Raw genomic sequence first — 49803 nt, forward strand, 5'->3', positions numbered from 1 at the left:
GCCAATTTAAAAGAGGCTTTGCAAATTAATATCCAGGAGAACTACCTTGATCAAATTGCCATGAGTCGCTACCATCTGGCGGAGTATTTTTTGGCTGAAAGAGATACTTCATTAGCAATGGACAATGCTCAGGTGGCTCTTGAAATTGCAAAAGAAGGCAATGATAACCAGCTTGTTCTTGAAACATTAAAGCTCTACCCTTTATTAGACCCGGAAAATGCACCGTCCTACCTGAAGGAATACCTGGTTTTAAATGACAGTCTCCAGGAAGAAGATCGCAAGATCAGAAACAAATTTGCCCGTATCCGTTTTGAAACGGATGAGTTTAAAGCGGAAAACCAACTTTTGGCAAGACAAAGGCAACTATGGATAGGTATTGCTATAGGCCTTTTTTTATTGGCCATTTCATTTCTTATTATCATTTCGCAACGCGCCAAAAATCGAAAACTTCGGTTCCAGCAACAACAACAGCAGGCGAATCAGGAAATTTTTAACCTGATGCTCGCCCAGAACCAAAAACTGGAGGAGGGAAAACAATCTGAGCAGAAACGAATTTCAGAGGAACTTCACGATGGCATACTGGGTGAGATGAATGGTATTCGGATGATGTTGTTGGGATTGAACAAAAAAATAGATGATAATGCCATTAGTATGCGCGGCGCGGCTATTGAAAAGTTACAAGGTGTGCAGGAAGAGATACGAACAATTTCTCACCAATTAAACGATGCTTCTTATCAAAAATTCCATAACTTTATAATATCCGTTGAAGATTTATTAAGAAATATATGTGAAGCAGCTAATCTGGAGTACCATTTTAACTATGATGAAGGTCTTGATTGGGATGCCTTAAGTGGCGATATTAAAATTAATCTTTACAGGGTTATCCAGGAAAGTCTTCAAAATAGCATTAAACACGCTGCTGCTACAGCGATTTATGTTGAAATGGACTCAACAGATGGTATAATAAAAATAACACTAAAAGATAATGGCCGGGGCTTTAATGCCAAAAAAGGTAAGAAAGGGATTGGCCATAAAAATATTACTTCCAGAGTAAATAAATTAAACGGGGACTGGAGTTTAGAGAGCAAACCGGGAAAAGGCACCTTGGTAACTGTACAAGTGCCATACATATCAAAGGAATCTGAAAGTGTAAGTCAGATTAATGGAAAAGAAAAATTTGAGACAGTAGAAAAAACGTCATCATGAAAACGATTCGGATTTTAGCGGTAGATGATCATGAAATGACCACAATGGGATATAAATTTATCCTAGAGGACACAGAATTTAAAGATTTTAAAGTACATGTAGATACTGCCAAAACCTATGAAGGGGCGATACAAAAAATAGAAAATTCTGTCACTTCATTTAATTATGACATTCTTTTATTGGACATACAATTATCACAAGCTGTTGAAGGACCTGCGAAAACCGGTGAAGATATAGGGGTTTTTGCACGAAAGGTGATTCCCAAGACAAAAATTGTTTTTATGTCTTCATTTAGTGATAATTACAGAATAAACAGTATTCTTAAGACTGTTGATCCCGAAGGTTATATGGTAAAAACTGAAATAGATCAAAAATCATTACAGGCTATGGTCCTCACTGTAATGACCAATCCCCCCTATTATACGCAGAAGGCCCTTGCAGCTATTCGGAAAAAGATGGCTAATGATGATATTGTCCTGGATGAGAAAGATAAAAAGATACTTCATTATCTCTCTATAGGTACTAAAACTAAAGATATGGTTAATTATGTATCCTTATCACTTCCCAGTATTGAAAATAGAAAACGGAATCTGAAAGCAGTTTTTGGGGTTGAAAAACAGAACGATCAGGCCTTGATTACTGAATCCAGAAACAGAGGTTTTATCTGAATATACTCCCTCCTTCTAAGCAAAACTAGTCCCGTTTCTTTCTTCAAACTTGTCAGTTAAATACAAAACGCATGTAAAACCTTATTTATTCTATGGTTTTTATATAGCCTACTATTATTTTTTAAAATTAATTTTGATATATACCAATAAGTTTTTTTGTTATAATGTCAAACAAACAGGATAATTTTAGAGATAACCTTAAGCTTAAGCTGGATGACAACCCTCAAATAAAGGGATTGACTGCTTTTAAAAAGAGTTTGGAAAAAGATTATTTTTCTAATGTAGCCATACGAAACTGTTCCACGGATAATACCCGGGAAAATTTAGTTATTGAAATGGATTGCAATTTTAAGCTGGTTGAAGTTCTGTCACATTTACAAAAAGGTACCTGGGGCAGAATATACTCTACACAGAATAGCTGGTCTAAAAGTTCCCCATTTTCTAAGGCATTGAGAAGCTTAAATGAATTGAATCGCAGGAGAATAGATATTGAAGAACTTTCTATTTTTTTAAAAGATTCCTCTATTATCATTAAGAATATATTTGAAAATAGCATTGAAGAACAACTTCGGCAAATTCTTCAAACTATTGCGGAACACTATGTGTATTTTACCAAAAAACTTACTGAAACTCCCTATGAAATATATATTCCAGTCTTTGAGGAAGACCTCTTTGAAAATGATGCTAAACTAAAGAATATTAGGGCTGGAAATAATAATAAGAAAGATTATTTTGAATATTGGGGTCTTTATTTCGATTCTGAAAAAGATGCCGTAATCTATGACTTGAAGAATAAATCAATCATTTTTGGTGACTTATTTATGTTAAATCATTGATTAAAATGGAAAACCAATAAATAGGGCTATTGGTTTTCCATAAATCGGCGTTTGCTATCCATTGTTAAATAACGGAAGGTTTTTCATCAACTTATTTACCTTTTCTTTTACCTTCAAAACGACATCCTCCTCTTCCGGATGAGTAATAACTTCATCTATTAAGTCTACAATTTTGGCCATATCCTGCTCTTTAAGACCTCTGGTAGTAATCGCGGCAGTCCCAAATCTAATTCCTGAAGTTATAAAAGGTGATTTATCATCAAATGGAACCATATTTTTATTTGCGGTAATATCAGCTTTGACCAGAATGTTTTCAGCATCCTTTCCGGTAATATTTTTATTTCGCAGATCTATGAGCATCATATGATTATCTGTACCGCCGGAAATTATGTTATACTCTTTGGCAACAAAAGCTGCAGCCATAGCTGCGGCATTTTTCTTTACCTGCAACATATAATGCAAAAATTCATCTGAAAGGGCTTCACCAAAAGCTATTGCCTTAGCTGCTATAATATGCTCTAAAGGCCCTCCCTGGTTACCAGGAAAAACGGCTAGATTAATCAAGGCAGACATTTTTCTTAAATTTCCGTTTTTCAGCTTAATCCCAAAAGGATTATCAAAATCCTGCCCCATTAAAATTAACCCACCTCTGGGACCTCTAAGGGTTTTATGTGTTGTTGTGGTAACAAAATGACAGTGTGGTATGGGATCATTTAATATCCCTTTTGCAATCAGGCCTGCAGGATGTGCAATATCTGCCAGTAAAAGCGCATCTACACTATCTGCAATTTCCCTAAATCTTTTAAAATCCATATCCCGGGAATACGCAGAAGCTCCCGCGATAATTAACTTCGGTCGCTCCTTTTTAGCTATTTCCTCTATTTTATCGTAGTTTATCACACCGGTTTCTTCATCTACACCGTAAAACACCGGTCTGTAAAGCTTTCCGGAAAAATTAACCGGTGAACCGTGAGTAAGATGTCCTCCATGTGAAAGATCAAAGCCCAAAATTGTATCCCCGGGACTTAAACATGCCTGGTATACTGCGGCATTTGCCTGAGAACCCGAATGCGGTTGAACATTTGCGTATTCCGCGCCAAATAATTCTTTAGCCCTGTCTATTGCCAGTTGTTCAATCTTATCAACTACTTCACACCCCCCGTAATAGCGCTTTCCGGGATAACCCTCTGCGTATTTGTTGGTTAGAACAGATCCGGCAGCTTCCATAACTTGTGGACTTGTAAAATTTTCAGAAGCAATAAGCTCTATCCCATTTAATTGCCGTTCTTTTTCCTCGGCAATTAAGTCAAATATTTGATGGTCGCGTTGCATAACAATAATCTTGTGTTAAATGAGGCGTAAAAGTACAAATTGCCAGACTTTAATAAGAAGAAAATAATATATTTGATCAGGAATTTATCAAACATAAATCAACAATTATATCATGTCATTAAAAACAAATGATCCATCCAAGCAAACCTGGCTACAAGTAGCCCCTAATTCTGATTTTCCAATTCAGAATATTCCTTTTGGTGTTTTCCTGACAAGGGATGATGTCGTAACAATTGGTACGAGAATCGGGGATCATGCAATTGATCTTGGAGCACTCCATCAACTGGGTTATTTCAATGGAATTCCACTTACGGATGATATATTCCTTCAGGATACCTTGAACGATTTTATTTCTGATGGTCATAAAACCTGGCGTTTAGTCCGAAATAGGATTAGCGAAATTTTTGACATTACCAACCCTATCCTAAAAGAAAACCAGGAACACTGTAAAATTGTTTTATTCACAATGGATGAGATAGAAATGCAGCTTCCTGTCCAGATTGGCGATTATACGGATTTTTATTCAAGTAAAGAGCATGCCACTAATATCGGGAGTATGTTCCGTGACCCTGAAAATGCATTATTACCAAATTGGTTGCATATTCCAATTGGGTATCATGGCAGAAGCTCCACAATAATTCCCAGTGGGAATAATATTCGAAGACCAAAGGGGCAGACGTTACCTAAAGGGGCTAACAAACCAGAGTTTGGACCTTCTAAAATGGTTGACTTTGAATTGGAAATGGCCTTTATAACAACAGATGCGAATAAATTAGGAGAATCTATCCCAATTGACGAGGCTGAAAAGTATATTTTTGGACTGGTTTTATTAAATGACTGGAGTGCCAGGGACATGCAAAAATGGGAATATGTGCCCCTTGGGCCATTTATGGCAAAGAATTTTGCCTCTTCTATTTCTCCCTGGATTGTTACACTGGAAGCTCTTGAACCCTTTAGGGTTGAAAGTCCGAAACAAGAGCCCAAACCACTACCCTATCTGCAGCAAGAGGGAAAAAATAGCTTTGATATTCATTTAGAAGTTTCAATAACCCCTGAGGAAGGGGTCCCTACAACGATTACCAGATCAAACTTTAAGTATATGTACTGGACTATGGCACAACAGCTGGCACATCATACTTCTAATGGTTGCAAGATACTTAGTGGTGATCTTATGGGCAGTGGAACAATTTCAGGTGCAACCCCTGATTCTTATGGCTCAATGCTGGAATTAGCGTGGCAGGGAACAAAGCCTGTTAGCCTGCAGAATGGGGAAAAAAGGACCTCAATCCAAGATTTCGACACCGTAACATTAAAAGGATTTTGTGAAAAAGATGGTGTGCGCATCGGGTTTGGTACGGTAGAGACAAAATTACTTCCTACACTAAAAGATAATCTCTAAATTCAGTAAATAAAACATCATTTTACCGAATATATACGATATAATATCGTTTTTCGTTATGAGTTATATGTGTTTTGGCACAGCTATTGAAAACTGCTGTTAAAACCCTTAAATATAATATCATGAAAAAAACAATACTCTTTACAACTGTTTTGGTTCTTTTAATAGCATGCGGAGGGGTTAAAAAAACCCAGGAGGCCATAAATACGGGCAATTATTCCGCTGCCATAAATAAGGCAATAAGAAATCTGGCCGATAATAAAACTAAAAAAGGCAACCAACCCTATGTGTTGCTTCTGGAAGAAGCCTTCAAAAAATATACACAAAGGGAATTAGAAAATATTGCATATTTAAAAAAAGAAGGTAACCCTGCCAATTATGACGCAATATTTAATGGGTATAGCCGCTTGAAAAATGTTCAGCGGCAAATAAAACCACTTCTGCCTCTGCAGGTATATGAGGAAGACAGAAATGCCAGATTTTCTTTTACCAATTACGATAATGAGATCCTTGTAGCAAAAGACAATTTATCTGATTATTTATATGATAACGCTTCAGAGTTGTTACAGAATGCGAAATTCAAGGAGGACTATAGAAATGCTTATAGGGATTTTGAATATCTGAATGAATTAAGTCCGGGATTTGCTGATAGCAGAGAAAAAATGGACGAGGCCTATATGAAAGGCTTGGACTATGTTAAAGTAAACATGGTTAATGATACAGAGCAAATAGTTCCTGAGCGTTTAGAAGAAGAACTATTGAATTTTAACACTTACGGATTAAATGACCAATGGACACAGTATCATACCAATCCGCTAGCTGAAGTAGACTATGACTATGAAATGGAAGTAGCCTTCAGAGCCATTAACATATCTCCTGAACAAATCCAGGAAAAACAGATTATTAAGGAAAGACAGATTAAAGATGGTGTTGAAGTACTTGTTGATGCCGATGGCAGAGTAGTAAAAGACAGTCTGGGTAATGAAATAAAGGTAGACAGATTCAGGACGGTAAGTTGCAATTTCTATCAGTTTACCCAGCATAAATCCGCGCAAGTTACTGGTAATGTAAGTTATATAGATTTGCAAAGGAAACAACAACTCAATTCATACCCTATTAGCAGTGAATTTGTATTTGAGCATGTTTATGCAAATTATAACGGTGATAAAAGAGCGCTTGATAATGATCTTGTCCCGCTATTAGACAGAGTTGCGGTACCATTTCCTTCCAATGAGCAAATGGTTTACGATGCCGGGGAAGATTTAAAATCAAGATTGAAGGACATCGTGGTAAGACACAAATTTAATTAAAATCAGAACCCCGAACTTTCGGGGTTTTTTTATATATAGCCTGATAAATTTAGTGATGTAATTCCCCCATGAGATTCATGAGCCACTGCGATACCATTTTTTATTATTAAAACCTGAGGTGATTGGTGGTATACCTGAAATTTATTTGCAACTTCATTAGAAACTTCCCTGTATCTGTGCAAATCCAAAAAATACAAATCAGCCTGATTCTTTTCAAGGGAATATGAATTCCTGAAAGATCTGAGAACCATACTGCTGATACCACAAGAAGTGGAGTGTTTAAAAATAATCTGAGGCCTTTTAGAAGAGTTATGTTCAATCTCCATAAGCTGATCCACAGATGTTAAAGGTATCCATGCTATTTGATCCTTTTGTTCATCAGGATTTACATTTTTACTACTGAATAAGTTATTAATTATTCCCATTTTCCTTTTAAAGCTGATTAGTCGATTTTTTTATATTTCCATACAACCTGTCGAAATGTCCTGCGAAAAGATGATTTTTCCGACATCTTGTCTGTTTATTCTTCGTGGTAAGATTGTTGTCCTATATAATTCAAAATTAAACATTAACTCCAAAAAACATATATAATGAACATTAATAATTTTACCATAAAATCTCAGGAAGTCATACAGCATGCGCAAATACTTGCACAGAGTATGGAAAATCCGCAAATTGAAAATGAACATATTTATAAGGCAATCGTGGAGATTGATGAGAATGTGCTCCCATTTGTCTTAAAAAAATTAAATGTTAATATCTCTCTGGTAAACCAAATACTAGAAAAAGACCTGGAAAGTTTACCCAAGGTCTCTGGGGGAGAAATACTCTTTTCTAAAGAAGCGGGTAAAACATTGAATGAAGCTAACGTTATTGCAAGAAAGATGGAGGATGAATATGTTTCCATCGAACATTTAATAGTTGCTCTTTTTAAATCTAAAAGTAAAATTTCAAAAATATTAAAGGATCAGGGTATTCAGGAAAAAGATCTTTTGGCTGCGATTGAAGAATTGCGAAAAGGAGGTAAAGTTACTTCGCAAAGTGCCGAAGAAACTTATAATTCATTGAATAAATATGCGAGAAACCTGAATGACCTCGCCGATAAAGGGAAACTGGATCCTGTTATTGGACGGGATGAGGAAATTAGAAGAATACTTCAAATTCTTTCCAGACGGACCAAGAATAACCCTATGCTGGTTGGGGAACCAGGAACTGGTAAAACTGCAATAGCAGAAGGACTTGCTCATAGAATTGTCCAAGGGGATATCCCAGAAAACTTAAAAGATAAAGTTATTTATTCCCTGGATATGGGGGCGCTGATAGCCGGTGCAAAATATAAAGGAGAATTTGAGGAACGGCTAAAATCAGTTATTAAAGAAGTGACCAGTTCAGATGGCAATATTGTACTCTTTATCGACGAAATACACACCCTTATTGGTGCCGGCGGAGGTCAAGGAGCAATGGACGCGGCAAATATTCTAAAACCCGCTTTGGCAAGAGGAGATTTACGGGCTATTGGTGCCACAACATTGGATGAATATCAAAAATACTTTGAAAAAGATAAAGCACTCGAGCGCAGGTTTCAAAAAGTTACGGTAAACGAACCTGATACGGAAAGTGCCATTTCAATTTTACGTGGTATTAAAGAAAAATATGAGGCACACCATAAAGTAAGAATTATGGACGAAGCTGTTATTTCGGCAGTCGAATTATCACAGCGATATATTACCAATAGATTTTTGCCGGATAAAGCTATTGACTTAATGGATGAAGCTGCGGCTAAACTGCGAATGGAGATAAATTCCAAACCAGAAGAATTGGATGTACTGGACAGAAAGATCATGCAATTGGAGATTGAAATTGAAGCAATCAAAAGAGAAGATGATCATGCTAAACTTAAAGTACTTAATGTAGATCTGGCCAATATCAAAGAAGATAGAAATGAAATTTTTGCTAAGTGGGAAAGCGAAAAAACTGTAATTGATAATATTCAAAAAACAAAACTGGATATTGAAAATTTCAAACAAGAGGCTGAAAGAGCAGAGCGAAATGGAGACTATGGTAAAGTAGCGGAATTGCGATATGGAAAAATAAAAGAAGCTCATGAGCGCTTAGAATTACTTCAAAAGGATCTTAGCAATGAGCAAAAAAAAGGAACCCTTATCAAAGAGGAAGTAACTACCGAAGATATTGCAGAAGTAGTCGCGAAATGGACGGGTATTCCAGTTAAAAAGATGTTACAAAGTGAACGCGAAAAACTATTGAAGCTGGAAGATGTGTTACACAAACGTGTTGTTGGGCAGGATGAGGCCATTCAGGCCGTGTCTGATGCTATCAGGAGAAGCAGAGCAGGTTTACAGGATGCCAAACGCCCCATTGGCTCATTCTTATTCCTGGGCACCACCGGTGTTGGAAAAACCGAACTGGCAAAAACTTTAGCTGCTTATCTGTTTGATGATGAAAATGCACTTACCAGAATTGATATGAGCGAATATCAGGAGCGTCACTCAGTAAGTAGATTGATAGGGGCCCCTCCGGGGTACATCGGTTATGATGAAGGTGGTCAACTCACCGAAGCCGTGCGCCGTAAACCCTATTCTGTGATACTTTTAGATGAGATAGAAAAAGCACATCCGGATACATTTAATATCCTATTGCAAGTACTCGATGAAGGAAGACTTACAGATAACAAGGGAAGAGTTGCTGATTTCAAAAATACTATTATCATAATGACCAGTAATATGGGCAGCCATATTATTCAGGAGAAATTTGAGGTCCTGGACGACATATATTCGGCAATGGAGTCTGCCCGAATTGAGGTTATGGGGCTTCTTAGAAAAACTATTCGACCTGAATTCCTTAACAGAATAGATGATATTATTATGTTTACTCCCCTTAACAAAGAGGATATTACACAGATTGTTAAACTGCAACTGGAGCAGCTTAAAAAAATGCTCTCTAAACAACATATCACAATTGATGCAACCGAAGAAGCCGTTGCTTACCTTGCCCAACGTGGTTATGACCCACAATACGGGGCCAGGCCTATAAAAAGAGTGATCCAGAAAGAGGTGTTAAACAGCCTGTCAAAAGAATTACTCGGTGGTAAAGTTAAGGCAGATAGTATTGTGTTAATAGATTCTTTTGAAGACGGTCTGGTTTTTAGAAATCAAAGTGAGTTAGTTAATTAATCCTTTTAATAATTGAAAAGTGTACCCTTCCGATTTACATCGGCATAGGGTACATTTTTTTTATGCATTAAAATACCATACAGTATATAGATTTTTTATCTTCGTACAAAATAGAGGACCCATGCCAACCAAAGCTGAAAGAACCACTGCATATATTATTGAAACTGTAGCCCCTATCTTCAATAAGCATGGCTATGTGGGAACCAGCATGAATGACCTTACTGAAGCAACCGGTCTTACAAAGGGAGCGTTATATGGTAATTTTGAAAATAAAGAGGCCCTTGCCATTGCCGCTTTTGAATATAACAGCAAACGACTTCTGAAGGCCATTGATGATAAATTGAATATCGAAGGTACAGCCCTGGAAAAACTATTTTCGCTTACTGATTATTATCGCCATTATGACTCTTTCACAGCAAGCATGGGAGGTTGTCCCGTTTTAAATGTGGGTGTAGATGCCAAATATAATAATGCTACTTTAAAGGCAGCAGTCAATGAAACAATACGAACAATTGAAGGGAAAATTGCTTTGATTCTGGAAAATGGGGTAAAAAACAATGAATTGAAACTACCTGTTACCCCTTTACAATTTGCAAAACAATTATACACAATGATTCAAGGAGCTACAGCCATGGCAACAATTACAGGTGACAGGAAATATCTTATTAATACAATTGCGTATCTTGATCTTCTGGTTAAAAAAGAAATCAAAAAATAGCTATTTACTTACCTACGACTCTATAAATCCAGGTTTTACCGTCGTAACGCCCACCATATTTAGAATCTCTTGCATTTCTTGCTTCCTGCATTGAATCATACCTTTTTAAATACACATAGTTATATTTATTCTTCGCACGATAGAATGATTTTGGCTGCAACCCTTCATCTGACAACTTCTTGACAAAAGCTTCGAAGTATTTTTTGGTGCCAAAGACGTTAGCTATTAAATAATAACCGGGTTCTAAGCCCTCCTCAGAAGCCACTTCCTCGTAAACTTCTCCTTTTTTCAATACTACTACTTCTTCTATAGCTTTTTCTTTTTCAAGCGCATTAATAGAATCCTGCATATTCTTTTCCCTAAGTTTTCTGGCCTCTGCCAATGTTTCTGCCTGTTTAACAGCATTTAGGGAGTCTATCCTACTTTTCTCCTGTCCCGCTTTTATGGCAGCAATCGCGATAGCCTCTTTAGCCATCCTGATGGAGTCTTTTCTTTTGGTTTCTGCCAGTTCTTGAGCTTTGGCTAATTCAATTTGTTGGTTTACGAGTGCAATTGAGTCTTTTCTTTTTGTTTCTGCCAGTTCTTGGGCTTTTGCCAATTCAATTTGCTCGCTTACAATGGCAATTGAATCCTTACTTTTCTGATTCTGAAGTTGTTCCAGCGCTAATATTTCTGCTGCCTTAACAGCCGCCAGAGAATCTTGTTTTCTTTGGGCTTCCAACACTGCTAATTCTTCGTTTATCTGTTGCTGTTCTGTCTCCAAATCTTCTAACTCCTCAACTTCAAAGACTTGTTGTCCAAAACTAAAGGCGGTCACAATTTCAAAACTCGGGTCCTCACCTTTAATATCAGCACTGGTTCCAAATTCAACCAAAGCCCCAAGGGAAAGTTTTTTAAAGAAGTGTCCCCCTATTCCGGTTGAGATGCCGTAAAAATTATTATATCCCAATTGAGCCCAGAATTTTGGTGTAGAAAAAAAGGTGTTCAATCCTATTTGATTATCAAAATCAGGTAAACGCTTATAGTAAAGAGTTGGTCTTATATAAGATGTGGAGGAATCACCAAAAATAGTTACAGGGAAATCATAACTGGCCAGACCCATATAAATTAAACCCGTAGCACTGGCATTACCTTCATTGGTTGTAAGGTTTCTATCCATCAAATTTTCCATAGCGATACCAAAACTAAAAGCATTCAACTGAAGTTTAACAGCTGGTGCTATTTGAAGAATAAAGTTGCTTTTTTCTTCAAATATTGGTAACCCCGGATCCATAATAAACTCCTCGGCCAGTTTTCGTTGGTAACCAATGGCATTTATCCCCAGGGTTATTTGGGTTTTGGAATTCAATACAAAATTATATGCATAATTCAATACTCCTCCCGTATTGACAAAAACACCTGTATTATGTTGAAGAAACCCTCCTCCAATGGCAGATTCTTCGTTAAGTTTTCTGGAATAATTTAAAAATAAGGTTGTGGGGCTACTATCCGGAGTTTGCCATTGCCATCTGGTCCACAATGCTACTGATTGCGGATTATTCCTGTCCAATGAAAATACCGGGCTTAAAAGACTACTGTTAAATTCTGTAAGGTTATGCTGTCGGAAATCATATGGTAATTCCGGCTCCTGAGATTTTACAGATAGCACGGTCAAAACCATAAAAAGAAACAGTGCTTTTTTCAACATAACTACAGAAAAAACAAAGGGTTAAACATACTAATTTTACCGAAATTCAGTTACATTTAAGCATACCATTAAAGTTAAATAAACTAATCCAGTATGAAAGTAATTAAACTTCTAATCTTTGCCTTTTTATTTACAGGCATAATCGCATGCAAAGATGACCAAAAATTATCAGATGCCTATGTTGAGCCTGCGGTTTCTACTTATTATTTCATACGACACGCAGAAAAGATAAGAAGTAATTCAGAAGACATTGATCCTGAATTAAGCCAAAAAGGCCTTGGAAGAGCTATGCACTGGGCAGAAATATTGAATGATGTTGAACTAGATGCCATTTATTCAACAGATTTCGAGAGAACAACTATGACCGCTGCCCCAACTTCTGTTAAGAAGGAAATAACTGTTCAATATTATGACCCTTCTAATATTGATATTGAGCAATTTAAAATGGATAATTTAGGTAAAAATGTTCTTATAGTTGGTCATAGTAATTCAACACCAGATTTAGTAAACAAGGTGCTGGGAGAAGATAAATATGACGCCATGGATGATTATGACAATGGGAGTCTTTTTATTGTCCAGGTAACTGGTAAAAATGTATCGGCCAATCGTTTGAATTTCAATTGCAATTGTCCGGATTAACTTCAATATCTTCCAAGCGAATGGTTGATAGAAGATCTAATTCTTTGGTTTTAAAAAGTGCTTCAAGCTCATATACTGAAATATTTTTTGAAGCTTTATAATTATTGTAATCAACAAACCGAATTCCATTAATTATCCTTTCATTAAACGCTTCACGAAATCTTGTTCCTCCTCCATCTACATTAAATTCATACGCTAAGTAATCCGGCTTATACGTCTCTTTATTAAACCAATAGATATAAATATCATCAAAATCTTCGCCTCCATCTTTTTCATCAAAAGTAACTTCCACTTTATAGTATTGTCTATCTCCAAATTGGGTTTCACCAAGAAGCTTTTTATTCACCGCAGGGTCATTTAAGCCATATGGAAGATACGCGAAATAATGAACAGAATTTATTGAATTTGAATATTTGGCGGCCATGGAGTCGGCTACAATTACAGGGTTCCCATTTATGGTTCGTTCAAAACCATTATGCTTTAGAATATCCAAAATGGTGGTCGAATCATTATTTATAATTCGCTTTAAGATCTTTCTTCCTGAATTGTTTTCTAATTCATACCTAACATCACGCAAGGTGAAAGATATATTACATGATGAGTACAGATTACCTCCTGAGACTTCTATAGATTTGTCTATAATATCTTGAACATCAATAGTATCTGAGTTCCTGTTCCTGCAACCTATTGTTATAAAGATAAAAATGATTACTGTAAATCTCAACATAGATAAGTTTTTATAGTAATCGTAAAAGTCTTGCTTTATTTACACTTTTCACAAAAATAAATTCGTTTTCCAATATATCGTACTCTGGTATTTGTTCTTACTTTTGTCACTTATGCAGAAAACCATAAATATAAAAAACAAAAAAGCCCGTTTTGAATTTGAATTCCTGGATACCTATATAGCCGGAATTGTACTTTCAGGATCCGAAATAAAATCTATTCGGCTGGGTAAAGCTTCTATCACAGAAAGTTTTTGTGAGTTCAATGAACAGGGAGAACTTTTTGTTATAAATATGCAAGTTGATGAATATTCACATGCCACGCATTTTAATCACAAACCTAAAGCTGCCCGCAAACTTCTGCTAAAAAAACAAGAATTAAAAAAACTGGAAAAAGAAGTAAAAAATACAGGGCTTACCATTATTCCCCTGAATCTTTTTGTAAACGATAAGGGATTAGCTAAACTTAAAATTGTTCTGGCAAAGGGTAAAAAATTATATGACAAAAGGGAAAGCATTAAGGATAGGGACAACAAAAGAAATCTGGATCGTCTTAAAAAGAATTTTAATGCCTAAGCTCTGAATAATTCAGTAAACATCACGTGATTTAATCAATTTTTATCTTCCAAAAGCGGAACGAATCGAAAAGAGCCAAATTCCTGCCGTTCAAATTCCTTCTCTGATTTTCTAATAATACGTGTCATAATCTGATCATCCAGACCAACCGGGATTACCAATTTACCTCCAATTTTTAATTGAGATAACAGGGCCTTAGGAATTTCCGGAGCCCCGGCAGTTACTATAATTCCTTCAAAAGGGGCTTCCTCAGGAAGACCTTTATATCCATCTCCAAAAATAAATTTTTTGGGTCTGTATCCCATTTTCTTAAAAAATATAGAGGTTTTTTTGAATAATTCCAGTTGTCGTTCAATAGTGAATACCTTGGCCTTCAATCGCAAAAGCACGGCGGTCTGATAGCCACTTCCTGTTCCAATTTCTAATATTTTGTCCCCAGGGTTTATTTCTAACAATTCCGTTTGGAAGGCTACAGTGTATGGTTGTGATATGGTTTGCTCCGCAGCAATGGGAAAGGCTTTATCCTGGTAGGCGTGATCTTCAAAACTACTATCCATAAATAAATGTCTTGGAACCCCTCTGATAGCGTCTAAAACATTTTTATTTTTTATATTCTTGGCAGCAATAATGTCTACAAGTTTATTGCGCATTCCCTTATGTTTGAAAGTATCTTTCAATAGTTTGGTTTTGTGCTGCTAAAATTAGAAAATCAAATTGGAAATAGGTGTGTTTTACAAGTGATACATTGACATAATTTAGAATTAATCTCCTTATTTTTGAAAAAACATAAACTTATGCTCAAAGTTGGCGTATTAGGTGCAGGACATTTAGGTAAAATTCATTTGCGCCTTCTTAATGAATCAACTGAATATGATTTAATTGGATTTTTCGACCCGGATGCTGAGAACGGTGAAAAGGTTGCTGCAGAATTTGGATATACCTATTTTGAAAATATAGATTCCCTCATGGACGAGGTAGACGTTGTAGATATTGTCACACCTACCTTATCTCATTACGAGTGTGCGAAGAAAGCGATGGAAAAAGGAAAACACGTTTTTATCGAAAAACCCATTACCAACACTTTGAAGGAAGCAGAGGAACTTCTGATAATTGAGGATGTGAATAAGGTGAAAGGACAGGTGGGGCACGTAGAACGTTTTAACCCGGCCTTTATATCGGTTAAAAGTAATATTAAGGATCCTATGTTTATTGAAACTCACCGGCTGGCAGAGTTCAATCCCAGAGGAACTGATGTACCCGTGGTATTAGATTTAATGATTCATGATATCGATGTAATTCTTAGTGTTGTCAATTCCGAGGTGAAAAGAATTAATGCAAGTGGCGTATCTGTAATTAGTAAATCCCCGGATATTGCCAATGCCAGAATTGAATTTGAAAATGGATGCGTTGCTAATCTTACTGCAAGTAGAATCTCATTAAAAAACATGAGGAAATCAAGGTTTTTTCAGCGAGACGCCTATATATCTGTTGATTTCCTTGAAAAACAGGTGGAAGTTGTTAGAATGAAAGACGCACCTGAAAAGCCCGGTGAATTTGATATGATACTTCAGAACGCAGAAGGAGATAAAAAACAGATATATTTTGAAAACCCTGAAATTCTGAACACCAATGCAATCCAGGATGAACTGGAAACCTTTGCAGCAGCTATAAATAATAATAGCACCCCTGTAGTGACGTTAAAACAGGGCACTCAGGCTTTAAATGTAGCTTTACAGGTAATCTCGTCTTTCAAAAACTAATGGGTTTAGAGTATAAAAGACATTAAGTAATTTTCACTGATTAATCAGCATAAAATGATAACAACAATTGCAGTAATAGGGGCAGGTACAATGGGTAACGGAATTGCGCATGTATTTGCGCAAAATGGTTTTAAAGTTCACTTGGTTGACATCTCGCAGGAATCCCTCGACAAAGGGACTTTAACAATTTCCAAAAATCTGGATAGGATGCTGTTAAAGAATGTAATTACTGAAAATGAAAAGACAAATACATTAAAGAATATTACTACATATACCTCACTGAAGGAAGGGGTAAATGAAGTAGGCCTGGTAATTGAAGCTGCAACCGAAAATGTGGAATTAAAATTGGCCATCTTTAAAGAACTGGATATCCATTGCCCTGAAAATGCTATTCTGGCGACTAATACATCTTCCATTTCCATAACGCAAATTGCCGCAGTTACGAAAAGACCAGACAAAGTAATTGGAATGCATTTTATGAATCCTGTACCCATAATGAAATTGGTAGAGATCATTAGAGGTTATAATACGAGTGATCAGGTTACTCTAACCGTGATGGAAATTTCTGAAAAATTAGGTAAAATAGCCACGGAAGTAAATGATTATCCCGGATTTGTATCAAATAGAATCCTAATGCCCATGATAAATGAAGCAATAGAAACCCTTTACAATAATGTAGCGGGTGTATCTGAAATAGATACGGTAATGAGATTAGGGATGGCACATCCTATGGGACCTTTGCAGTTAGCCGATTTTATTGGGCTTGACGTATGCCTTTCAATTCTAAATGTTATGCATGACGGGTTTAAAAACCCTAAATACGCGCCATGTCCACTTCTTGTGAATATGGTAATGGCGGGTAAAACAGGAGTTAAATCTGGAGAAGGATTTTACGACTATTCAGAAACGCGTAAGGCTGAAAAAGTAGCCAAACAATTTGCCCAATAGTTCTATGGCAGTTATAAAACCATTTAAAGCAATACGGCCGGCAAAGGATAAAGTGTCATTCGTAGCTTCACGTTCTTACGAAGAATATTCAAAAAAAGAATTAGACTGTGTCTTAAACTACAACCCATTTTCCTTTTTACATATAATCAATCCAGGTAACAGGCTTAACAGAAAGGTCTCCGGCAAGGAACGTTTTAAACTAATTCATAACCGTTATTTGGAGTTTTTAGAAGACAAAATCCTTTTAAAGGACAATGAGGAAAGCTTTTATATTTATAAAATAGAAAAAGACAATCTTAATTGCTGCGGAATTATATGTGCAACCAGTACCGAAGATTACAGGAATTCTGTAATTAAAAAACACGAAAACACACTAGAACACCGGGAAAAATTATTTGCGAATTATCTCCAATTAGTTCAGTTCAAAGCCGAGCCGGTTTTGATGATTTATCCGGATATCGTTGAAATATCTATGATAATAAATTCAGAGATCAAAAACAATCCGCAATGTCATTTTACAACACCTGACAAGACAACACATACCCTATGGAAAATTTCAGGAAAAAGTACTTTAACACGACTGCAGAATGAATTTGGTAAGGTAAATTCCTTATATATAGCTGATGGGCATCATAGAAGTGCATCTTCGAATCTATTATCTCTTATGTCGCAAAAGAAAAACCCAGGTCATACTGGTAAAGAACCTTACAATTTCATCATGAGTTACTTAATCCCCGAATCGGAGATTAGAATATTTGAGTTTAACAGAATGGTACGTGATCTGAACGGACTTACAGCAGAAGAATTTCTTGTAAAACTGGATAAATTTTTTAGAATCACGAATCATGGTGATCAATTGTACAGACCAAGCAAAAAGCATCATTTTAGCATGTACCTAAACGGTTTATTTTATTCCTTATACTTACGGAAAAGCAGATATGAATTTACGGATGCCCTTAGTAAGCTCGATACCCAGATTTTATACAAGACTATCCTTGAACCCATCCTCCAAATAAACGATTTAAGAAATGATAAACGAATTCAATATGGCTATGGCAAACGCAATGTTCTTAAAATGAAAGATGAGATTGACCGTGGGAATTTTGCAGTAGGTTTTGGTTTAGTCCCTTTAGACGTTGAAGAGATAAAGGCAATAGCTGATGCAGGATTGGTTATGCCTCCAAAAAGTACGTACATAGAACCAAAGCTCAGAAGCGCACTCGCTATCTACGATTTAGGTTCATCAGTAAGTTAAAGATTCAACTTTACGCCATCCAATACTAGCAGATAAGGAAAAGTGTAGAGTAATTATGTAAAACATATAATTGACTAATTTCAAATAAAAAATAAGTGTCCATAAAAAAAAATCTACTTAAAATCCTCGATGATCTTCCCAAAGAGATAAGCCTTGTTGCCGTATCCAAAACAAAAAGCAATGAAGAAATAATGGAAGCCTATGAAGCTGGCCAGCGTATTTTTGGGGAAAACAAAATTCAGGAAATGGCTCTTAAATGGAGTGAATTACCCAAAGATATAGAATGGCATATGATAGGCCATGTGCAAACCAATAAGGTAAAATACATGGGTGAGTTTGTCTCGTTAATTCATGGCGTGGATAGCCTAAAACTGCTAAAGGAGATTAACAAACAAGCCATAAAACATAATCGTAAGATTAACTGCTTGCTTCAGGTGCATATCGCTCAGGAACAAACAAAATTTGGACTTAATGAAACAGAGTTATTTGAATTAATAGGTTCAGAAGAGTTTGGAAATCTCAAAAATGTGAATATAAAGGGCTTGATGGGTATGGCTACTTTTACCGATAACGAAGAACAAGTAGCTAAGGAGTTTTCATATTTATATTCAATCTACTCAAAATTAAAAAATAGAATACCCGATGTAAATGTTCTGTCCATGGGTATGAGCGGAGATTATAAAATTGCAATTCGACAGGGCAGTACAATGGTACGCATAGGAAGTAGTATCTTTGGTATTAGAAATTACTAATCTAAATAGGAATACCACAATTTTGTTCTAAAACAGTGTATGTACGCTATACTTGACATAGAAACTACAGGAGGAAAATATAATGAAGAAGGGATAACCGAAATTGCCATTCATAAATTTGACGGGCATAAGGTTGTAGATAAATTCATTAGCCTTGTAAATCCTGAAAAAGAAATTCAACCCTTTGTAGTTAATCTCACGGGTATTAATAACAAAATGTTGCGCACTGCTCCTAAATTTTATGAAGTGGCAAAGCGCATTGTTGAAATTACTAAAGATACCGTCATTGTTGCTCACAATGCTCAATTTGATTATAGAATCTTACGTACAGAATTTCGAAGATTAGGATTTGATTTCGAGAGGAAGACCCTGTGCACTGTGGATTTGTCAAAAAGATTGATCCCGGATGCGGAATCGCATAGCCTGGGTAAATTGGTACGCTCATTAGGCATTCCAGTTAGTGACCGCCATAGGGCTAACGGCGATGCACTGGCTACATTAAAATTATTCAAACTTTTACTTACTAAAGACAGTGATAAGTCCATAATCAAAGAAATTGTGCGTGAAGAGTCATTGGGTGAACTCTCACAAAGGCAGTTGGATATTGTGGAAAGTATGCCAACAGAGGTTGGTGTCTATTACATGCACAATAAAGATGGCGATATAATTTTCCTGGGCAAAAGTAACAATATTAAAAAACGATTGAACCGTCACTTTTTAAAAAGTGGAGACCTGGCCAGACAAATTCAAAAAGAGACCAAAAAGGTTACCTATGAAAAAACTGGCAATGAATTAGTGGCATTACTAAAAGAAAATGAAGAACTCATTAAGAACAAACCCAAATATAATATTCAAGGGAAACAAGTTGCATCCCCAAATAAAAAACATCTTGTACAAATAAATGGCTGTGATGTTTTATCAGATAATATAATCATTATTGACAAGGGCAGGGAAATTGGTGAACGCAGTGCTATACTAATCAAGAATGGGGAATTTTGTGGTTTGGGTTTCTATAACCTTAATTATCAAATTAATAATATTCATATCTTAGAATCTATTATTACACCTATGAATAACTCCCGGTATGCCAGAAAAATTATTGAATCATACCTGAGAGAAAAAAAAGTACTTGAGATAATTGAATTGAAAAATAACCCGTGACAGAATTCAAACCAAAAAAAGGCTGGAAATATAAGCTTCACGAAATAATTTATGGCACTCATACGCCGGCAGGTAAGCTATTTGATATAGTTCTATTAATAGTAATTGTATATAGCGTAATTATTGTTATGCTGGAGAGTATTCCCAGAATAGATACGAAATACCATTCATTTCTTAATATTTCGGAATGGGCAGTTACTATTTTATTTACTTTGGAGTACATCCTTCGCCTTATTTGTATAAAAAAGCCAACAAAGTATGTTTTTAGTTTTTTTGGTATCATTGACCTTCTTTCTACCATTCCAAAATACTTGTCCTATTTTATAGGCGGTTCCCAGTATATTACAGCATTTAGGGCTTTACGCTTATTGCGCGTCTTTAGAATTCTTAAACTGGTAAGATTTGTCGGGGAGTCTAATAATTTAATGCGGGCTTTACGGGCCAGCAAAACCAAGATCTTTGTTTTTGTATTCTTTGTTTTAGTAATCTCCATATTACTGGGTACGATCATGTACCTGGTGGAAGGACCAGAACATGGGTTCAACAGTATCCCACATAGCGTATATTGGACCATTGTTACCTTAACTACAGTTGGTTACGGTGATATTTCACCGGAAACCGGACTGGGACAGATTATTGCCACTTTTATTATGATTATTGGTTATGGCATTATCGCTGTTCCAACAGGTATTGTGTCAGCCGAATATACTACTATGAATAAGGATATTAAGGAGGCCGATATGGGGAGGAGTTGTGTTTCCTGTGGCACTGAAATTCTACGCAGGGATGCTGAATATTGCAGGAGTTGTGGTCATAAATTAGGCGATGAATAATGTCTGGTAAATACCTTCTCACAGTTGTAGGGCCCACTTCAATAGGGAAAACAAAATTAGCTATAGACCTGGCAACATATTTCAAAACTGAGATCATCTCCGCGGACTCCAGACAATTTTACCAGGAAATGTCCATTGGCACAGCGGTTCCTTCCAGACATGAATTAGAATCCGTACCTCATCATTTTATTCAACATAAGAGTATTCAGGAAATATACAATGTAGGGGATTTTGAAAAGGTTGCCTTAAATGTACTCAATATCCTTTTTAAGAAATACAATATTGCCATCATGGTGGGTGGCAGCGGCTTATATATTGATGCAGTTATTTACGGTTTAGATGCTTTCCCCAGGGTTGATAAGGAAATCAGAACCAAATTAAATTCAATTCTTAAACAGGAAGGAATCGAAGTTTTACAAAATCAACTTAAAGAACTAGACGCAGAATATTATGCTAAAGTAGATATTCAAAACCCCCATAGAGTCATTCGCGCTCTGGAAATATGCCTTGGTACAGGTAAAACCTATTCTTCCTTTATAAATAAAGAAAAGCCTCCTCGACCATTCAAATCCATTATAGTAGGCCTTTCTGCAGAAAGAAGCGTACTCTATGATAGAATAAATAGGCGAGTGGACACCATGATAGAAAACGGACTTATTGAGGAAGCCAGATCATTATATAAACATAAATATTTAAATGCCTTACAGACTGTAGGTTACAAGGAACTTTTTAACTCTTTTGATGGAAAATGGGACCTTGATTTTGCTATTTCAGAAATAAAGAAAAATACACGTCGGTTTGCAAAAAGGCAATTGACATGGTTTGGAAAAAATAAGGATATTATTTGGGTAGACTTCGCTACTCCATTTGATGAGATACTGGATAAAATTATACATTTGAAAAACACCATCTAGAATGATAAAGGCGGATCCAAAAGTTTATTTTATTATGGGGGTTTCAGGCTGTGGTAAATCTACTATTGGGAGCTTACTGGCAAATGAACTCAAAATACCTTTTTATGATGGGGATGATTTTCATTCTAAAACCAATGTAAAAAAAATGGCCTCCGGACAACCGTTAACTGATAATGATCGAATGGGTTGGTTATTAAGATTAAATGAAATAGCCCTTGCTAAGCGTGAACAAGGTGCAATTATAGGTTGTTCTGCATTGAAAGAATCCTACAGGCGTATATTAGACGCAAATCTTCAGGAATATGCAAGGTGGATTTATTTAAGTGGTTCTTTTGAAGACGTAATGAACCGCTTGCGCCAAAGAAAAGGTCATTTTATGCCTGCAGAACTTCTTAAATCTCAGTTTGAAACCCTGGAGGTACCCCAAAAGGCCATAAATGTTTCAATAAATATGCCTCCTGAGAAAATAGTTAACCGAATCTTAGAGTTAATAAAGTACTAATAAAAAAGGCATCCATTATTGGATGCCTAATTCACCTTATTTATTATATTTTACTGCGTTTTTACTACCAGCCTGAATCCTTCGCCATGAATATTAAGAATCTCCACCACATCATCTCTTTTAAGATACTTCCGCAATTTGGCGATATAAACATCCATACTTCTGGATGTAAAATAATTGTCATCACGCCATATCTTAGTCAAGGCCAACTCCCTGGGCATAAGATCATTCTCATGCAAAGCCAGCAATCTTAATAATTCATTTTCCTTTGGCGAGAGTTTTATTGGCTCTTCGTCTTTATATTTTAGAAACCTTAACTTAGAATTTAGGTGAAAATTTCCAATATTAAATTCAAATTGTTTACTGTCAGCCAAGGTATTAGAAGCCTTTCTCTGAAGAATAGCCCTTAATTTCATAAGCAAAACTTCTGAATCAAATGGTTTGTTCAAATAATCGTCAGCACCTGCTTTATAACCTTTAAGAACATCTTCTTTCATAGTTTTGGCTGTGAGAAAAACAATTGGAACGTTCTCATTCTTCTCCCGAATTTCCCTTGCCAGGGTAAACCCATCCTTATAAGGCATCATCACATCCAATATACAGACGTCATAATTGTCTTTTTTAAACTTTTCAAAACCTTCCATGCCGTTTTTTGCCAAAGTAACATCAAAATCGTTCATGGATAGGTAATCCTTTAACACGATTCCAAAGTTAGGATCGTCTTCGACTAAAAGTATTTTTTTGTTTGCTGTTTCCATAAATTATTAAATTAATGGTAGTTTAATATAGAAGCTACTTCCTTTATCTTTTTCACTTTCAGCATAAACTTCCCCTTGGTGATCCTCTACTATTTTTTTTACATAAGCCAACCCTAGCCCATGTCCTTTAACGTTATGTATATCTCCGGTGTGTTCTCTATAAAATTTTTCAAATACTTTTTTCAACACCGCTTTACTCATTCCTGCACCCTGATCTTGTATTTTAATGACAATATAATTATTGGCAATCTCAGTGAAAATATCAATTTTAGGTGCTTCTGGTGAATACTTCACAGCATTATCCAGGATGTTTACTATCACATTTCCAAAATGCATTTCATTTGCCAACACTTCAGATCTTATAGCATCTAAATGGGTGTGAATATACCCTCCCCTATCGGTTACCAGAAGTTGAACATGAGTAATTGATTTATTAATAATGTCGTGAATGTCTACCCTATCCTTACTTATATCCAATTGATTTTTTTCTAGTTTCGAGATCCTAAGTACATTTTCAACCTGAGCATGCATTCTTTTGTTTTCTTCCTTTATCATTTGCAGGTACCGTTGTACCTTTTCCTGATCTCCAATAATTTTAGGATTCTTGATCGCTTCAACCGCCAAGTTTATTGTAGCAATGGGTGTTTTAAACTCATGTGTCATATTATTAATGAAATCTGACTTTATTTCTGAGATTTGCTTTTGTCTAATTAACTGATAAATTGCCCCCGAATATGCCACAACTATTATAAGAGTGAAAACCAAAGATAAAATCGCCATTCCCATAATATTTTGAAGTAAGAACTTCTTCTTTTTGGGAAAAGACAACAAGAGTGTAAAATTACTTATTCCCTCACTGTTCTTAAAGAATGGAGCTTTATAAACTGTTGTACCTCCAAATTTGAATCTTTTAGACTTTACTTTAGTAGGCAGACCCTTGCTATAGACTCCATACTCATATTCAATATCCATATTCCGGTTTTCCAACTCACGGTCCAGTAATAATTCTATCTCTTGCTTTGAAACACGTTTGTGAATTGGAACTTTTTCTGCATATTCCCTATAGACATCGTCAAAAATTGCCTTGTCTATGGATGATAAACCACCTACTTTCTCCAATTTTTGTATCGGATTTAGTTTATAGCTTTTACCATCCAATCCAAAATCCTCCTTATAAACTGTTTTAGTACGTTTACTGGTGTAATTTTTTATTGTTGTTGTATCATTACCATTGCCATTGTCAAAGAACGTAGATCCGATATTATAATCTTCTTCCAAAATTCCATGCGAGTAAAATAGAATTTCGTTAGAATTTAAATCACGATCAATAAAAAATATGTTACTCAAATGGGAACTTTTAAACTCCCCTACACTATCCTTAAGATTTAAAAATCTCTCAGAATAGTCGTCCATTTCACGGTCTTCAATTTTGTCCGTTACTTTATTAAGAACTTCTGAAACTGCATTTGAAAATTGCTCTTCTTTATCTTCAACAGAACTTTTTATCCAATACAGTTGTACAGAGATAATCCCAATAAGAGAGAGACTCATTAATATGACCAGACTAACAAATAATCTCTTATTCATCTATTTAGTAAATTTAAAAATTTAACATTTAGCGAATCGCCTGTTTAACCTAACCTTAACAAAAATGTTAAAAAAGCCGTTAGACTACTATTTTGGTAAGTTGGAGATGAATCTGTTCAACTTGTAATTTAGTCTGATCTAAGTCTATATTTTCGACAATATAATCAGATAAAGGAATTTTTTTAGAATCGTCCCATTGATTCTCCATTCGTGCCAAGATCTCTTCCATTGAACCATTATCTCTTGCCATTATTCTTTCTAAACGGGCTTCTTTTGGGGCCTTTACAAGTATTATCTTATCAAAATTGGTATAGGAATTGTTTTCAAAAAGTATTGCTGCCTCCTGGATCACATATGGAGTTTTTTTCCTTTTTACCCACGCCATAAAGTCATTTTTAACAGCCGGATGCACTATTGCGTTCAGCTTTTGAAGTAATTCCTTATTGTTAAAAACCTTATCCGCTATATACTTTTTGTTTAAGCTATCCAGTACATATGAATCTTTTCCCAACAGATTAATAACAGCAGTTTTAATCTCTTTAGAATTATTCATTAGCTTTTTAGCCCTCAAATCTGAATTATAAACAGGAACACCCAATTCTTTAAACATTTTGGCCACTGTTGTTTTTCCACTGCCAATCCCACCTGTTAATCCTATAATATTCATTGACGTTTCAGAATAAATTCCACTTCATTCATCATTAGTTGAACACTATACACATCGTTGGGTTGTTCAATTAGGCTTACCTGAAGATTTTGATTATCACCTCTATGTTCCTGAAAATCAGCCACAACTTTAAAGTCTAAAGGGTTAATATCTTTTAATCGATCTATTCTGGCCTTACAAAGTACTGCAATTGTGTTGGGAAAAGTTTTTATCTGAGTTCCCTCCGGAAGATTAATAACCTCCACTGGAATTTCTAGTAACTTTTCAGAGAATCGAAAAACATTCCCGGAGATTCTTACTTTTTTTATGGAAAGTACAGAGTTCTTTAGTTCTTCTGGCAAAACCAAGTCAACTACTATGGAAAAATCCTCACTAATTTCATTGAGTTCAACTTCCGTCGTTGAGATTGAATTTACAACGTCCAACTCCTTTTTTGGTCCTGTTATTGAGATTAGTGAAGGCTCTATCTTTAATTTCCCGTCTACAAGATAATTCTGGGCCGGGTTTAAGCTAATATTTGGAGTGATGGGAACCTCTTTTAATTCAACTTTATAAAAATCTATAAACAGCGTATCCCTATCTAATTCTAAAAGGGTCATAGAAGCAGATAATTGGCTCTCTATCTGTTTCCTGAAATCAAGTTGGGTAACGTAAAAATCTGATTGATTATTAGCCATAGTAGATAGATCAATCTTAATTTTTTTTCTATTGTAATAAAACCCTAAGAACTGAAACCCACTGGCTCTAAGTCTTACATCAACATTTTTGAAAGAATTGTCAGCTAAAAGGAGACTGTCCGGTACATTGATATACTCCAGGTCAAAAGTAGTCCGGTCAACATAGGTCTCAGATAATCTGCTTACAAGCCAGGCCAGGAAAGAACACAGAAGGAAGATTAAAAAGATATTTATCTTTCTTTTGTCATTACTTCTTTTGATGTCTTTCTGTTCCATTAAATTTGCTTAAAAAATAATTCGGGAAAAAGTTCCTGTGGTTTACTTTTGGTAAAATTAACCAAGATTACTGATTTTAGAAAACCATAACCATAGCCGAGAAATTGAATCATAACGGCAATAACGGCCAAAAGGCCAACTACAAGGCTTTTATTCTTTATTAAGGCATCTAAAAAAATAAACGCAAAATATGCGGCATAAAGTATAATGGGCCATAGATATCTTGCCGACCCAATGAACAACCCTGCTATAGATATTATAAACCCTATACAGAAAAGGGAAGGGAACCAGTAGAATATTCTGGAAGAACCTGGATGCCAGCTATTAAGAATTGGACGTACCATACCAAACTTTTTAACCTGCAATAAGAATTTATTAAAACTTATTCTTCGCTTATGGTAAACAAAAGCCTCTCTAATTAATTTGGTTTCATACCCTTTTTCCCATAACCGCATACTTAGGTCCGGGTCCTCTCCCGGATGTATATTTCCAAAGCCTCCCGAATCTTCAAAAGCCTTTTTAGAAATCCCCATATTAAAACTTCTGGGCTGAAATTTATCGACAGTTTTCTTATTCCCCCTGATACCTCCAGTAGTGAAAATAGAAGTCATGGCATAATTTATGGCCTTCTGGATATTTGAGAATGACTCATGTGCAGCATCAGGGCCACCAAAACAATCAACGTATTTGCTGTTTAAGGAAACTGCTACCTTTTCCAGATAATTGACAGGAATTACGCAATCTGAATCCAATATTATAAAATAATTTCCTTTAGCTTGCTGCATACCGAAATTTCTGGAATCTCCTGGCCCTGTATTATCTTTGAAAAGATAAGTAATATTTAATGATCCTTTATAATCTTCAATAACAGATTTGGCCGTTGTAACAGAGCCATCTTCAATAATGACTATTTCATAGGATTTATCATAAGACTGATACAACAAACTCTCCAGCAGTTCGCGAATTTCATCAGGTCTGTTAAATACAGGAATGATTAAAGAAAAAGAAAGTTCCATATCTAAATAAGGGTATACACATAAAAGCCACCCCAGTGCAGGATGGCTTTCTAATATTTTAGATGCTGTTATTTAGTAAAATGATCAATTACCTCCTGGCTTACACCTGTATTTGAAAAACCACCATCATGAAACAAATTCTGCATCGTCACTTTTCTTGTAAGATCTGAGAAGAGAGATACGGTATAATCTGCACAATCCTGAGCAGTTGCATTACCTAAGGGAGACATCTTTTCCGCATAATTAATAAAGCCATCAAAACCTTTTACACCCTGTCCAGCTGTAGTTGGGGTTGGAGATTGAGAAATTGTATTAACTCTTACCTTTTTCTCTTTGCCAAAAAAGTAGCCAAAACTTCTGGCCACAGATTCAAGATAAGCTTTATTGTCTGCCATATCATTATAATCCGGAAAAGTACGTTGCGCAGCCATATAGGTCAATGCCACTATACTTCCCCATGAATTCATTGCATCTGCTTTGTATAAACTTTGCATAACCTTATGGAATGAAAGTGCAGAAACATCCCACCCTTTGGTTGTAAAATCATATTTTTCATCCGTATATAAACGACCTTTACGGACATTAACCGACATACCAATTGAGTGTAAAACGAAATCCAGTTTTCCCCCCAGTATTTCCATTGACTTTGCAATCAAATTATTCAAGTCGTCTTCACTGGTGGCATCTGCAGGAATTATTTGTGAACCAGTTTTCTCTGCCAGGGCATTAATCTGACCCATACGCATGGCAATTGGCGCATTTGTGAGAACAAATATACCTCCTTCTTCATGCACACGCTCGGCCGTTTTCCATGCAATTGAATTTTCATCAAGTGCTCCAAAAATAATTCCCTTCTTCCCTTTTAATAAGTTATATGCCATGTTAAAGTCCTTTGTATTTATTTGATGTCAAAGATATCTAAAAAAGTAGAAACTAAACCGCTCCAATAGGATATTTGAAACACACTATGAAAGGGAAAAATAAAACTAAAGGCTCGTTTTACCTTTTTAATTCAAAAGCTCCCGGGCATGTGCAAGAGCTGATTCTGACAGGCTCTTTCCTCCAAGCATTTCCGCCAATTCAAATACTCTTTCATCCTCCAGCAATTCTTTCATTTGCGTTTGAGTACTATCGCCCTTATCTGTTTTAAATACTTTAAAATGATGATCCCCTTTGGAAGCAATTTGAGGAAGATGCGTTATAGAAAAAACCTGCATGTTCCGGCTCATTTCTTGCATAATATCGCCCATTCGGTTTGATATTTCACCGGAAACACCACTGTCTATCTCATCAAACATTAGAGTCGGTAATTGTTCGTAGCGGGCAAGTATCGATTTAATTACAAGCATAATACGAGATAGTTCTCCTCCAGAAGCAACCTTTTTTAAAGTATTATAATCCGACCCTTTATTTGCGGAAAACAAAAAGACTAGCGTATCAATGCCGTTTATTTTATAATCTTCAGTTGGAATAACCTCAATATTGAAAGTAGCATTGGGTAAACCCAGGGAGTGCAAAGAATGTTCAAGTTTTTCCTTTATTTCCGGAATTACTGTTTTTCGTCGAACAGATAACAAATTGGCGTCTTTATCCAACTCATTCTTTTGTACCTCAAGTAAATTTCTTTTATTTTGAATTTCGTCTTCAAGATTTTGTGTGGCACTAACCTTGTTTGTAAGTGATTCTCTTATAACAATTAATTCAGAGACCTTGGATACGTCATGTTTTCTTTGCAGGTCATATATAACCTGTAATTTAGTATTAATTTCCTCAAGTTTCCCCGGATCAGGTTCAATAGATTCCTGCAGAATTTGTATTTCTTCGGCAATGTCTTTTAATTCAATAAAAACTGAATCAATTCGTTCCTTAAGATTTGCAAACTTGCTTCCAATTACCGATAGCTTTCCTGATATAAGTTTAAGTTCCTGCAGTAAACTTACAATCCCCATTTGTTCATCCCTCAACAGATGATTTCCTTTGGATAGGTTTTCTAGAACGGCTTCAACATTATTTAATTGTTGGTATTGATCCTCCAATTTTTCCTGAAGCCCATCTTCAAGATACACAGCATCCAATTCATTTAATAGGAAAGTGTTGTAATCATGCTCTTTGTTAGCATTTTTTTGAAACTCAATAAGCTCATCAAATTCCTGTAAAGTAGCTTTGTATTTTGCCAGTTTAGTATTGTATGAATTCAGGATCTTTGTATTGTCTGCAAAAGCATCAATCAATTTTAACTGAAAATCGTGCTCAGTCAACTGCAATGTCTGGTGCTGTGAATGAATATCAACAAGTCGTTTGCCCAGTTGTGTTAATATATCGAGTGTAAGAGGAGAATCATTTACAAATGCTCTCGATTTACCGCCAGGATGAATTTCCCTGCGCACAATAGTATTGGAATCATACTCCAGATCATGCTTACTAAAAAATGATTCTAAATTATAATTTTTGATATCAAAAATGGCTTCAATAACACATCTGCTTCCTTTATCTTTTAGAGAAGTCATATCAGCCCGTTTCCCTAAAACCAGGGAAAGGCCACCTAAAAGAATTGACTTTCCAGCTCCCGTTTCACCCGTAATAGTAGTAAATCCCCTTGTGAAGTTTACATTGAGATTATCTATTAATGCATAATTTTTTATAGACAGATTTATCAGCACAGCTATATTATATAATATGGTCTGTAAAGATAAATTATTATTGGAATGAAAATGAAGTGGTTAATATGTTATTTCATCCCAGGTTGTGGAATAAAATGGAGCTACTTTATTTAAGGTCTCTTTTAGGGCAACAATATCTACTTTAGGCCCATCAGAAAATATGTCTTGTATTTCCTCAGATTTGGCATCAAAGAAAGTTTGTATTAAAAATGCGTTAGGTCTTCTTTGCGTTAAAGTCTCAAACAACCTCATAGAGCCTGCTATCACTTGCTTGCCAGTGCTATTATTGTCCCCTAAAATATCTAACCCCTTTCGGTGATAATTATACATGGCAATTCTATATTCTCTAAAAGTATTTGACAGGAGGTTATCAACCAATTCAAATCGTGTCCTGTTATCAGAAGCTGTTTGCCTCCAGCCCGAAAAACTGCTGCCCTGAGCCTGGGTTACAATTTGCTGTGCCTCTTTGTAAAATTCCGTACCACCCTCCAGTGCAAAAGTATCTGCGTCCAAACCGAGTATTATGTATACATAGTAGGAGATAACGCCAACCAAATTAGAATCAAAAACATTCGGGTTATAAACCAAAGGTTCAAACTCAATATATCGAAAATTGAACTGGTTGTCCTTATAATTAAAAATAGGGCTTTCATAAGAGGTATTAAATACGGGACGAGAAGACTGAATCTGAATATTTGCACTAAATCTGTCAGATGTGTAGTCCGTTACTGTGATAAACATCCTGGCATTAACCTTCTCATTTTCATTGTAAACCCTATTCGTCCATTGGCTTTTATTGACAAAATCATTCAATGCACGTTCTAAAGTTCCAAATATTTGTCTGTTTGTCTGGTTTACCTGATCTGCATTAACTGTAATTGTACAATTAAGTTCCTGGGCACTAATATAATTAGCACAAAGAAGGCTAAATAGGAGAATTAAAAAATTACGCATGACCCTTGCTGATGATTTCGTTCAATATGTCTATGGCTACTTCAGCCTTATTCTTAACTTCAAACGTTTTTATCTCTAAATTCTTATCTATAAATGTTATTTTGTTTGTTGTTTTCCCGAACCCGGCATCTTCGTCATTAAGCGAATTCAGAACAATGGCATCTAAGTTCTTTTTTATTAATTTCTTTTTGGCATTCTCAAGCTCGTTTTCAGTCTCCAATGCAAAGCCCACTAAATATTGATCCTTCTTCTGATCTCCCATTGATAATAGAATATCTTTATTTTTAACAAAATCAATTTGAAGGGTTTCAGATTCTTTTTTTATTTTTTGTTCGGAAACCTTACTAGGCCTGTAATCAGATACTGCAGCAGCACATATAGCAATATCGCATTCTTTATAATACTTATGAACGGCATTAAACATTTCCTGAGCAGATACCACCCTAATTATTTCTATGGCCGGGTTATCCAATATTAAATGGGAAGGGCCTGATACCAACACAATTTCTCCCCCAAGTCTGGCAGCTGCTTTCGCTAATTCAAACCCCATAAGACCCGAGGAATGATTGCCAACGAAGCGCACAGGGTCTATGGCTTCGTATGTGGGTCCGGCTGTAATCAATAACTTTTTCCCTTTTAGTGGCAAGTTACTGGAAAGATATTCCTGCATAAACTGCACAATATCTTCTGGTTCTGCCATACGTCCTTCCCCAAATAATCCGCTTGCCAATTCACCTTTACCTGCTGGAATCATGATATTACCAAAAGTCTGTAATTTTTTCAGACTCGCTATTGTTGTTGGATGTTTATACATATCAAGATCCATTGCCGGAGCAAAGAATACCGGGCATTTAGCGGAGAGGTAGGTAGCCAGTAATAAATTATCGCAGGTGCCACTTGCCATTTTACTCAGGGTATTGGCTGTAGCGGGAGCAATAAGCATTATATCAGCCCACAAGCCAAGATCAACATGGTTGTTCCAATCCAGGCTCGCTTCCTCTTCCTTGATAAAACTGGTAAGTACAGGATTCTTTGATAAGGTAGCTAAGGTAAGAGGGGTAACAAATGAAAGAGCGCTCTCAGTTAAGATAACCTTAACTTCAGCGCCCGCTTTGATAAACAATCTAACCAGAAAAGTGGTTTTGTAAGCAGCGATACCCCCGGTAATACCCAAAAGGATTTTCTTGCCGCCTAACATATTACTGCTGGTCTTTCTCTGTATTCCTATAGTAAATTTTATCTTCCAGCCATTCCAATACCGCTAAAGCATGTGGTTTGGGGAGTTTTTCGTAAAATTTTGAAACTTCAATTTGCTCCTTATTTTCAAATACCTCCTCAAGGCTATCGCTATAAGTTGCAAATTCTTCAAGCTTTTCCAGAAGTTCCTTTTTAATTTCAGAATTAATCTGGATTGCTCTTTTGGCAGTTATGGATATAGCCTCATAAATGTTATTTGTCTTTTCATCAAACTCATTTCTGTTGATGGTAACGGTAGATACCGGGGCTTTGGAATTCTTCAAATCGTTCATGTTCATTTTGAAAGGTTTTCTTGTTCAGAATAATTATTTAATTGTTCAACTACTTCTTCAATCAAATCATTGGCATCTTCTGCATATTTGGTTTCCGGGAAGTATTTGAACAAATTATTATATGCCATTTTTGCAGCCTCCAGACGCTCTTTTTTGCGATTCTCTGTACTGTTTAAAGCTATATTCGTTGTTGCTTCGATTTTAAGATAAAGAGCCTCCTCGTGATAAATTGATCCGGGGTTATCTGAAATAAAATTATCTAAGGCCGCTATTGCGGAAACGCTATAATCTAAAATATATGACTTTCCAAGTTTTGTAAATTGTTTGGCAACTTCAAAAGTTTTCTTTTCTTTCTTAGTTGTTAATTCCTTTGCCATAATATTTGCCTCAGCAAAGTACTCAGATTCAGGGTAAAGATTAATAAACAACTGCAATTTGGTTAAGGCCTTGTCCGTATCAGTCTGGTCTACAGAATACCTGGGTGAAAGTATATAATAACTTTTGGCTCCAAGGAATGCAGCTTCAGAGGCCTTATCACTTTTTGGATAGGACTTTAAAAAACGTTCAAACTGATAACCTGCAAAATTATAATCCTCAATTTCATAGTAACTGTTGGCAAAAAAGAACATTACCCGCTCTCCCTGTGGTTTACCCACATATCCCGGAGCTATTTGTTCTAATAAGCGATTTGCCTTTTTAAAATCCCCTTCATTATATAGCTTTTCTGCAAGTTCATACTTTGCCTTAGTATTAGGCTTTTTTAATACCTTCTGGTATTCACCACATGCATTTAAGGTAATACTGATTATGAGTAAGTAAAAAAGATTCTTGATTCTAAAAAACATTTTGCAAAATTAGTAATAATTGGCGGAATAAAAAACATTAATTAAGCACTAAGATACTACCTGAAAGGCCATTAAAAAGGAATTTTAATGAAGTTTTAACCCAATTTTGGCTTTTTCATTTCTACTGTAATACGACAAATTGCGGTTTCGAGATAAAATTCGACCATTAACCTAAGCTCTGATTTTAGCAAAAGTCCTCATAAACTCATTTATATGCCCTTTTAGTTTTGATGATGCTTCTACCAATGGTAAACGCACTGTTGGCCCACAAATACCATGAGTTTCCAAAACCGATTTAATCCCTGCGGGATTTCCCTCCTGGAAAATTAATTTCATTCCCTCTATCATCGCATTGTGCAAAGCATAGGCTTCTTTTTCCTTACCTTGTAATCCCAGCCTTATCATTCTGGAAAATTCATTTGGAAGACCTTGTCCCAAAACGGAAATAACCCCTGCTCCTCCTTCTGTTACGGTTGGTAATGCTGTAAAATCATCACCTGAAATCACCAAAAAATCTGAGGGTAATATATTTATCAGTCTTTTCAACTGAGTCATATCCCCTGAAGCTTCTTTTATTCCAACAATATTGGAACAATCATTCGCCAGTCTGAGAACCGTTTCCGGTTCAATATTACTTCCAGTTCTGCCAGGCACATTGTATAAAATGAGGGGCTTTTCAGAGGCTTGTGCCAAAGTTTTATAATGGCGGTAAATCCCCTCCTGAGTAGGCTTATTGTAGTAAGGTGATACGGATAAAACAGCCGTAAAATCCTTAAGATTGGATTGAAGTAATTCCTCAGTTAAAAGATGTGTGTTATTGCCTCCTATGCCAACAACAAGCGGAAGTCTTCCGGCGTTTTCTTCAACTACCACATCAATTACCAATTGTTTTTCAGCACTGGTAAGTGTTACAGATTCCCCCGTGGTACCTAAAACAACGAGGTAATCAATATTTCCTTCAATGCAAAAATTTACGACGCGTTTTAAGGCGTCAATGTCAATAGATAAATCAAGATTAAAGGGAGTAATCAATGCAACCCCGGTTCCTAATAAATTTTTCATAGTTAAATCAAGCATCAATTTCGCCCAACACTTTAAGATATTTTTTAAGCTCTCTCTTAAAAGTATTAAAGTCTGTGAGCGATGTCTCTAATATCAGATCATTATGTCTTTCGTCTATCTCCGCAAAACCAACATTAATTCTTGCTCTGGTCTTTATAGACATCAACTGGAGCATTAAATTCTCCTGATTATAATAATTTACCAACATGTCATATTCCCTGCTCAAAAACTCCAGGGCATAACTGTTCTCTATGGCTCCATGCCAGCCAAGGTCCTTATCTGAAAAAACAGGAGTTGCATAAGGTGAATTTTTATCGTAAAAGCTTTTATAACCAATAATTTTAACCGCATTGGGCCTTAGTTTAAAGTCTTCTACAAATTCATAAAACAATTCCGCTTTATCAAATTTATCCAGATCTACAATTATGGCAATTGATGTAATACCATTTTTGCGCACAACCGCTTCTGGCGGATTTTCAAATTGTTCCTTTAAATATTTTAACCCGGATTTGTATTTAAATTTATCTTTGAGTGCCTTTAAAAACATGTACCTTTACCTTTAGGCAAATGTAATTAATATCCAAGCAACTATGACGCTAAGATAAGAAGGATAATGATTTTAAAAATACAACATTTTGTTATTTTTGTAACAATTACTTGTCTCTGCGCTTGCAATGACGCACCGAAAAAGCTTAGTAAAATATCTGGTAAGCAGCTGCCAATAACAGATTCTATAAATGTTACAGATTCAATAGATATTTTCGTAGCTCCCTATCGAAAGCGTGTGAACGAGGTTTTGGATAGTACATTGGCCTTTGCTCCTACTCAAATCACCAAGAAAGATGGTAAATATAATACCTCAGCAGGGAACTTAATGGCTGATATTATCCTTAGCGAAGCTAATCCTATTTTCAAATCGAGAACCGGACATGAAATAGATTTTGTAATTTCAAATTACGGCGGTATTCGAAGTATAATTTCTGAAGGCAAGGTAAGTGCGAGAACAGCTTATGAAGTAATGCCATTTGATAATTCAATAGTGGTTGTTGCAATTAAAGGAAAGTCTGTCCGGGATTTGATTTCCTTTCTAATAAACGCAAAAAATCCGCATCCAATAGCAGGTATACAGATTGTTTTGAATAATAACGAAACCCTTAAGGATGTGAATATTCAGGGGTTGCCTTTTGATGAAAATAGAACTTATTACGTGGCTACTTCAAATTATCTGGCAGATGGAGGTAACGAGATGGGATTTTTCGGGGATGGTCTCAATACGGTTGATTTAAATTATTTGATTAGGAATGCAATGATTGATTATTTTAAAAAAGTAGATACCCTTACTGCCAAAGTGGACGACAGATTTATTAAAATTGAATAAAATGAAGAGACGGGAATTTATAACAAATTCATTTGCCAGCAGCGCATACATAGGTATGGGTGGACTTAGCTTGAATAGTTGTGATTTTCAAAATTCAAAACGCATTACGATACTGCATACCAATGACGTGCATAGTCATATAGATCCTTTTCCCAACGAACATAATTCGTTTCCGAATATGGGTGGTATTGCCAGAAGGGCCACATTGATTCAAAAAATCCGAGAGGAAAATCCATATACCCTTTTATTAGATGCCGGAGATATTTTCCAGGGCACCCCTTATTTTAATTTTTATGGCGGAGAATTGGAATTTAAATTGATGAGCATGCTTAAATATGACGCGGCCACAATTGGCAATCATGACTTTGATAATGGTATTGAAGGCCTTTTAGCCCAGCTGCCATTTGCCGAGTTTAAATTACTCTCGGCCAATTATGATTTTACCAATACCGTGATGAATGGCTTCGTAGAAGCATACAATACATTTATGGTCAATGGCATAAAAATTGGTGTATTTGGATTGGGAATAAAGCTTGCAGGCCTTGTGGGTGAAGACCTTTTTAAAGAGACGGTATATCTTAATCCTATTGAAATTGCACAGGATATGAGTGCTCTATTAAAAAAAGAAGAACAATGTGATTTGGTTATTTGTTTATCACATTTAGGTTACTCCTACGAAGATGATCAAAGGCCAAGTGACTTAAAGCTAGCTGCAAAAACAGATAATATTGATCTTATTATAGGTGGACATACCCATACATTTTTAGACAAACCCGTTATTAGACAAAATCGCTTAGATAAGTCGGTTTTAGTGAATCAGGTTGGCTGTTATGGAATAAATCTGGGGAGAATCGATTTTTATTTTGATTCTAAAAAGAATATTCAGACAGAGGGAATTTCTATTACGGTCTAATCCTTACTAAATCGTTATTTTTCAAAATGTCATGAAAGTAAATGGCCTGATATGTGAAGGACATGGGGTAGCTTCGGGTAAGTCTGATAATCAAAGATATCCGAGGGGAACATTGCATAAACAACTTCCCTATTTTAAAGAAAAAGGATTAGATCTGTCTGACTATTTTTTAGGAACCCTCAATCTGGATATTTCACCTTATCATCATAAAATAGGAAAGCCAAAATATTATTTTAAAAGTGTTCCATGGTCTGATTATATCCCACCTGAAAATTTTTACTTTTTTGATGTTATTCTTTTCTTCGGGGGTATAGAGCACAAAGGATTAATTTATATGCCTGATCCTCTTACCAAGGTTGATCATATTCAGGAACTAACAATCCTGGAGCTAATTCTGCCAAGAATTTCCGGGCTTTCATATGGGAAAAAGGTTTGTATTGAAATTGTAGATGAACAACTGCACTTGTTTAAGTTATAGAAATCTGTTGCAATCGGGATTATGGCTTATCCGGACCAATTCAGCATCTAGCTGTTTAGGACATATTCTACCAAAACTCGGAATTCTTCCCGTAATGTAGAATTTGGATAGTGCTTATTTGCTCTTCTGTACCAATAATCAGCGTTGAATCGATCCCCCTCCTTGCGATGCAGATATGCATGTATCCACGAACCTAAATCAGAAGGAATATCCTGAGCAATATTATGAGATGCATTCCAATCTCCTTTGGCATCATACCAAAGTGCTTTTAATGGTAATGGCCATAGCTCAGATGGATGTTCATTTTGTTGGGTTTTTAAAAATTCCTGGAAACTTCCCGGAGTATTCATATTGAGCCTGGATAAATTAAATACTTACTTCGGACATTTTTACCCGTGTTTGGTCCTTTTTGATTTGAATTAAAAAGAGAATAAAGCGTTCTTGATAATTACTATAAAAATAATCTAAAACTTAACACAATTATTATGAAAAAAACTTCGATTTCTTATTTGCTAATGGCTATGTTCTTACTAGGCACAGTGGTAATAACTACGGCTCAGGAGGCAGACGCCCCCATGTGGGAATCTATTGTACTAACACCCGATAACACTAAGTTAAAAGTTCTTAGTGAAAACATGAGGGCTCACAATCAAAAATACCATAAAGAGGGTCCTTATAAGACTACCGTTTACCAAATATCCAGTGGCCCGGATATTGGCAAAATTGTATGGATGATGGGACCACTAAAATATGCACACCTCGATTCCAGACCATCTGCAGGAGGCCATGATGAAGATTGGCGAGATAACGTCATGGCTTATGTAAAGAAAATGGAACACGGAGAATATTGGAAAGGCGATGTTAAACTGTCTAATACAGATATGTTAACTGATGATCCTTCACTCTACCCTATTCAATTTATCAGATATTGGGAAGTTAATCTTGAGCACTCTCATAACGCAGAGAGTATGTTAACCATGGTTAGCAAAACTATTAAAGCTATGGAAGGTAACAATGCATGGGGCGTTTATTATAACGAATTTAGACAAGGGTCAAAAATTGGCCGACACATTGCTACTGTAGGCTTTTATAAAAATTGGGCAGAGTTCGATGAAGCGCCTACCTTTAAGAAAACTTTTTCTAAAGTTCATGGGGAGGATAAATGGGACGCCTTTGTCCGAAACATGGATCAGGTAATGGATAATAGTTGGGATGAAATATGGGTATACGATAAAGAGCTTAGTGGAGATTAATATTCTGTAAAACACACTTTTTAAACCCTCTTTTTCCTCTAAAAAGAGGGTTTTTAATTGATCATTGCCAAAAAATCGTCTTCTGAAATAATTGGAATCCCCAATTTATCTGCCTTCTCTTTTTTACTGGGCCCCATATTAGCGCCCGCCACTACATAAGAAGTCTTTGAAGAAATAGAAGAGCTTACTTTACCCCCATTATCTTCAATATTCTTTTTCAATTCCGTTCTACTTACTTTTTCAAATACCCCGGAAACCACAAAAGTCTGACCCTTAAGTTTTTCAGTTTGGCCTTCTAGCTGTTCATCCGTCAGTGAAAACTGTAAACCATACTCTTTAAGTCGGTTTATGAGTTCTCTGTTCTTTTCCTCACTAAAGAAATTCACCGTACTTTCTGCAATTCTCTCCCCTATTTCATCCACCATTTCCAGCTCATTTGCGGTGGCAACCATTATTGCATCTATATTCTTATAAGCCTTGGCCAGTTTCTTAGCCACAGTTTCCCCTACATATCGTATACCAAGTCCAAATAACACGCGTTCAAAAGGAATATTAACAGATGCGGCTACCCCATTAATCAAATTTTCGGCAGACTTCTCTGCCATGCGCTCCAAAGGCATTAGCTGATCTTTTGTTAGTGTAAACAGATCGGCATAATTCTTTATTAGGCCCTCATTATATAGCAATTCTACGGTTTCACTTCCCAAACCTTCAATATCCAGTGCTTTTCTGGAAATGAAATGTTGGATTCTCCCGGTAATCTGGGGCGGACAGCTGCTTTCATTAGGACAAAAATGCTGGGCCTCCCCTGCTTTTCTAATCAACTCCGTTGCACATTCAGGGCAGTTTGTAATATACCTGGTGGGTATAGAGTTTAATGGGCGTTTTGACAAATCAACACCGACAATTTTAGGGATAATTTCACCACCTTTTTCTACATAAACGGTATCCCCTTCTCGTATATCAAGCTTGGCTATTTGATCAGCATTATGCAATGAAGCTCTTTTAACCGTAGTTCCCGCCAAGAGCACTGGTTGTAAATTTGCAACAGGTGTAATGGCTCCGGTTCTACCTACCTGATAGCTGATTTTATTAAGAATTGTTACTGCTTGTTCCGTCTTAAATTTATAGGCCAGAGCCCACCGGGGCGACTTCGCTGTATAACCCAATTCCTCCTGTTGCTGGAGGCTGTTAACCTTTACCACTACACCATCGGTTTCATAAGGAAGACTATGGCGCTCAATGTCCCAATACTCCAAAAACTCCATCACTTCTTCAGTTGTTTTACAAAGCTTAGCCGCAGAAGGCACTTTAAAACCCCATTCACGCGCTTTTAGAAGCATTTCAAATTGGGATGAAAAATTTAGATTACTTCCAGTAATTCCGTAAAGTAGGCATTCCAAAGGTCTTTCTGCAACCAGTGAACTGTCTTGTAATTTAAGACTTCCGGCAGCCGTGTTCCGGGGATTCATATAAGGGTCTTCCCCATTATTGATACGCTCTTCATTCATTTTAGCGAAACCATCTATGGGTAGTACAATTTCGCCCCGAATATCAAATTTAGACGGAAAATCTCCCCGTAATCTTAGGGGCACAGATTTTATGGTTCTTATGTTTGCAGTTACGTCATCGCCCTGAAATCCATCACCTCTTGTAACCCCTCTGACAAGTTCTCCATTTTCATAAGTCAGGCTAATGGAGGCACCATCATACTTTAATTCACAAGTAAAACTTACCGCGGAATCTCCCAAAATGCGCAACACGCGCTTTTCCCAGTCCAATAGCTCTTCTTTAGAATAAGAGTTGTCCAATGAATACATCCTATGCTCATGAACTACCGTCTCAAAATTCTTTGTGACTGTACCTCCTACTCGCATGGTCGGGGAAGTTGTATCCATATATTCAGGGTGCTGCTCCTCTAATGCCTGCAACTCCTTTAATTTCATATCAAACTCATAATCCGATATAGTTGGACTGGCGAGCACATAATATTTATGGTTGTGTTCCCTTAGTTCGCGGCGTAAGGCTTCAATTTTTTCCTTGATAGTCATTAAAGTTGATCTTTATTTATCCATTTGGGTACATGCTGAGGGCGATAATGCATCATCTTATCCAATAAACCATTAATTGAATGGTCTATAAGTATCATATCATAGTTTTCCTGTTTGACAAATCCTTGATCAACCATTGTTTTTAGCATCCCCATTAAACTATTGTAAAATCCGTTAATATTTAGAATACCGATAGGTTTGTGATGCAATCCCAATTGAGCCCATGTAATCATTTCAAAAAATTCCTCCAAAGTACCATAACCTCCAGGCAGCATGATTACGCCTTCGGACATTTCATGCATTTTCAATTTACGCACATGCATATTATCTGTTACGATCAATTTTGTTAGACCTGTATGAAATACTTCTTTGAGTTTAAGGAAATCCGGGATAATTCCAATCACGTTTCCTGAATGATCCAGTGCACCCTGCGCCAACTTACCCATTACACCAATCCTCGCTGCTCCATAAACGAGTTTGATAGATCGTTCTGCCATTTCCTTCCCCAAAGAATAAGCCCTATCCAATATAAGGGGGTCGTTTCCTTCACTACTACCACAAAAGACTACAATACTATTCATTTACTAAATGTTCTCCGGACTCTAAAAATATTAAAAAGACAATTAAAATACATTCTGAATTTATCCAGCTTGCTTAGCTTTAATCATTCTGTCGTTTCCAAAGATATCTTTTCTAAGTTCAATTTCAGAAAAACTGAATTCTTCCAAAAGCAATTTTACGGCTTCACCTAAATATTGATTTATTTCCATATAAAGAACACCATTTGGATTTAAACTATTTTTTGCCAGTTTGGCGATTGGTCTATAGAAAAGTAAGGGATCCTTATCAGGAACAAACAATGCCAAATAAGGTTCATTTTTGAGGACATTGGTATGCATTTTGTCTTTCTCCATTTCTCTGACATACGGTGGATTAGAAATTATAAGGTCGTAGTTTTCCTTTAAGGAGGCAATCTTTAAAATATCGGCTTGCATAAATTCAATATCCACATCATTCTTTAGCGCATTTTTTTCGGCTACTTCCAGTGCGGATTTGGAAATATCCATTGCCGTAGCCTCTATATTTGGTTTTAGTTTTGAAAGAGAAATTGCAATGCAACCACTTCCGGTGCCAATATCAATGACTTTAAGATTATTATCTATATTTTCAAAATCTTCAAGCACCCAGTTTACCAATTCTTCTGTTTCAGGTCTTGGAATCAGAACAGACTCATTTACCATAATTTTCAAATCCATAAAAGTAGTCTCTCCCAAAACATACTGAATTGGTTGTTCATTCTTTAGTTTTGACAAACCCCCAAACATAATTTGTTCTTCCTCCTTAGTAATAACAATCCCGGGATCTATCGCCAGAATAAATCGCTCTAACCCAAAATAGTGCTCTATCATTAAATAAAACATGCTGTCTACTTCCTCTTTGGGATAGTACTCATCCAATTCCTTATGAAATATTTCCTTTATTTCCTTTAACAACATTTTTTCTTACGCTATATTCTTTCAAATTTAAAACTACAAAAATCAGGTATTCCATGAATGTCTATAGTATCCTTATTCTTCTGGAATATCCTACTTTTGCCAAGTGAAGATACACGAAAAATATATGCGTCGATGCATTGAATTGGGCAAAAAAGCCTTGGGCTCTTCCCCTCCAAATCCAATGGTTGGAAGCCTTATAATCCATCAGGATAAAATAATCGGGGAAGGCTTCACCAGTCAATATGGGGGTCCACATGCAGAAGTAAATGCAATAAATTCTGTTGCTGACAAATCACTTTTAAAAGAAGCTACTCTTTATGTTACCCTGGAGCCCTGCTCCCATTATGGGAAAACTCCACCATGTGCCGATCTTATAATCAAAAACAATTTGCAAAAAGTGATTATAGGTATTCAGGATCCTAATATTAAAGTATCAGGGCGAGGCATAAAAAAGCTTAAGGAAGCCGGATGTGAAGTATTACAAGGAGTTTTAGAAGATGAGTGCAGGAAGCACCATAGGCGTTTTTTGACCTTTCAGGAAAAACAGAGACCCTATATTATTTTGAAATGGGCAGAGACTAAAGATGGATTTATTGCCCCCAATACAGACAAGCGTAAAGCAAAGCCAGAACCGCATTGGATTAGTAATTCCTATGCAAGGCAACGTGTACATCAATGGCGCAGTGAACAACAGGCAATATTAGTGGGGACAAACACCGCTTTGTTAGATAATCCCAGATTAGATGTTCGTTCATGGAAAGGGACCTCCCCCATTCGAATAATTATTGACAAAGCATTAAAACTGCCAATGGATCTTAATATCTATGACAATTCTAACCGAACTATAATTCTAACTGAGCTGGAAGATAAAACAAAGATTAAGGAAGGGGTTGAATACGAGATCATTGATTTTAAGAAGAATATAGCCGAAGAAACCTGCAGGGTATTGTTTGAAAAAAATATATCCAGTGTCCTGATTGAAGGGGGGGCTCTCACCTTAGCTACTTTTATCAATGCCGGCCTATGGGATGAAGCGAGAATAATTACTGGGGATATTGCCTTTGGTACCGGCACAAAAGCGCCATATATTGAGGGCAAACTAGTTAATACAGAAATCATGGGTAATAATACCATAAAGACACTCTTGCATGATTGAGAATATCATCTTTGATTTTGGAGATGTCTTCATAAACCTGGACAAACAAGCAACTGCCAGGGAAATGCAGGTATATGGTTTTAAAAACCTTACCCCTGAACTGGAAACATTATTTGCAGCTTATGAAAAAGGATTAATAACAACTGAGCATTTCCTTGATCAAACTAATCATTTGTTTCCCAAAGCAAACAGATTGGATTTAATTCACGCCTGGAATTCCATAATTCTCGATTTCCCAGAACAACGATTAAAATTTATAGAAAAATTGGCCAAAGAGGAAGATTACCGTCTTTTCCTTTTAAGTAATACGAATGAATTGCACATAGAATTTGTAAAGCAGAGAATGGGTAAAGAAAGGTATGTACGTTTTAAAAACTGTTTTGAAAAATTCTATTTATCTCATGAGATTAATTTGAGAAAACCCGAACCAGCTATCTTCGAATATGTACTAAAATCAAATAATCTCAAGGCAGATAAAACGTTTTTTGTAGATGACAGTAAGGAACATACTTCTGCAGCTGCAGAATTAGGTATTAACTGTTGGCATCTTAAGGTTGGTAAAGAGGATATTTTAGACCTAAATACTCAAATATTAAAATGTTAGACCTTTCTTTAAGCATCCTTTTTTCAAGTCTGATATTTGTAATTTTTAAATTATTTGACACACACAAGATCCAGACTATTTATGCTATAATTATAAATTATATTACCGCCTGTCTCGTAGGAATTCTATTTTATAACAAGCCCATTCAGTTTTATGAAATTCCAAAAAATGACTGGTTTTATGGTACGCTGTTATTAGGTGTGCTGTTTATCGTGGTCTTTAATCTTATGGCAAAGACTTCACAGCGCCTGGGAGTATCGGTAGCGTCTGTTGCCACCAAAATGTCTTTCGTGATACCTGTGATATTAGGACTGTTATTATATAACGAAAAACTGGGCTTCTTTAAAACATCCGGTATTGCACTGGCACTGGCTGCGGTATATTTTGCATCTGTGAAAGATACTCCCCGAGCAGTTCAAAAAAGATCTCTTTTGTTGCCTGTGATGGTGTTTTTAGGTTCCGGCATAATTGACGCCAGTATAAAATACATGGAAGAAAATCATGTTTCGACCAATGAATTTCCAATATTTTCTGCGACTGTTTTTGGCGCTGCAGCTTGTACCGGAGTCTTGTTTATTCTTTTAAGATCTTTTAAAGTACCCTTAAAACTCAATTTCAAAAATGTTTTAGGGGGTATTGCATTAGGGATTCCTAACTTCTTCTCTATTTTCTTTTTATTAAGAGCGCTTCAAAATGAAACGCTGAACAGTGCCTCCATTTTTACACTAAATAATGTTGCCATTGTAATGTTTTCTACCTTGCTCGGTATTGTATTATTCAAAGAAAAGATCAGCCCTAAAAACTGGGGAGGTATTGTGTTGGCCGTTATAAGTATCATTCTAGTAGCATTCTTTTGATGGAAAATAAAATTGGTATATATAGAACAGTATCCAAAGCATCAGACGGCATCCTTTATAAAGACCGCAAGAGTAAATTTTATGCGTATACTTTTCCAGTAACAAATGAGAAGAATATAAAACCAATTATAGAAAACATTCGCAAAAAGCATCCAACGGCGAATCATGTTTGCTATGCATGGAAAATAGGTATAGAAAAACAAAGGCATAGAGCAAATGACGATGGGGAACCAACTAATTCGGCAGGAGCTCCAATATACGGTCAAATAAAATCTTTTGGATTAACCAATGTTGTGATAGCTGTAGCTCGTATTTTTGGAGGCACTAAATTGGGCGTTGGTGGCCTTATATCAGCTTATCGTACAGCAGCACAATTAGCTTTGGAATCTTCTTCAATTATAGAAAAGTCGGTTAAAGTCAACTATAAACTATGTTTCAGTTATCCGCTGCTGAGCAAAGTAATGCGGGTAATTAAACAAAACCCAATAGAAATCATTACGCAGGAAATGTCACTGGACTGTATTATTGAAATATCAGTAAAACTTAGGGATGTGGCTCAGACAGAAAACATAATTAAGAGTATCCACGGAGTCTCCATATCGAAATTAGATGACTAGTATTTTAACAGCTATTTTCATCCAGACTAAGTTAGTTCATCTATTGAATCATTATCATTATTTAGCAGTTTATCCATCAGGTAATCAGGGCATTTAACCGGTTTTTTGGTCTTAGCATTTATAAATGCCAAAACGGTGTTTGCCTCCACTAAAAGTTCCTCCGCTTCATTGTAAATTTCATAGTCAAATTCTATTCTAACAGAGGGTGTTTTTTTAAGTCTTGTAACCACGGTTAAAAGATCATCATAAACCGCAGATTTATTAAATTTTAGTTGTAAGGAAATTACGGGTAACATAATTCCGTTTTCTTCCATGCTTTTGTAAGAAATACCCAAAGACCTTAACCATTCGACTCTTCCCATCTCCAGGTATTGCGGATAATTCCCATGATACACCACACCCATTTGATCAGTTTCTCCGTAACGAACCCTAAAAGAAAATCGATAAAAAAGCATAATTTATCAGCTAAAAACTATATATTTATTATGAGACCTAAAACGGGTGGCGAACATGCAAAAAAAAAAGAGAAAATTCAACCCAAAATGATTTTTTTTTTAGAATATTTGTTCACATATTTGTCTCGCTCTAAAGAATGCCAAAATAGGCATTTTCTTTGACCAACTTAGATAAATCTCTAACCAACAATATAAGATAATCTTTAATATGAGTGTTACTGCTAATTCCGTTTGGAAAAATTGCTTGGCTTTTATCCAAGATAATATCCAACCGCAGGCATTCAAAACATGGTTTGAGCCTATCAAACCAGTGAAATTATCTGATAACGCATTAAGTATTCAGGTTCCCAGTAAGTTCTTCTACGAATGGCTGGAAGAACACTATGTCAAGTTACTTAAGGTTGCACTCACCAAAGAACTTGGAGAAAATGCAAAGCTGGTGTATATCATTAAGATGGAGAATACCTATGGGAACAGAGAACCTTTTACTGAACAAATTCCAAGTTCTAACAGGGGTAGTGTTAATCCTCAGGAAATGGATGTTCCTATAAAATCTAAAAATCCGGAATTAAAAAATCCTTTTGTAATCCCGGGTATACGAAATATAAAGATAGAATCTCAGCTTAACCCTAATTACAATTTTGATAATTTCCTGGAAGGTGATTCCAACAGGCTGGCAAGATCTGCCGGTATGGCTGTTGCCAATAAGCCCGGTGGAACTTCTTTTAATCCTCTTTTAATATTCGGAGGTGTAGGACTGGGCAAGACACATCTGGCACATGCAATAGGTGTTGAAATTAAAGATAAATATCCGGAACGCACTGTTCTCTATATATCTGCTGAAAAATTCACTCAACAGTATATTGAATCTGTAAAGAAAAACACTAGAAATGATTTTATTCATTTTTATCAGTTAATCGATGTACTCATAATTGATGATGTGCAATTCTTATCAGGGAAATCTGGTACACAAGATGTTTTCTTTCATATTTTCAATCATTTACACCAAAATGGAAAACAGGTTATTCTAACTTCAGATAAGGCGCCTGTAGACATGCAGGATATTGAACAGCGTTTACTTTCCCGATTTAAATGGGGATTATCCGCGGAGCTTCAAAACCCTGATTATGAAACCCGCATATCCATTTTAAGAAACAAACTATACAGGGATGGTGTTGAAATGCCCGATGATATAGTTGAATATGTTGCCAAACATATTAAAACAAATATCAGAGAATTAGAAGGTGCTATAATTTCCCTTATTGCCCAATCTTCCTTCAATAAGAAAGAAGTTACTCTTGAATTGGCGCAACAGGTAGTTGAAAAATTTGTAAAAAACACAAAAAGGGAAGTTTCCATAGACTACATACAAAAAGTTGTTTCTGATTACTTTGAAATGGATGTAGCCACATTGCAATCCAAAACGAGGAAACGACATATCGTTCAAGCGCGACAGTTGGCTATGTTTTTTGCCAAAAAATTTACTAAAGCTTCGTTGGCAAGTATCGGTTCCCAGATTGGTAAAAGGGATCATGCAACCGTACTTCACGCATGCAAAACGGTGGATAATCTTGCCGAAACGGATAAGCAGTTTAGAAAATACATCGAAGATCTAACAAAGAAACTTTCCTGATCAAGTTATGCAAACAAAGGTTCTTATGGTATGCCTGGGTAATATCTGCAGGTCGCCATTAGCCGAAGGCATATTAAAATCGAAAACCGATTCCCAGTTTGTGCTGGTTGATTCTGCTGGTACCGCGGGATATCATATTGGAAATAATCCTGATCAAAGGTCTGTTGCCGTTGCAAAAAAATATGGAATAGATATATCCGGACAAAGATGCCGAAAATTCAGTTATATCGACTTTGCTCAATTTGACATTATTTATGCTATGGACTTAAGTAATTATAATGACATCATGGCTTTAACTAATGATAAAAATGAAATTGAAAAGGTAAAACTTTTATTGGAAGAGGGAAGTTCATCTGTAAAAGAAGTCCCCGATCCATATTACGGCGGAGCAGATGGTTTTGAAGAGGTTTATAATCTTATTAATGAAGCCTGTACTGTGATTGCTGAAAAATTAAATTCAAAACGGAGTTCACAAAATGCAAATTAATACTTCACAAGGCAAGTTATATATGATCCCAACTACTCTGGGTGAAAATGAACCTCTGGAAGTATTGCCGATTTCTATTAAGAGAATAATAGAAGAAATTGATTATTATATCGTAGAGAATGAAAAAACAGCAAGACGATTTATTAAAAAAATTAGTCCCAGAAAATCACAACCCAATTTAAACATTGCTCTTCTTAATAAATTTACAGATGCAGCAACCATTCCCTCTTTCCTTGATCCCTGTTTAGAAGGTCATAATGTGGGTGTTTTGTCTGAAGCCGGCTGCCCTGGAATTGCTGATCCAGGGTCTGAAGTAGTCCTAATCGCCCACCAGAAGGGAATAGCGGTAGTGCCGCTCGTTGGACCCTCTTCTATAATCTTAGCTCTTATGGCAAGCGGTCTTAATGGTCAAAATTTTGCATTCAACGGTTATCTGCCTATTGAAACTGCAGAGCGTAAAAAAGCTATTAAGAGATTTGAAAAAATTTCCAGGGAAAATAATCAAAGTCAGCTATTTATAGAAACTCCATATAGAAATAATAATCTGCTGGAGGAGTTTGTCAAAACACTTTCAAAAAATACCCGGCTTTGTGTAGCAACTGATATTACATTATCCACAGAATTTATTGTAACAAAATTAGCGGGTAATTGGATACCGGAATCCGTTGAACTCCATAAAAGACCCACAATTTTTATTATTCAGGCCTAAAACCCTGACTTTATCACTAAGGATTTTGGATATCTCGGGCTTATAACTCAATTATACTCTAGGGTTCCGAATTGCTGATATCTCAGAAATATCATATCCCGAAAACTTCTTTAAGTAATCCGCAAGACTCGTCCCATAGGCATCCTTGACATCCTTCCTGCCATTGGAGTATAAATACTTTATTACGTTACCCGGACCTGCTAAATGGGCAGCTGCTAATATTCCGGATTCTGTTATTTCAACACCCTTGACTTTTTTACCCACAAAATATTTGATGTATTTACGTAATATCCATTTGTTCCGAGAAATATTGGTATAAAATACTTTCTCCTGCAAACTTGGATCGTTTATAAATTTGGTAGCACTATAAACACCCATTAATTGCAGGGTTCCTATACCAAATTGATACTTACCCAGATAACCCAGAGTATTTATTATAAAGTAATTTCCTCGAGACTCTCTGAACGCGAGTGCCTCTTTGAATCCTATATAACAACTACCTAAAAAGGGAGGCGTTATAAAGGATGATTTGAAAGTTGTTCTGTTTTTGGGGAACAGAACTAGCGTAGGTTCCTTTACTTTTAGGGTTTCGGGGACATTAACTTCAGACTTCGTTGTAAACCCAAAACTAACTAAAACTAAAATCATGATAAGTGGACAAATTATAAATGGCCACTTCTTCATATTTGTGTTTTCTTAAGACTAACTACCAAAAAAAGGATGATATGCTTAAATTACTAATACAAAGATATAGCAGATTTGTACGAATATTCCTTAGAATATCTCAAAAGGCCTCTTTATTTGATGAGTTGCTTAAAATTTTGGGTGAATTGCCTACCGGTTAATATTTTGTTCGTTTATCCATCGGATGTATTGCGTTTTATTCCGGTTATGCTGCGCGAGGTCTATGGCAAACTTATGGTATCCAAAGTCCTCAACGTTTGCGACCATATAATAATAGTTATGTTTTTCCGGGTTTAGAACGGCATCTATAGAAGAAATATCGGGCATTGTTATTGGCCCGGGAGGAATGCCCGCATATTTATAGGTATTATAAGGTGAATTAAGCTGTAAATCCTTATACAATACTCGTTTGATTACCGTATCAAAGTTACCAAGTTCACGTTTTAAGGCGTAGATTACAGTAGGGTCTGCCTGAAGTAACATATTCTTTTTCAGCCTATTGAGATATAATCCCGCAACCCTTGGTCTCTCATCAACCTTGGCAGTTTCCTTTTGAACAATTGAAGCAAGGGCAATTACTTGTTCTTGC

53 protein-coding genes are annotated in these 49803 nt (G+C 36.1%); 28 read left to right on the forward strand and 25 right to left on the reverse strand.

The features are described from left to right. From WBM60_RS04795 to WBM60_RS04805, 3 genes are all read left to right on the forward strand, one after another. Window positions 1-1206: sensor histidine kinase (locus WBM60_RS04795; RefSeq protein ID WP_424282813.1), on the forward strand; the 1206-nt coding region annotated here is incomplete at its 5' end. Further along, window positions 1203-1874 carry a histidine kinase gene (locus tag WBM60_RS04800; protein WP_424262746.1) on the forward strand — a complete coding sequence of 224 codons (672 nt, stop codon included), beginning with the start codon at window positions 1203-1205 and terminating at the stop codon, window positions 1872-1874. The genes WBM60_RS04795 and WBM60_RS04800, both read left to right, overlap by 4 nt. Before the next feature lie 164 nt (window positions 1875-2038). Next, window positions 2039-2710, forward strand: coding sequence for a hypothetical protein (locus WBM60_RS04805; protein WP_424262744.1), 672 nt, complete (start codon window positions 2039-2041; stop codon window positions 2708-2710). A gap of 54 nt (window positions 2711-2764) precedes the next feature. Here WBM60_RS04805 and glyA read toward each other — a convergent pair whose 3' ends face one another. After that, a complete protein-coding gene (gene glyA, locus WBM60_RS04810; protein WP_424262742.1) occupies window positions 2765-4042 on the reverse strand; it encodes a serine hydroxymethyltransferase in 1278 nt (425 codons plus the stop codon). Window positions 4043-4154: 112 nt separating this feature from the next. On the opposite strand from glyA, the gene fahA reads away from it, so the two are divergent. Next, entirely contained in the window at window positions 4155-5441 is a 1287-nt protein-coding gene (fahA, locus tag WBM60_RS04815) for a fumarylacetoacetase (RefSeq protein WP_424276944.1), read from the forward strand. A 122-nt stretch (window positions 5442-5563) separates the two neighbouring features. Continuing rightward, entirely contained in the window at window positions 5564-6751 is a 1188-nt protein-coding gene (locus tag WBM60_RS04820) for a hypothetical protein (protein ID WP_424259752.1), read from the forward strand. A gap of 29 nt (window positions 6752-6780) precedes the next feature. Here the strand turns inward: WBM60_RS04820 and ytxJ are convergent, their stop codons facing one another. Further along, a complete protein-coding gene (gene ytxJ, locus WBM60_RS04825; RefSeq protein WP_424259753.1) occupies window positions 6781-7176 on the reverse strand; it encodes a bacillithiol system redox-active protein YtxJ in 396 nt (131 codons plus the stop codon). A 165-nt stretch (window positions 7177-7341) separates the two neighbouring features. On the opposite strand from ytxJ, the gene clpB reads away from it, so the two are divergent. Then, entirely contained in the window at window positions 7342-9942 is a 2601-nt protein-coding gene (gene clpB, locus WBM60_RS04830; RefSeq protein WP_424276945.1) for an ATP-dependent chaperone ClpB, read from the forward strand. Window positions 9943-10063: 121 nt separating this feature from the next. Next, on the forward strand, window positions 10064-10660 hold the full coding sequence (locus tag WBM60_RS04835; RefSeq protein WP_424282814.1) for a TetR/AcrR family transcriptional regulator: 597 nt from the start codon (window positions 10064-10066) through the stop codon (window positions 10658-10660). Between the two features lie 4 nt (window positions 10661-10664). Here the strand turns inward: WBM60_RS04835 and WBM60_RS04840 are convergent, their stop codons facing one another. Then, window positions 10665-12347 (reverse strand): PorP/SprF family type IX secretion system membrane protein, encoded by a 1683-nt coding sequence (locus WBM60_RS04840; protein WP_424282815.1) that lies wholly within the window; start codon window positions 12345-12347, stop codon window positions 10665-10667. A gap of 93 nt (window positions 12348-12440) precedes the next feature. Here WBM60_RS04840 and WBM60_RS04845 point away from each other — a divergent pair, with 93 nt between their 5' ends. Continuing rightward, the gene (locus WBM60_RS04845; RefSeq protein WP_424259757.1) at window positions 12441-12986 is read left to right on the forward strand and encodes a SixA phosphatase family protein; all 546 of its coding nucleotides are present in this window, start codon (window positions 12441-12443) and stop codon (window positions 12984-12986) included. Here WBM60_RS04845 and WBM60_RS04850 read toward each other — a convergent pair. Further along, window positions 12964-13713, reverse strand: coding sequence for a DUF6503 family protein (locus WBM60_RS04850; protein WP_424276947.1), 750 nt, complete (start codon window positions 13711-13713; stop codon window positions 12964-12966). The genes WBM60_RS04845 and WBM60_RS04850 overlap by 23 nt on opposite strands. Window positions 13714-13825: 112 nt before the next feature. On the opposite strand from WBM60_RS04850, the gene smpB reads away from it, so the two are divergent. Further along, complete coding sequence (gene smpB / locus WBM60_RS04855) at window positions 13826-14287, forward strand: SsrA-binding protein SmpB (RefSeq protein WP_299163080.1); 462 nt, start codon at window positions 13826-13828, stop codon at window positions 14285-14287. Window positions 14288-14322: 35 nt separating this feature from the next. Here the strand turns inward: smpB and WBM60_RS04860 are convergent, their stop codons facing one another. Beyond that, the gene (locus WBM60_RS04860; RefSeq protein ID WP_424259904.1) at window positions 14323-14964 is read right to left on the reverse strand and encodes a protein-L-isoaspartate(D-aspartate) O-methyltransferase; all 642 of its coding nucleotides are present in this window, start codon (window positions 14962-14964) and stop codon (window positions 14323-14325) included. A gap of 117 nt (window positions 14965-15081) precedes the next feature. On the opposite strand from WBM60_RS04860, the gene WBM60_RS04865 reads away from it, so the two are divergent. The 8 genes from WBM60_RS04865 to WBM60_RS04900 all read left to right on the forward strand — a co-directional run bounded on the left by WBM60_RS04865 (window position 15082) and on the right by WBM60_RS04900 (window position 22412). Beyond that, on the forward strand, window positions 15082-16047 hold the full coding sequence (locus tag WBM60_RS04865; RefSeq protein ID WP_424259924.1) for a Gfo/Idh/MocA family protein: 966 nt from the start codon (window positions 15082-15084) through the stop codon (window positions 16045-16047). Between the two features lie 57 nt (window positions 16048-16104). Continuing rightward, the gene (locus WBM60_RS04870; protein WP_424259925.1) at window positions 16105-16995 is read left to right on the forward strand and encodes a 3-hydroxyacyl-CoA dehydrogenase family protein; all 891 of its coding nucleotides are present in this window, start codon (window positions 16105-16107) and stop codon (window positions 16993-16995) included. Window positions 16996-16999: 4 nt separating this feature from the next. Further along, window positions 17000-18250: a DUF1015 domain-containing protein gene (locus WBM60_RS04875; protein ID WP_424282816.1), complete on the forward strand. Its 1251-nt coding sequence runs from the start codon at window positions 17000-17002 to the stop codon at window positions 18248-18250. Between the two features lie 95 nt (window positions 18251-18345). Next, window positions 18346-19002 (forward strand): YggS family pyridoxal phosphate-dependent enzyme, encoded by a 657-nt coding sequence (locus tag WBM60_RS04880; RefSeq protein WP_424259906.1) that lies wholly within the window; start codon window positions 18346-18348, stop codon window positions 19000-19002. A gap of 39 nt (window positions 19003-19041) precedes the next feature. Continuing rightward, entirely contained in the window at window positions 19042-20163 is a 1122-nt protein-coding gene (locus tag WBM60_RS04885; protein WP_424259907.1) for an exonuclease domain-containing protein, read from the forward strand. After that, entirely contained in the window at window positions 20160-20996 is an 837-nt protein-coding gene (locus WBM60_RS04890) for an ion transporter (protein WP_424259908.1), read from the forward strand. Before WBM60_RS04885 ends, WBM60_RS04890 begins: the two co-directional genes overlap by 4 nt. After that, window positions 20996-21910: a tRNA (adenosine(37)-N6)-dimethylallyltransferase MiaA gene (gene miaA, locus WBM60_RS04895; protein ID WP_424282817.1), complete on the forward strand. Its 915-nt coding sequence runs from the start codon at window positions 20996-20998 to the stop codon at window positions 21908-21910. Before WBM60_RS04890 ends, miaA begins: the two co-directional genes overlap by 1 nt. A 1-nt stretch (window position 21911) precedes the next feature. Next, a complete protein-coding gene (locus WBM60_RS04900) occupies window positions 21912-22412 on the forward strand; it encodes a gluconokinase (RefSeq protein WP_424259910.1) in 501 nt (166 codons plus the stop codon). 50 nt (window positions 22413-22462) lie between these two features. On the opposite strand, the gene WBM60_RS04905 is transcribed toward WBM60_RS04900, so the two are convergent. The 13 genes from WBM60_RS04905 to WBM60_RS04965 all read right to left on the reverse strand — a co-directional run bounded on the left by WBM60_RS04905 (window position 22463) and on the right by WBM60_RS04965 (window position 34990). Next, window positions 22463-23170 (reverse strand): response regulator transcription factor, encoded by a 708-nt coding sequence (locus WBM60_RS04905; RefSeq protein ID WP_299163102.1) that lies wholly within the window; start codon window positions 23168-23170, stop codon window positions 22463-22465. Between the two features lie 6 nt (window positions 23171-23176). Continuing rightward, window positions 23177-24757, reverse strand: coding sequence for a sensor histidine kinase (locus tag WBM60_RS04910; RefSeq protein ID WP_424259911.1), 1581 nt, complete (start codon window positions 24755-24757; stop codon window positions 23177-23179). Between the two features lie 79 nt (window positions 24758-24836). Further along, entirely contained in the window at window positions 24837-25424 is a 588-nt protein-coding gene (gene coaE / locus WBM60_RS04915; protein WP_424259912.1) for a dephospho-CoA kinase, read from the reverse strand. Then, entirely contained in the window at window positions 25421-26377 is a 957-nt protein-coding gene (locus tag WBM60_RS04920; RefSeq protein ID WP_424259913.1) for a CdaR family protein, read from the reverse strand. Before WBM60_RS04920 ends, coaE begins: the two co-directional genes overlap by 4 nt. Next, window positions 26377-27393, reverse strand: coding sequence for a glycosyltransferase (locus tag WBM60_RS04925; RefSeq protein ID WP_424276949.1), 1017 nt, complete (start codon window positions 27391-27393; stop codon window positions 26377-26379). Before WBM60_RS04925 ends, WBM60_RS04920 begins: the two co-directional genes overlap by 1 nt. A gap of 68 nt (window positions 27394-27461) precedes the next feature. Continuing rightward, window positions 27462-28274, reverse strand: a complete 813-nt coding sequence (locus WBM60_RS04930; protein WP_424259915.1) for an enoyl-ACP reductase FabI — start codon at window positions 28272-28274, stop codon at window positions 27462-27464. 126 nt (window positions 28275-28400) lie between these two features. Continuing rightward, complete coding sequence (recN, locus tag WBM60_RS04935) at window positions 28401-30053, reverse strand: DNA repair protein RecN (RefSeq protein ID WP_424259916.1); 1653 nt, start codon at window positions 30051-30053, stop codon at window positions 28401-28403. 60 nt (window positions 30054-30113) lie between these two features. Then, window positions 30114-31007, reverse strand: a complete 894-nt coding sequence (locus WBM60_RS04940) for a DUF4835 family protein (protein ID WP_424259917.1) — start codon at window positions 31005-31007, stop codon at window positions 30114-30116. Next, window positions 31000-32205: a bifunctional phosphopantothenoylcysteine decarboxylase/phosphopantothenate--cysteine ligase CoaBC gene (gene coaBC / locus WBM60_RS04945; protein WP_424259918.1), complete on the reverse strand. Its 1206-nt coding sequence runs from the start codon at window positions 32203-32205 to the stop codon at window positions 31000-31002. The genes WBM60_RS04940 and coaBC overlap by 8 nt, the downstream gene beginning before the upstream one ends. 1 nt (window position 32206) lies before the next feature. Beyond that, window positions 32207-32536 carry a DNA-directed RNA polymerase subunit omega gene (locus tag WBM60_RS04950; protein ID WP_424259926.1) on the reverse strand — a complete coding sequence of 110 codons (330 nt, stop codon included), beginning with the start codon at window positions 32534-32536 and terminating at the stop codon, window positions 32207-32209. Between the two features lie 2 nt (window positions 32537-32538). Next, entirely contained in the window at window positions 32539-33381 is an 843-nt protein-coding gene (locus WBM60_RS04955; RefSeq protein ID WP_424259919.1) for an outer membrane protein assembly factor BamD, read from the reverse strand. Window positions 33382-33552: 171 nt separating this feature from the next. Continuing rightward, the gene (dapA, locus tag WBM60_RS04960) at window positions 33553-34443 is read right to left on the reverse strand and encodes a 4-hydroxy-tetrahydrodipicolinate synthase (RefSeq protein WP_424259920.1); all 891 of its coding nucleotides are present in this window, start codon (window positions 34441-34443) and stop codon (window positions 33553-33555) included. Window positions 34444-34450: 7 nt separating this feature from the next. Then, entirely contained in the window at window positions 34451-34990 is a 540-nt protein-coding gene (locus tag WBM60_RS04965) for a DUF6913 domain-containing protein (RefSeq protein ID WP_424259921.1), read from the reverse strand. A 66-nt stretch (window positions 34991-35056) separates the two neighbouring features. Here WBM60_RS04965 and WBM60_RS04970 point away from each other — a divergent pair, with 66 nt between their 5' ends. The 3 genes from WBM60_RS04970 to WBM60_RS04980 are packed head-to-tail and all read left to right on the forward strand — an operon-like array spanning window position 35057 to window position 37212. Then, window positions 35057-35821, forward strand: coding sequence for a 5'-nucleotidase C-terminal domain-containing protein (locus tag WBM60_RS04970; RefSeq protein ID WP_424259922.1), 765 nt, complete (start codon window positions 35057-35059; stop codon window positions 35819-35821). A gap of 1 nt (window position 35822) precedes the next feature. Further along, window positions 35823-36734 (forward strand): bifunctional metallophosphatase/5'-nucleotidase, encoded by a 912-nt coding sequence (locus tag WBM60_RS04975; RefSeq protein ID WP_424276599.1) that lies wholly within the window; start codon window positions 35823-35825, stop codon window positions 36732-36734. 31 nt (window positions 36735-36765) lie between these two features. Beyond that, entirely contained in the window at window positions 36766-37212 is a 447-nt protein-coding gene (locus WBM60_RS04980) for a hypothetical protein (RefSeq protein ID WP_424260423.1), read from the forward strand. Window positions 37213-37259: 47 nt separating this feature from the next. On the opposite strand, the gene WBM60_RS04985 is transcribed toward WBM60_RS04980, so the two are convergent. After that, window positions 37260-37562: a hypothetical protein gene (locus WBM60_RS04985; RefSeq protein ID WP_424260421.1), complete on the reverse strand. Its 303-nt coding sequence runs from the start codon at window positions 37560-37562 to the stop codon at window positions 37260-37262. 135 nt (window positions 37563-37697) lie between these two features. On the opposite strand from WBM60_RS04985, the gene WBM60_RS04990 reads away from it, so the two are divergent. Further along, a complete protein-coding gene (locus WBM60_RS04990; RefSeq protein WP_424260419.1) occupies window positions 37698-38465 on the forward strand; it encodes a hypothetical protein in 768 nt (255 codons plus the stop codon). 53 nt (window positions 38466-38518) lie between these two features. Here WBM60_RS04990 and ligA read toward each other — a convergent pair whose 3' ends face one another. From ligA to prmC, 3 genes are read right to left on the reverse strand one after another with little or no spacing between them, the layout of a single operon-like run. After that, window positions 38519-40516, reverse strand: a complete 1998-nt coding sequence (ligA, locus tag WBM60_RS04995; RefSeq protein WP_424260417.1) for an NAD-dependent DNA ligase LigA — start codon at window positions 40514-40516, stop codon at window positions 38519-38521. Next, entirely contained in the window at window positions 40516-41097 is a 582-nt protein-coding gene (locus WBM60_RS05000; RefSeq protein WP_424277515.1) for a TIGR00730 family Rossman fold protein, read from the reverse strand. Before WBM60_RS05000 ends, ligA begins: the two co-directional genes overlap by 1 nt. A gap of 60 nt (window positions 41098-41157) precedes the next feature. After that, window positions 41158-42012 carry a peptide chain release factor N(5)-glutamine methyltransferase gene (gene prmC / locus WBM60_RS05005; RefSeq protein ID WP_424282818.1) on the reverse strand — a complete coding sequence of 285 codons (855 nt, stop codon included), beginning with the start codon at window positions 42010-42012 and terminating at the stop codon, window positions 41158-41160. A gap of 103 nt (window positions 42013-42115) precedes the next feature. Between prmC and ribD the strand changes: the two genes are divergently transcribed. Genes ribD through WBM60_RS05025 form a run of 4 tightly spaced genes read left to right on the forward strand, consistent with a single transcriptional unit; the run spans window position 42116 to window position 45246 of the window. After that, window positions 42116-43168 carry a bifunctional diaminohydroxyphosphoribosylaminopyrimidine deaminase/5-amino-6-(5-phosphoribosylamino)uracil reductase RibD gene (ribD, locus tag WBM60_RS05010; protein WP_424260410.1) on the forward strand — a complete coding sequence of 351 codons (1053 nt, stop codon included), beginning with the start codon at window positions 42116-42118 and terminating at the stop codon, window positions 43166-43168. After that, window positions 43161-43772: an HAD-IA family hydrolase gene (locus WBM60_RS05015; RefSeq protein ID WP_424260408.1), complete on the forward strand. Its 612-nt coding sequence runs from the start codon at window positions 43161-43163 to the stop codon at window positions 43770-43772. The genes ribD and WBM60_RS05015 overlap by 8 nt, the downstream gene beginning before the upstream one ends. Beyond that, complete coding sequence (locus WBM60_RS05020; RefSeq protein WP_424260406.1) at window positions 43766-44629, forward strand: EamA family transporter; 864 nt, start codon at window positions 43766-43768, stop codon at window positions 44627-44629. Before WBM60_RS05015 ends, WBM60_RS05020 begins: the two co-directional genes overlap by 7 nt. Beyond that, a complete protein-coding gene (locus WBM60_RS05025; protein ID WP_424260404.1) occupies window positions 44629-45246 on the forward strand; it encodes an IMPACT family protein in 618 nt (205 codons plus the stop codon). Before WBM60_RS05020 ends, WBM60_RS05025 begins: the two co-directional genes overlap by 1 nt. A gap of 26 nt (window positions 45247-45272) precedes the next feature. Here the strand turns inward: WBM60_RS05025 and WBM60_RS05030 are convergent, their stop codons facing one another. Beyond that, a complete protein-coding gene (locus WBM60_RS05030) occupies window positions 45273-45701 on the reverse strand; it encodes an acyl-CoA thioesterase (RefSeq protein ID WP_424260402.1) in 429 nt (142 codons plus the stop codon). Window positions 45702-45909: 208 nt separating this feature from the next. Here WBM60_RS05030 and dnaA point away from each other — a divergent pair, with 208 nt between their 5' ends. From dnaA to WBM60_RS05045, 3 genes are read left to right on the forward strand one after another with little or no spacing between them, the layout of a single operon-like run. Then, window positions 45910-47334, forward strand: coding sequence for a chromosomal replication initiator protein DnaA (gene dnaA / locus WBM60_RS05035; protein WP_424277517.1), 1425 nt, complete (start codon window positions 45910-45912; stop codon window positions 47332-47334). Between the two features lie 7 nt (window positions 47335-47341). Continuing rightward, entirely contained in the window at window positions 47342-47821 is a 480-nt protein-coding gene (locus WBM60_RS05040; protein WP_424262105.1) for a low molecular weight protein-tyrosine-phosphatase, read from the forward strand. Next, complete coding sequence (locus tag WBM60_RS05045) at window positions 47811-48530, forward strand: SAM-dependent methyltransferase (protein WP_424277518.1); 720 nt, start codon at window positions 47811-47813, stop codon at window positions 48528-48530. The genes WBM60_RS05040 and WBM60_RS05045 overlap by 11 nt, the downstream gene beginning before the upstream one ends. Window positions 48531-48581: 51 nt before the next feature. Here WBM60_RS05045 and WBM60_RS05050 read toward each other — a convergent pair whose 3' ends face one another. After that, entirely contained in the window at window positions 48582-49178 is a 597-nt protein-coding gene (locus WBM60_RS05050) for a hypothetical protein (protein WP_424278840.1), read from the reverse strand. Between the two features lie 186 nt (window positions 49179-49364). Further along, a partial coding sequence (gene mltG, locus WBM60_RS05055; RefSeq protein WP_424282819.1) for an endolytic transglycosylase MltG occupies window positions 49365-49803 on the reverse strand: 439 nt, incomplete at its 5' end.

Origin of the sequence: Eudoraea sp., from assembly GCF_049669105.1 — a bacterium.
GTDB lineage: Bacteria > Bacteroidota > Bacteroidia > Flavobacteriales > Flavobacteriaceae > Eudoraea.

Bases quoted from the DNA above. Each gene is read 5' to 3' on its own strand.
- WBM60_RS04800 (WP_424262746.1), top strand. From the start codon at position 1,203: ATGAAAACGATTCGGATTTTAGCGGTAGATGATCATGAAATGACCACA.
- WBM60_RS04805 (WP_424262744.1), top strand. From the start codon at position 2,039: ATGTCAAACAAACAGGATAATTTTAGAGATAACCTTAAGCTTAAGCTG.
- glyA (WP_424262742.1), bottom strand. From the start codon at position 4,042: ATGCAACGCGACCATCAAATATTTGACTTAATTGCCGAGGAAAAAGAA.
- fahA (WP_424276944.1), top strand. From the start codon at position 4,155: ATGTCATTAAAAACAAATGATCCATCCAAGCAAACCTGGCTACAAGTA.
- WBM60_RS04820 (WP_424259752.1), top strand. From the start codon at position 5,564: ATGAAAAAAACAATACTCTTTACAACTGTTTTGGTTCTTTTAATAGCA.
- ytxJ (WP_424259753.1), bottom strand. From the start codon at position 7,176: ATGGGAATAATTAATAACTTATTCAGTAGTAAAAATGTAAATCCTGAT.
- clpB (WP_424276945.1), top strand. From the start codon at position 7,342: ATGAACATTAATAATTTTACCATAAAATCTCAGGAAGTCATACAGCAT.
- WBM60_RS04835 (WP_424282814.1), top strand. From the start codon at position 10,064: ATGCCAACCAAAGCTGAAAGAACCACTGCATATATTATTGAAACTGTA.
- WBM60_RS04840 (WP_424282815.1), bottom strand. From the start codon at position 12,347: ATGTTGAAAAAAGCACTGTTTCTTTTTATGGTTTTGACCGTGCTATCT.
- WBM60_RS04845 (WP_424259757.1), top strand. From the start codon at position 12,441: ATGAAAGTAATTAAACTTCTAATCTTTGCCTTTTTATTTACAGGCATA.
- WBM60_RS04850 (WP_424276947.1), bottom strand. From the start codon at position 13,713: ATGTTGAGATTTACAGTAATCATTTTTATCTTTATAACAATAGGTTGC.
- smpB (WP_299163080.1), top strand. From the start codon at position 13,826: ATGCAGAAAACCATAAATATAAAAAACAAAAAAGCCCGTTTTGAATTT.
- WBM60_RS04865 (WP_424259924.1), top strand. From the start codon at position 15,082: ATGCTCAAAGTTGGCGTATTAGGTGCAGGACATTTAGGTAAAATTCAT.
- WBM60_RS04875 (WP_424282816.1), top strand. From the start codon at position 17,000: ATGGCAGTTATAAAACCATTTAAAGCAATACGGCCGGCAAAGGATAAA.
- WBM60_RS04885 (WP_424259907.1), top strand. From the start codon at position 19,042: ATGTACGCTATACTTGACATAGAAACTACAGGAGGAAAATATAATGAA.
- miaA (WP_424282817.1), top strand. From the start codon at position 20,996: ATGTCTGGTAAATACCTTCTCACAGTTGTAGGGCCCACTTCAATAGGG.
- WBM60_RS04900 (WP_424259910.1), top strand. From the start codon at position 21,912: ATGATAAAGGCGGATCCAAAAGTTTATTTTATTATGGGGGTTTCAGGC.
- WBM60_RS04905 (WP_299163102.1), bottom strand. From the start codon at position 23,170: ATGGAAACAGCAAACAAAAAAATACTTTTAGTCGAAGACGATCCTAAC.
- WBM60_RS04910 (WP_424259911.1), bottom strand. From the start codon at position 24,757: ATGAATAAGAGATTATTTGTTAGTCTGGTCATATTAATGAGTCTCTCT.
- coaE (WP_424259912.1), bottom strand. From the start codon at position 25,424: ATGAATATTATAGGATTAACAGGTGGGATTGGCAGTGGAAAAACAACA.
- WBM60_RS04920 (WP_424259913.1), bottom strand. From the start codon at position 26,377: ATGGAACAGAAAGACATCAAAAGAAGTAATGACAAAAGAAAGATAAAT.
- WBM60_RS04925 (WP_424276949.1), bottom strand. From the start codon at position 27,393: ATGGAACTTTCTTTTTCTTTAATCATTCCTGTATTTAACAGACCTGAT.
- WBM60_RS04930 (WP_424259915.1), bottom strand. From the start codon at position 28,274: ATGGCATATAACTTATTAAAAGGGAAGAAGGGAATTATTTTTGGAGCA.
- WBM60_RS04940 (WP_424259917.1), bottom strand. From the start codon at position 31,007: ATGCGTAATTTTTTAATTCTCCTATTTAGCCTTCTTTGTGCTAATTAT.
- coaBC (WP_424259918.1), bottom strand. From the start codon at position 32,205: ATGTTAGGCGGCAAGAAAATCCTTTTGGGTATTACCGGGGGTATCGCT.
- WBM60_RS04950 (WP_424259926.1), bottom strand. From the start codon at position 32,536: ATGAACGATTTGAAGAATTCCAAAGCCCCGGTATCTACCGTTACCATC.
- WBM60_RS04955 (WP_424259919.1), bottom strand. From the start codon at position 33,381: ATGTTTTTTAGAATCAAGAATCTTTTTTACTTACTCATAATCAGTATT.
- dapA (WP_424259920.1), bottom strand. From the start codon at position 34,443: ATGAAAAATTTATTAGGAACCGGGGTTGCATTGATTACTCCCTTTAAT.
- WBM60_RS04965 (WP_424259921.1), bottom strand. From the start codon at position 34,990: ATGTTTTTAAAGGCACTCAAAGATAAATTTAAATACAAATCCGGGTTA.
- WBM60_RS04970 (WP_424259922.1), top strand. From the start codon at position 35,057: ATGATTTTAAAAATACAACATTTTGTTATTTTTGTAACAATTACTTGT.
- WBM60_RS04975 (WP_424276599.1), top strand. From the start codon at position 35,823: ATGAAGAGACGGGAATTTATAACAAATTCATTTGCCAGCAGCGCATAC.
- WBM60_RS04980 (WP_424260423.1), top strand. From the start codon at position 36,766: ATGAAAGTAAATGGCCTGATATGTGAAGGACATGGGGTAGCTTCGGGT.
- WBM60_RS04985 (WP_424260421.1), bottom strand. From the start codon at position 37,562: ATGAATACTCCGGGAAGTTTCCAGGAATTTTTAAAAACCCAACAAAAT.
- WBM60_RS04990 (WP_424260419.1), top strand. From the start codon at position 37,698: ATGAAAAAAACTTCGATTTCTTATTTGCTAATGGCTATGTTCTTACTA.
- ligA (WP_424260417.1), bottom strand. From the start codon at position 40,516: ATGACTATCAAGGAAAAAATTGAAGCCTTACGCCGCGAACTAAGGGAA.
- WBM60_RS05000 (WP_424277515.1), bottom strand. From the start codon at position 41,097: ATGAATAGTATTGTAGTCTTTTGTGGTAGTAGTGAAGGAAACGACCCC.
- prmC (WP_424282818.1), bottom strand. From the start codon at position 42,012: ATGTTGTTAAAGGAAATAAAGGAAATATTTCATAAGGAATTGGATGAG.
- WBM60_RS05015 (WP_424260408.1), top strand. From the start codon at position 43,161: ATGATTGAGAATATCATCTTTGATTTTGGAGATGTCTTCATAAACCTG.
- WBM60_RS05020 (WP_424260406.1), top strand. From the start codon at position 43,766: ATGTTAGACCTTTCTTTAAGCATCCTTTTTTCAAGTCTGATATTTGTA.
- WBM60_RS05025 (WP_424260404.1), top strand. From the start codon at position 44,629: ATGGAAAATAAAATTGGTATATATAGAACAGTATCCAAAGCATCAGAC.
- WBM60_RS05030 (WP_424260402.1), bottom strand. From the start codon at position 45,701: ATGCTTTTTTATCGATTTTCTTTTAGGGTTCGTTACGGAGAAACTGAT.
- dnaA (WP_424277517.1), top strand. From the start codon at position 45,910: ATGAGTGTTACTGCTAATTCCGTTTGGAAAAATTGCTTGGCTTTTATC.
- WBM60_RS05040 (WP_424262105.1), top strand. From the start codon at position 47,342: ATGCAAACAAAGGTTCTTATGGTATGCCTGGGTAATATCTGCAGGTCG.
- WBM60_RS05045 (WP_424277518.1), top strand. From the start codon at position 47,811: ATGCAAATTAATACTTCACAAGGCAAGTTATATATGATCCCAACTACT.
- WBM60_RS05050 (WP_424278840.1), bottom strand. From the start codon at position 49,178: ATGATTTTAGTTTTAGTTAGTTTTGGGTTTACAACGAAGTCTGAAGTT.